Source organism: Streptosporangium fragile (assembly GCF_039534445.1).
Taxonomy (GTDB): Bacteria; Actinomycetota; Actinomycetes; order Streptosporangiales; family Streptosporangiaceae; genus Streptosporangium; species Streptosporangium fragile.
Map to the genome: position 1 here is coordinate 113702 of NZ_BAAAVI010000004.1, position 56715 is coordinate 170416.

Genomic DNA, 56715 nt, shown 5'->3' on the forward strand with positions numbered 1-56715 from the left:
TCCGGGTGCTCCTCGCGCCGGGGCACACCCCCGGCCACCAGGTCGTCCAGGTCGGCGACCTGGTGCTGACCGGGGACCTGGTGCTCCACCCGGTGCAGCTGGAGAACCCGAAGGTCCCCTACCTCTACGACGCCGACCCGGTGCTGGCCGCCGCCACGCGCGTGGAGTTGCTCGACCGGGTGCGGGCGGAGCGGGGGATGATCGGCACAGCCCACTTCGCCGAGCCCTTCATCAGGCTCGCCTGACACGGGCGCGTCCGGGCCCCGCCGGACGGGCGAGGGGCGCGGTTCGCCGGGCGGGCGCGACCGGGGGGCATCGGCCGGGTGCGGCCGGAGTTCATCCGGCGGGCGTGGCCGGGGTCACCGGGCGGGTGCGGCCGGGCTCGCCTCACCACCGCGGCCGGGGTCACCGGGCGGGCGCGGCGGTCACGCGCCGGCTTCGGCGGCCAGCAGGAGGCGCCGTGCCTTGCCGCGGTAGCGGAGGACCTGGACGGCGCCCAGCGCCCAGATCGGGTACTGCATGGCGAACGCCCACCGGAAGGCGTCGAGGTCGTTCCCGCCCAGCGCGTCGAGGGTGGCGCCGACCAGGGCGATCACCGACATCGACGCGACGAAGCCACCGCCGTTCACGATGCCGGTGGCCGCGCCGATGCGGGTGGCCGGGTTGAAGGTCCTGGCGTAGTCGAAGCCGATCATCGATCCGGGGCCGTTGGCCGCGAGCACCACGACGAGCATCACCAGCAGCCAGAGCGGTGCCTGCCCCGGCCAGGCCAGTACGACGGTCCACGCTCCTGCGGTGGTGCCGATCACGATGAGCACCATCCGGGAGCGGTGGAACGGGAACCGCCCGGCGAGGTAGCCGAGCAGCGGCCCGCACACCATGCCGCACAGGGTCAGCGTGGTCAGCAGCACGCCCGCCGTCTCCGGGGCGAGGCCCTGGCCCTGGACCAGAAACGGATATCCCCACAGCAGCAGGAACGCCGCCGCCGAGCACTGGGTGGCCGCGTGCGTCCACATGCCCAGCCGGGTGCCCGGCTCCGCCCAGGCGGCCTTCAGGCTGGGCGGTTCCGCCGTCCGCTCGGGCCGGGAGTCGCGCAGCACCGTGAGGAGCAGCAGCACCGACACCACGCCCAGGACGGCGGCGCCGAGGAAGGTGGGCGTCCAGCCGTAGGTGTGCAGCGAGTGGATGAGGGGCACCGCGGAGGCGACCGCGCCCAGCTGGCCCAGCAGGCCGGTGAGCTGCACCACCAGCGGGTTCCTGCGGGCGGAGAAGGACAGGTTGACCAGCCGGATCACGCTGATGAACGTCATCGCGTCCCCGCAGCCGATCAGGGCGCGGCCCGCGATGCCCGGCAGCAGTCCGCCGGCCAGCGCGAAGACGAGTTCGCCGCAGGCCATCACCGCGGCCCCGAGGACCAGCATGCGTTTGGAGCCGAAGCGGTCGACCAGTATGCCCACGGGGACCTGCATGCCCGCGTAGACCAGCAGCTGCAGCATGGCCAGGATGGAGAGGCCGGCCGCGCTGATGTCGAGCCTGGCCGCCGCCTCGATGCCGGCGACGCCGAGCGACTGGCGGTGGAAGACGGCGATGACGTAGGCCAGTACACCTGTGGCCCAGAAGAGAACTGCCTTGGACCCGGGTGTCATGGGATGAATATTACATTTGGGGATTTTTCACAATGTCATCGGGCCCCGGGAGGACGCGAAGAAACGGAAGACCCATGAGGGCCGGGCGCCTCGGGCGCGGTCGGCCCGGCCCGCCCGGCCGGAGGCCGGGTCAGCGGCGCGGGTAGCGAATGAGAAGGCTGGCGTGGACGTCCTGGTCGCCGAGGGCGGCGTAGACGTGCGGGACGTCCGACCGCCAGGAGATGTGCTCGCCGGGGCCGGCGCGCAGCGGGGCCCCGGCCGGTCCGGCGCTGAGCGTGCCCGCGAAGACGGTCACGTGCTCGGTGACGCCCTCGTGATGGGCGGGTGAGACCTGCGGTGTCCCCGGGCGGACCGTCAGCCGGTAGAGCTCGTACGTGACGTCCTCGTCCTCGAAGACCTGCAGCAGCGTTCCCCGCACGGCGGCGCCGTGGATGACGGGGTCCGGGGACGGGGGCGCCCCCGGGAGCGCGGGCGGGCCGATGACCGTGGCCAGCGGGACGCCGAGCTCGCGGGTGATCGCCCAGAGGGTCTCCAGCGTGGGGTTGCGGGTGCCGTTCTCCAGGCCGGAGAGCGTGGCCTTGCCGACGCCCGCGCGCCGGGCGAGCTCCGAGAGGGAGACGCCGCGTTCCTCCCGCAGCGTGCGGATCCGCCGGCCGAGGCTGAGCGCCCCGCCGTCCGCCGCGGGACTGGGGCTTTGTGCTCCGGAGTTCATGAGGCTATCGTGCAGCACAACACCGTTCCGTTTACGGAACGGTCGATCGGGCACAGAGGGCCGACCAGTGAGGACGGACGAGATGACACGCCTGCTTCAGCCCGTCCTGGCCGGGGTGGTGACCGCGGTGGTCGGCTTCGCCAGCTCGTTCGCCGTGCTCCTGGCCGGCTTCAGGGCGGTCGGCGCCGACCAGCGGCAGGCGGCGTCCGGGCTGCTCGCCGTCTGCGTGGCCACCGGTGTGGTGGCCGTCTGGCTGGGCCTGCGGCAGCGCCAGCCGATCGTCGTCGCCTGGTCCACGCCGGGCGCGGCGCTGCTGGCCGCGACCGGGGCCGTGGAGGGCGGGTATCCCGCCGCGGTCGGCGCGTTCGCGGTCTCCGGGCTGCTCATCGTCGCCGCCGGCCTCTTCACCGCGCTGGGCCGCTGGATCGCCGCCATCCCCGCCCCGATCGCCGGGGCCATGCTCGCCGGGATCCTGCTCGACCTGTGCCTCGCGCCGGTGAGGGCGCTCGGCGAGGTGCCGTCGGCGGCCGTGCCCACCGTGCTGGTCTGGGCGTTGCTGAGCCGCTACGCCCGCATGTGGGCGGTCCCGGGTGCCCTGCTCGTCGCCGTCATCGTCATCGCGCTGTCCGGGCCCGAGATGGGAGCGGTCGACGCGCGGCCGGTGCTGGAGGTGACCGTCCCGTCCTGGAACGCCCAGGCGCTGGTCACCGTCGCCCTGCCGCTGTTCCTGGTCACCATGGCCTCGCAGAACGTCCCGGGCATGGCGGTCCTGGCCGGGTACGGCTACCGTCCGCCGCTGCGCACCGTACTGACCTCCACCGGCCTGGCCAGCGTTCTGGGGGCGCCTCTGGGCGGTCACGCGGTGAACCTGGCGGCCATCAGCGCGGCCCTGGCCGCCGGGCCCGACGCCGATCCGGACCCGGAACGCCGGTGGATCGCCTCGGTCACCGCGGGCGTGTCGATGATCGTCCTGGGAGTCGGCTCCGGGCTGGCCACCGCGCTCGTCCTGCTCTCCCCGCCGATGCTGATCGAGGCCGTCGCCGGTCTCGCCCTGCTCGGCGCGTTCGCCTCGGCGATCACCTCGGCCGTCGCCGAACCCCAGGGCCGGGAAGCCGCGGCCGTCACCTTCGTCGTCACCGCCTCGGGCCTGACGATCCTCGGCGTGGGCGCCGCCTTCTGGGGTCTCGTCGCCGGCGGGCTCATGACGCTCCTGCACCGCCGGCCCCTCCGGGCCGTGCCGGTCACCGGGTGAACCCGTTCCGCCGCACCGGCGGACATGAGTCCGCCGGTGCGGCGGGGGTGCCGCACCGGCGGAAGGCAGTGCAGATCGGGCTGTGCGGATCGGGCTGTGCGGATCGGGACGCGGGGTCACCGAGTGCCGTCACCGCCGGTGGTCGTCCGGGCGGCCGTGGCGGCCGGCCACCAGCTGGTCGCCGGAGTGCTGGCGGGGCACCTCGACACGCGGGTGGGGCGCCGTGTTCTCCAGCCGGTCGTCGACGCCGTCGCGGTCACGGTCGACCGCGGGGGCGGCGGCCGACGGAGTGGGGGCGGGGGTGGGGGCCTCTTCGAGCTTGCGTTCCAGCTCTCGCTTCTCCTCCTCCAGGCGGGCGACGCGGTCACGGGCCTCCGCGCGCGAGGCGCGGAGCCGGCGACGGCGCACGGCCGAACGCCGCATACCGGCGAGCACGATCGCCAGGCCGAGCAGGAAGACCGCTCCGGTGGCCACACCGGCGAAGAACATCTCCAGCTGGGTGAGCTGGAACGTCCGGTCGAAGACCGTGAACGACGCGGTGGCGGTCGAGGCTGCGGTCTCGTCCCACGACACCGCGATAACGGTCGCGCCCGCGAGGACGATCAAGAGTAGTCCGAGCACTATCATCTGACCTCACCTCAGGCTTCGTCTGTTGTGGTACCTCCTGCTGCCCGGCAGGCAGGGGATTATTCGCGGGGCCCCGGCGGTTCTGCGGGAACGCGACGCACAGATCGACCGCGAACGCGACGGACGTCGACGTCGTGGTGATCGGAGTCGCGAGAGAGGCCGGGACGCAGGAGATCGGAACGCGGGCTAGTGTTGACGGGCATGGACCGCACCCGCCTGTACCGCAACGGCGTGCTGAAGGCCGAGGGCTTCCCCATCGCGGACGTCTCCGAGTACGTGGGAGACCAGTCCGCCGTCGTCTGGTTCGACCTGTGCTCTCCCACACCGGCGGACCTCGCGGTGATCAGCGAGGAGCTCGGCCTCCACCCGCTGGCCGTCGAGGACGCGCTCCACAGCAGCCAGCGTCCCAAGCTTGACACCTACGACAGCCACCTGTTCATCACCGTCTACGGCACGAAGCTCGTCAGGCAACGGGTCGAGTTCATCGAGATATCGATCTTCGTCACGAAGAACGCCCTGGTCACCGTCAGGGCCAACCCCGCCTTCGACATCGGCGAGGTGCTCAGGCGCTGGGACGCCACCGCCGACATGGCCAGGTACGGCGTGCCGTACCTGCTGCACGGCCTGCTCGACACCGTGGTGGACGGTTACTTCGACGTGCTGCAGACGATGGACGACCGGATCGAGAAACTGGAGGACGACCTCTTCCAGGACACCCCCCGGGACATGCCGCACATCCAGCGCCGGACCTTCGAGCTGCACAAGAAGCTGGTGCGCTTCCGGCGGCTGGCCGTGCCGGTGCGCGAGGTCGTGGGGAGCCTGCTCCGCCGGGGTACCGAGACCGTGAGCTCCCCGCTGGTCCCGTACTACCAGGACGTCTACGACCACGCCCTGCGCGCCGCGGAGTGGGCCGACTCCCTGCAGGAGCTGACGGCCAACGTCCGCGACACCCACATGAACCAGCAGGGATTCCGGCTCAACGACATCATGAAGAAGATCACGAGCTGGGCGGCCATCATCGCGGTGCCCACGATGATCACCGGCTTCTACGGGCAGAACGTGCCCTACCCCGGCTTCGGCCACCCGCTCGGCTTCTGGACGTCCACGATCGCGATCGTCGTGGGCACCGTCCTGCTCTACCGGGCGTTCCAGAAGCGGGGCTGGTTGTAGCGCCCGGCCTTCGCCGGGGCGGCGCCCCCGACCGGGACCGTCCCCGCGCCCCGCGCTCGTGCGCCGAACCGCCCGTGTCGGCAAAGGGATTTCCGGGAACCGGTCAAGCATGGGCCGGTGGACCCTCCGGGAGGCATAGGTGAGCGCGCGGGGGGTGGTCACCGTGGTGCTGGGCGCCGCGGTGCTCTTCTCACTGACGAAGCACGACGACACCGGGGCGAAGGCCGCGCCCCCGGCGGCCGCCGCGCCGCTGGACAACCCGCGCGGCACGCGGCCCGGCCTGGCCCCCGTCACCTCGGCCGCCGACCGGGCCGCCGCGGTCAAGATGATCAAGAAGCTCCGGGTCGCGCGGATGGGGCCCAAGACCGGATACCGCCGCACCAGGTTCGGCGAGAACTGGGCCGACACCGCCAGGGGCGTGCCGTACGCCCGCAACGGCTGCGGTACCCGCAACGACCTGCTCGCCCGTGACGGCGAGGACGTCCGCTACCGGGCGGGATCCGACTGCGTCGTCGTGTCCATGAAGCTGCGCGACCCCTACACCGGCCGGGTCATCCGCTGGAGCAAGCGACGATCCGACGAGATCCAGGTCGACCACGTGGTCCCGCTGTCGTACGAGTGGCGGATGGGCGCCTCCCGCTGGCCGATGTCCGAACGGATGCGCATCGCCAACGACCCGCTCAACCTGCTCCCGGTCTACGGTGACGCCAACGAGGCCAAGGGCGGCTCGGGGCCGGCCTCCTGGCTGCCCCCGGTGCGCAGGGTCCGCTGCGCCTACGTCGTCCGCTTCGCCCAGGTGGCCCTCAAGTACGACCTGCCGGTCACCCGTGCCGACAAGAGGGTCATGCTCGCCCAGTGCCGGTAGACCCCGGCCGGTGCCGCCGGGTGGGCGGTTCCGGCCGAGCCGGCGAGTCCGGCTCGGGCGGGGCGGCCGGCCGGTCCCGGGCGGGGCGGTCCGGTCAGAAGCGGCGGAGCAGCGCCTGCTTGGCGGCGGTGAACTCCTCCTCGGTGAGCACGCCGTCCCTGCGCAGCTCGCCCAGCTCGCGCAGGCGGCGCAGGAGCGCGTCCGGGTCGTCACCCGGACCGGTACCGGGGCCGGGATCGGACGCGGGCGCCGGGCCGGGGGTGTCGAGGGCGGCCGGCTCGCGGGCGGCGGCGGGGTGCGGCAGGCGGGACAGGACCGCGGAGACGAACAGCGCCGCGGTGCGGGTCTCCTTGTCCAGGCCCCACAGCACCAGGCAGTGCGGGTCGTGCTTGGGAGCGAGCTTGTGCGCCGTCACGTTCCTGACCCGGAAGCGGAGGTGCCCGCTCTCCAGGCCCGCGGCCGGGACCCACTCCACGCCGAGCAGGTCCCCGAGCGGGAGCCGCTGCACGCCGGCCGACTTCTTGGCCTCCTCCGCGGCCCAGTTCCACTCCAGGCGGATCGACTCGCCGTCGAACGTCGCCGAGCCGTCGCCCGCGGAGAGCACGGGCGGCATCCCCGGGCCCGGCATCAGGTAGCGGTCGGTGGGGCCGTCCGGCACCTGCTCGATCACCAGGGCGTTGCGCACCTCGTCGACGAAGTACTGGGCGGCACCGGTGCGGTCGGTTTCGACGGCCAGCTGGTAAGGGTCGGCGGCGTCGGCGATCCGGCCGCGGGTGGCCTCGGCGAACGGGTCGGCGCCCTCGCGCAGCCGGAGCCGCAGCCGCCCGCCCTTCTTGCCGGGCTCGTAGGCGATCCCGGCGACCGCCTCCAGCGGCACCTGCACCTCGCCCAGCATCTGCCTCAGCTTCTTGACGCTCCGGTCACGGCCGGGCACGATCCGCAGGATCTCGCCGTCGAACGTCCACGTCCCGTCGCGAACCATGACCTCCGCCATACGGGAGATCTTATGGCGATCCCTCCCGCGCGCCGGGTCACGGGCACGTGACCTGGTCACCGCCCGGTTTCTGATCGGCCGGGGCGGTCTTCTATCCTTCGGAACCGGCCCTCGACCATCTTCGGAGCCGATCCCGACCAGGGAGCCGATCCCGACCAGCAGGCGAAGGAACTCTCGTGACCTCTCCGGCTCTTCCGGCCCTGTCCCTCGACGAGCTGACAGCCCAGCGGGACCAGGCGCTGCGCGACTACGAAGCACTCGTGGAACGCGGCCTCTCCCTCGATCTCACGCGGGGCAAGCCCTCGGCGCGGCAGCTCGACCTGTCCGGCGGTCTGCTGGCCCTGCCCACCGGCCACACCGCCGCCGACGGCACCGACTGCCGCAACTACGGCGGGCTCCAGGGCCTCCCCGAGCTGCGGGAGATCTTCAGCGGCCCGCTCCAGGTGCCCGCCGCGCAGCTGGTCGCCGCGGACAACTCCAGCCTGTCGCTGATGCACGACTCGATCGTGCACGCCCTGCTCGGCACGGTGCCCGGGGCCGAGCGCCGCTGGGCGGACGAGCCGCGCATCGCGTTCCTGTGCCCGGTCCCCGGTTACGACCGCCACTTCGCGCTCTGCGAGCGGTTCGGCATCGAGATGATCCCCGTGCCGATGGACGACCAGGGCCCCGACATGGACGTCGTGGAGCGTCTCGTGCTCGCCGACCCGCAGATCAAGGGCATCTGGTGCGTGCCCAAGTACAGCAACCCCAGCGGCGTCTCCTACGGCGACGAGACGGTCCGCCGGCTGGCGGCCATGCCGACCGCCGCCCCCGACTTCCGGATCTTCTGGGACAACGCCTACGCCGTCCACCACCTCACCGACACCCCGGTGGAGATCGCCGACATCCTGGCACTGTGCGCGGAGAACGGCCACCCCGACCGCGTCTTCGTCTACGCCTCCACCTCCAAGGTCACCTTCGCCGGCTCCGGGGTCTCCTTCTTCGGCTCGTCCCCGGCCAACGTGGCCTGGCTGCTCGGGAACACCGCCAAGCGCACCATCGGCCCCGACAAGATCAACCACCTGCGCCACGTGCAGTTCCTCCGCGACGAGAAGGGCCTGGCGGAGCACATGCGCCGCCACCGGGAGCTCATCCGGCCGAAGTTCGACGCGGTCGACGCCATCCTCACCAAGGAGCTCGGCGGCTCCGGCCTGGCGACCTGGTCCACCCCCCGGGGCGGTTACTTCATCAGCCTCGACGTGCTCGAAGGGTGCGCGCGCCGGGTGGTGAGCCGGGCCGCGGAGGCGGGCATCGCCCTGACCCCCGCGGGTGCCACGCACCCGTACGGCGACGATCCGCGCGACAGCACCATCCGCATCGCCCCGACCTACCCCGAGCTGGACGAGGTGGAGCTCGCCATCTCCGGCCTGGCCACCTGCGTGCGCCTGGTCGGGATCGAGAAGCTCCTGGAACAGGCCGGCCAGGCCGGCTGACCCCGTTCCTCCACCGTCCCGGCGCCCCGCCCGGCCGGACCCGTCACCGCGCGGTCCCGGCCGGGCGGGGCATCGGTATCGAGTTGCTTTATCGAACCGGGCCTGTGTTATAAGAAACTCAGATGCGAGAAGAAAACCGGGATCGAGAAAGCCGTCGTGGCCGGTCGTAGCTATGGGCAGTTCTGCGGGCTCGCCCGGGCCCTTGAGATCGTCGGAGAGCGCTGGGCGCTGCTGATCGTGCGCGACCTCCTCGTGGGCCCGAGGCGCTTCACCGACCTGCGCCGGGGGCTGCCCAGGATCCCGACGAACATCCTCTCCGGCCGTCTCAAGGAGCTGGAGCACGCCGGGGTCGTCCGGCGCCGCGTCCTGCCCCGTCCGGCGGCCTCGGTCGTCTACGAGCTCACCGAGTACGGCCGCGAGCTCGACGACATCGTCCTGCGGCTCGGCCGCTGGGGCGCCAGGACACTCGGCGAGCCCGGCCCCGAGGACGTCGTCACCCCCGACTCGCTGGTCATGGCCCTGCGCGCCACCTTCAGCCCCGAGGCGGCCGGCGGGTCCCGGGTGTCCTACGAACTCCATGTCGGCGAGACCGTCGTCCACGCGCACGTCGACGGCGGCGTCCTCAAGGTCGGGGAGGGCCCCCTGACCGGGGCGGACCTCGTCCTGGAGGCGGGGCCCGGGCTCAGGCGTCTGATGGCCGGTGAGATCGGCCCCCGCGAGGCGATCGAGACCGGCGCCGTCCGCGTCACCGGCGATCCCGCCCTCCTGGACCGGTTCGCCGGGACCTTCCGGATCGGTCCCGCCCCGGTCACCCCCTCCGCCTGATCCCGCGCCGCCCTCGCGCCGGCTCCCGGTGCCGTTCTTCCGCGCCCACCGGCCTGGCCGGCCCCGCCCGGCGGCGGGGCCGGCGCTCAGTAGAGGTGCTCGGCGGTCCCGATCAGGGCGGGCTCCTCGATGTGGGTGGGGAGCAGTCGCACGCCGGTGGCGCGCTCGGCCAGGGCGAAAGCGGTCAGGAGGTAGTGCTCGTCGGGGTCGTCGAACTCGTTGAGGGGCATGCCGAGGTCGCGCATGTGCGCCAGCATCCGCTCGGAGCCGCCCCAGCGGGCGTCCGGGCCGTCCGGTTCGAACTGGAGGACGACGCGGCCGTTCTCGGCGTAGACGAACTGCTGGTCGAAGTTGACGTTGCGGAACACCGCCGCCGTCACCGTGTCCCGGGAGAGCCGCTCGGCCACGTGGTCCTGGACGCCCGCGAAGCCGTTGTCCTCGATGAGGATCGTCCCCCCGATCGCCGTGCTCGCGATGATCGGGTACTCGTCGAGGTCGAAGTCGTCGGCGTCCGCCCCCTCGCCGGCGGTGACGCCGATCCGGTCGAAGGCCTCCGCGGGTGTCAGGCCCCTGACGAAGGTGATGCAGAACCCGGAGACTCCCAGGCTGCCGCCGTACTGCTCCTCGAACCAGGCGTAGTCCGCCGCCGTCGCGCCGCTCATCGAAAACTCCCCTCCGGACGGTTCTCCAGGCGGCTGATCTTGGCAGGCGGCCCCGACAGATCCGGATTCGCTGCTTCCGATCCCTCCGATTCGTTCGGCCCATCTGGTCTGTTCGGCTCGTTTGACCTGTCCGGTCCGTCCGGTCCGTCCGGTCCGTTCGGTCCGGGAGGGGGTGGCCGTGCGCGGCACCGCGCCCGCCGGGCGGTCTCCGGCGCCGGGGGAGGGACGGGAATCAGGAGGGTTCGACGACGAGGCGGCCGATGAGCCTGACCGGCAGGCGGCCGGTCCGGACGGGTTCCCGGCGGATGCGGTATCCGGGGAACGCGGCGCGGGCGGCGGCCTCGGCCCGGCGCAGCGCGAACCGGAAGTCGTAGATCCACACCCGGCCGCCGGGACGGAGGACGCGGCGCAGTTCGCGCATGCCTGCGGCGGCGTCCGGCCAGTGGTGCTGGCTCATGCTGGAGACGATCAGGTCGAAGCTCTCGCCGGGGTACGGAAGGTCGGCGACGTCGGCCACGGTGAAGTCGACCCGGTCCCCGAGACCGGCCTCCGCGGCGTTGCGCCGGGCGAGATCGATCATCTCGGCGGACAGGTCGAGGCCCTCGACCCGGAGGGCGGGCAGAGCCCGCGCGATGGCGAGGGGGACCCGCCCGGGGCCGGTGCCCACGTCGAGCACCCGGGTCCCCGCGCCGGGCGAGGCCGCCGTGACGTCGGCCGTGACCCTCGCGTAGAGGGGGCGGAACCCCTGGCTGATCAGCCGGTCGTACAGGCTGCCGTGGTGGAAGAGCCCGAACAGGCTCGCCCGGGCGCGGTGGATGGTGTGCATGGCCGCCCTCCTATAGTTGTACCGAACAACTCTGTGCCACTGAAAGCATAGGACTGATAGTTGTACAACACAACTCATGATGGGGCGTATCCCGACGACGAGCTGCGCCGCCTGCTCCAGTTACTCGTCCGGGCGGGTGGGCTGCTCGAACCGCGCGACTACGGCGGCTTGCGCATCTCGCTGTCGGAGGTGTTCGCCCTCGGCGAGCTGGCCGATGCGGGGACGCTCTCCCAGCAGGAACTGGCGGACCGGCTGGGCCTGGAGAAGAGCACGGTGAGCCGCCTGGCCGCGGGCATGGAGCGGCGCGGATGGCTCTCGCGTGAACGTGACCCGGCCAACCGCCGCTTCTACCGGCTCCGCCTCACCGCGGACGGCCTCGCCGCGGCCGGGCGGATCGGCGCAGAACTGCGTGCCGCGCACGACGGGCTGTTCGACGGGCTCACCGACGAGGAGCGCGCGGGCCTGCTGCTCGGGTTGACCGGTCTGGTCCGCGTTCTCCGGAACGGGAGCCGCGGGGGAGACCCGGCCGGCGGCCGGGACTGAGTCCGGGGCCGGGCCCGGCCCGCCGGCGCGCCCAAGGTGAGGCCCGACGGCCGGGTCGGTGCGCTCGGGGGCGTGGCTCGGCCGGGACGGTGGGCCCCGTGTGCTCGGGTGTGCGGTCCGGGGAGGCGCGCCAGGGGCCCGGGTTTCGTGTCATGGCCCAGGCCGGAGACCCTGTCGCAGGGCGGGCGCCCCATTGATCAGCAAAGGGTAACTATACGTTTTTGCTGCGCCACCCAAAGTCATGGCGTTAGCCTGCTCTCGGCACAGGCTGACGGAGGCGAGGGCGTGGTGGCGGAGGGCACGGTGGCCGTGGTCACCGGTGCGGCACAGGGCATCGGCGAGGCGGTGGCGCGGGCGCTCTGCGCGGCGGGCGCGGCCGTCGCCGCGCTCGACGTGAACGCCGAGCGGGTCGGGCGGGTCGCGGCCGAGCTCGGCACCGCGGTCGCCTACCCCTGCCAGGTCACCGACAGTGCCGCCGTCGACACCGTCGTCGCGCGCGTCGAGGCCGATCTCGGCCCGATCGGGTTGCTCGTCAACGTGGCCGGCGTCCCCTGCCCCGGACCGGCCGTCTCCGTCACCGACGAGGCCTGGGCGCGCGCCTTCGCCGTCAACGCCGGCGGCGTGTTCCACCTGTCCCGCGCGGTCGCCCGCCGGATGATCCCCCGCCGATCCGGGTCGATCATCACCATCGGGTCCAGTGCCGCGAGTGTCCCCCGGGTCGACATGTCGGCCTACGCCGCCTCCAAGGCCGCGGCCGTGCAGTTCACCCGGTGTCTCGGCCTGGAGCTCGCGCCATACGGCATCCGCTGCAACGTGGTGTCGCCCGGCTCCACCGACACTCCCATGCAGCGCGCGCTGTGGACCGGCGGCCACGACGCCCGCGCGGTCATCGAGGGGTCCCCGGCCCGGTTCCGGGTCGGCATCCCCCTCGGCCGGCTGGCCGACCCCGAGGATGTCGCGAACGCGGTCCTCTTCCTGGCCTCCGACCGTGCCAGGCACATCACCATGCACGACCTGTACGTCGACGGGGGCGCCGCGCTCCGGTCGTAGCGCACCCGGGCGCGCCCCCTCCCATCCCTTCGGATCCCCTCCCGACAGGAGAACCCCCACCATGTCGCCGAACCATGCCCTGACAATGCCCCGGACGTCCGACCTCCTCGGGGAGTACGAACCCGGTTCCTTCTTCTTCACCTCGCCGGCGCGGACCCTGCTGGCCCGCGGGGTCCGCCTGGAGGTCCCGGGCCCGGGGGCGGGGAGCCTGCCCGACCGCGTCGCCGCGACCCTGCGCGAGGTCGAGGAGCCCGGACTCCCCCGTCCTCTCGTGGTGGGCGCCATTCCCTTCCGCGACGACCGGCCCGCCCGGCTGCTGGTGCCCGCCGCCGTCCGCTGGACGACCCCCCCGGCCGGGGCGTCGTCCGTCCCCGAGCCGGTGCGGGGGATCTTCACCGGGTTCGGCCCGGTCCCCGACCCCGGTGACTACGTGCGCGGGGTGGAGAGGGCACTCGACAAGCTGACCACCGGGGAGCTCAAGAAGATCGTGCTGGCCCGCGCCCTGGACGTCACCTTGGGCCGCCCGGTCGACGTCGGGCAGGTCCTGCGCAACCTGGTCCGGCGCGATCCGCAGGCCTACGGCTACGCGGTCGACCTGCCCTCGCGCACCGCCGCACCCCGCACGCTCCTGGGAGCCAGTCCCGAGCTGCTCGTCTCCCGCGCCGGCCGGCGGGTCACGACGAACCCGCTGGCCGGGTCCGCGCCCCGCGACCCGGACCCCGCCGTCGACCGGGAGCGGGCGCGCTCCCTGCTCGCCTCCGACAAGGACCTGCGCGAGCACGCCCTGGTGATCGAGAGCGTGGTGGAGGCCCTGCGCCCGTACTGCCGTGACCTGTCCGTCCCGGCCGGGCCGTCGCTGCTGTCCACCGCGTCCATGTGGCACCTGTCGACCCGGATCACCGGCGTGCTCGACGATCCGGCGGTCACCTCGCTGGAGCTGGCCACCGTGCTGCACCCCACCCCGGCCGTCTGCGGCACACCCGCGGTCGCCGCCCGCCGGGCCATCGAGGAGATCGAGCCGTTCGACCGCGGCCTGTACGCCGGGCTGGTCGGCTGGTGTGACGCGGCCGGCGACGGCGAGTGGGTGGTGACCATCCGCTGTGCCGAGGTCGCCGACCACCGCCTCAGGCTGTTCGCCGGCGCGGGCATCGTCGCCGGGTCGGTACCGGAGACCGAGCTGGCCGAGACCACCGCCAAGTTCCGCACCATGCTCCGCGCCGTCGGCCTGGACCACGACCGCTGACCCGCCGCCCGCCGGGGGCTCCGGCCTGGCCCCGGACGCCGTCCGGCCCGGGGGCGCCGTCGCTGATCCCTCAAGGTAAAGGGGTAATGAGACCAAGCCTTCATATTCGGGCGGTTCACGTGCTCACCATTCTTTGTGACCCTGGTCCTATCCCCAGTAGTAGAGAGAACGGTGATGCGGAGGTTCGGTCCGGCCCTGGTGGTGCTCGGCGGTCTGTCCATGGGGGTCGCCGCGGTGGCTCCTGCCCTGGCGCACGAGCACCCCAGCGGGATCACCGACCTGGTGACCCCCGCGGTGGTGCGGATCGAGGCCACCGCGAAGGTGGACGTCACGCTGCTCGACCACGTCGGCGATCTCACGCAGGTGGAGCGTTCCTACCAGATCCCGATCGGCGCCGGCACCGGCACCGTGATCAACCCCGAGGGCGGCATCGTCACCCTCACCCGCGTGGTGGAGAGCGACCAGGACGCCCGGATCCTCGCCGCCAACAAGGTCTTCGCCGAGCACTTCAAGGTCGACCTCCCCGCCGACTTCAAGCGGCACTCGGTCCAGGACGACAACCTCAACGAGTCCCTGCAGGAGTGCTACCCGCCCAAGCAGGCCACCGCCACCTGTATCTTCGACGTCACCACTGAGATCAGGATCTTCCCCAACGTCGTCTTCCCGGACAGGGAGGGGTTCCGGGCGGAGGTCGCCCACGCGGGTGAGGCTCCCGACAGCCCGGCGGTGCTGAAGGCGGTCGGGCGGGCCGACGGCGGCGCGGGCCTGCCCACGGCGCCGCTGGCCGCCACGGTGCCGGCCAAGGATGGCGCGCCGGTGGCGGTCGCCGGGTTCACCGGCCGCCCGGCGGCGAACCTGCGGGAGACCGTCGACATCGCCCACCTGCGCGCGGGCGGCACCGGCGAGGGCGGCCGGCAGTTCAAGGACCCCGAGGGCAAGGTCAACGAGCCGGAGAAGCTGGGCGCCCTGGCCGACAGGGGGCTGCGCGGCGGCCCGGTGATCGAGGACAAGAAGGGCGAGGTCGTCGGGCTGCTGATCGGCGGGGGCGCGGACGCCCGGATGATCGGGGTCCGCGAGATCACCAAGGCGCTCGCCGAGGCGGGGGTGGCGCCCCGGCGCGGGCCGATCGACGTGGCCTTCGAGCAGGCGCTGACCCGGTTCCACACCCATTACTACGGTGATGCGGTCCCGGCCTTCCAGCGGGTGCTGGAGCTGTATCCGGGGCACACCGTGGCCGCGGCGCATCTGAAGACGTCCCAGGCCAAGCGCGGCACCGCCGAGGACGAGGGGGTGAAGGCCGTGACCGCTCCGGGGCCCGGTGCGGGGACGCCGCTGTGGCCGTTCCTCGCCGCCGGGGGCGCGCTGGTGCTGGCCGTGCTGGGGGCCGCGTTGCTGCTGTGGCGCCGCCGGTCGGCCGAGCCCGAGCCGGAGCCGGAGGGCGCCCTGGTCGGCGCCCCGCCGCCCGCACCGCAACGGCCGGGCCCGCCGCCCGCACCGCAACGGCCGGCCTTCGACGAGAAGGTCGATCCCACGGTCGTGGTCGGCCGATCCTTCCCCGCGCTGCCCAAGGTCTCCACCTCGCCCGGCCAGCCCGTGCTGGTCGCCCATGAGGCCGACGCCAAACCGGTCGAGACCCCGGTGCAGAAGTACTGCACGAGTTGCGGAATGCGGCTGGGCCCCGCCCACAGCTTCTGCGGCTACTGCGGCCAGTCCACCAAGATGTGATGTTCGTGAACGACAGGGCATTGATCGGGCAAGAGATAGCCGGCTACCACATTGAGGACATCATCGGCAAAGGCGGCATGGCCGTGGTCTACCTCGCGGTCGACCCACGGCTCAACCGCCGGGTGGCGTTGAAGATCCTCAACCCGCTCCTCGGCGAGGACGAGCGATTCCGTCAGCGGTTCGTCCTCGAATCCCGCACGGTCGCGAGCATCGACCACCCCAACATCATCCCGATCTACGAGGCCGACGCCGCCGACGACGGCACGCTCTACATCGCGATGCGCTATGTGGACGGTCCCGACCTGCGCAGGCTCTTCTACGACCGGGGCCCGATGCCGGTCGGCCAGGTGAACCGGATCTTCGCCCAGGTGGCCGCGGCGCTCGACACCGCGCACGCCCACGACCTGGTGCACCGCGACGTCAAGCCCGCCAACATCCTCATCGCCGCGCACACCGAGGGCGATCACGCCTACCTCACCGACTTCGGCATCACCAAACACCGCACCTCGATCTCGGGGCTGACCCAGACCGACCAGTTCATCGGCACCCCGCGGTACATGGCGCCGGAGCAGATCAACAAGGAGCGCATCGACGGCCGCTGCGACCAGTACGCCCTGGCGTGCGTGGTCTACGAGGCGCTGGCCGGGCGGCTGCCGTTCGAGCGCGACAACGAGATCGCCCTGCTCTGGGCCCACCTCGCCGAGGCGCCCACGCCGCTCACCACGCTCCGCCCCGAGCTTCCGCTCCAGGTCGACGGCGTCATGATGCGGGCCCTGGCCAAGTCGCCGGAGCAGCGCTTCGACACCTGCACCCAGTTCGTCGCCGAGTTGCGCGACGCGATCAGCGGGTCCGAGCACCCCTACCAGATCGCGCAGCAGCCCGCGGCGCCCGAGAAGGCGCCGAAGGCGCCGAGGCAGAAGCCGGGCAGGCGGAAGAAGGAGGAGGCTGCGGCCGGTCCCGGCTCCGCCGGGGTGCCCACCCGCGCGGCCGGCGCGAAGCCGGGACGGCGCGGCGGGAAGGGCATCCTCGTCGGCGCGGGTGTGGCGGTCACGGCGATCGTCGCGCTGGTGGCGCTGGTGGCGACGTTCCTGCGGGGCGGTGACGGCTGGGCGTCCTTCGCGGGCTCGCCCGCGGTGCCGATCGCGTTCCAGTATCCCGGTGACTGGACCCTCCAGCAGCATGCGGACGTGTTCGTGGTGGCCTCGCCACGGGCCGAGGAGTTCCGCACGCTCTTCGGCACGCCCGTCACCGCCGACTGGGCGACCGTGAACGAGACCATCAAGAGTTCCCCTGAGGAGGCCGTCGGCCTCTACGCGCAGACGCTCGACACCCTCGACCCCCGCAGCCAGCCCCAGCAGCTCCAGGAGACCCTGCAGTCGTCGCTGCCCGGCAAGGTCAGCGTCTTCTCCGAGATCGTCCAGGTGAGCGTGGGCGGGCAGCCCGCCGTGCGGATGGAGGGGTCGATCGCCGACCCGCAGCGCGGTGGGCAGCTCGACTTCACCGGCTGGGCGGTGGAACTGCCGGAGGAGCCCGCCCTGATGATCTACTTCTGCGCCCCCGGGAGGTGCGACGACGCGGTGGCCAACCGGTTCATCCGGAGCGTGTCGTTCAAGGCGTCCTGACTTGCGACCGACTTGTAAGCGGCTTGCCTGGGCGTTTTGTCCTATATGCAAGGTCGGCGGGAGGGCTTAGTCTCCCCGCATGGCGGTTCCCCTTCCCCCTCTCCGGCACGTACGCACGGTGCCGAGATCCGGCCTGCTGCCCGGCGCGGTGGCCTCGCCCGTCTCCTCCGGCCCGCGAGGCCGGCCCGCGCCCGGGGAGTGGTTTCCGCGTCCGCGCATCCCCGCCGGCCTCCGGGAAGATGCGGGTCCATGAGCCGATCACGTGACCTGTCGACCGGGCGAACCCGTGAACGAGGCGCCGAGCCGCCTGGCAAGGAGAAGAAGTGAGCATCCGCATCGTGATCGCCGACGACCAGGCGATGGTCCGCGCCGGGCTGAAGCTCGTCGTGGAGAGTGAAGCCGGCATGGAGGTGGTGGGCGAGGCCGCGGACGGGGTCGAGGCCGTCGCCGTGGCCCGTCGTACCAAGCCCGACATCGTCCTCATGGACATCTCGATGCCGCGCATGGACGGACTGACCGCCGCCCGGCAGCTGCTGGACTGGCCGGACCCGCCGAAGGTCGTCATGCTGACGACCTTCGACACCGACGAGAACCTCTACGCCGCGCTCCGCGCCGGGACCAGCGGCTTCCTGCTCAAGGTCTCGCCCCCCGAGCAGCTCGTGGACGCCATCCGGATCGTCGTCGGCGGTGACGCCCTGCTCGACCCGGCCGTCACCACCCGGGTCATCGCCTCCTTCGCCGGCCGCCACGATCCCGCACCCCCGCCGCAGCTGTCGGAGCTCACCCCGCGCGAGCTGGAGGTGCTGCGCTTCCTGGCCCGTGGCCTCACCAACGCCGAGATCGCGAGCAAGCTCTTCGTCGGCGAGGCCACGGTCAAGACCCACGTGGCGCGGGTGCTGATGAAGCTCCACCTGCGTGACCGCGCTCAGGCGGTGGTGTTCGCGTACGAGTCGGGCGTCGTCCGGCCGGGTGCCTCGGTCGGGTAGGACGAGACCCGTCGCTCCCGGCTCATCCTCTCCCCGAGCCGGCCGAGCATGCCCGTGGACCGCCCCGAGCAGGGCGGTCACGGGGCCGTGCTCGATCGCGGAAGCGCCGATGCGGCACACTCCGGCGACGCGCCGGCGCCGCGGGGCGGCGATCGGCGGCGCCCCCGGCGCGATGCGCCGGAAATCGGCGGAGTCATGGAACATGTGGGTCGCCCTTGGCCGTACGGGACCGTCACCAGGACGGTAGGCCGCCGGTCCGTGCCGGGTCGTCCGCCGCTGGGATGACCCGCCGTCCCCCGTACGAGGTAACGGCACGATCCGTCCGTACGTCACCGTTCACGTCATGCCCTCCCGGGCGGGCGACCCCGCCTCGCCGGACAGGGGCCGCTGCGATGCCGATGCAACTTCGGCGGACATACCGTCACTGCACTTCGGCTGGTCGGCCGGCCTCGGTCACGTCTTCACGAGGAGCACACAATGACGACGGACGTACAAGCGGCGTCAGGCGTTCTCACCAAACAGGATCTGCTTCGGCACTACCGCGTGATGCGCACCATCCGGGAGTTCGAGGAGAGGCTGCACTTCGAGTTCGCGACCGGTGAGATCCCCGGTTTCGTTCACCTGTACGCGGGTGAGGAGGCGATCGCCGCCGGTGTCTGCGCGAATCTCCGCGACGACGACTACATCGCCAGCACGCACCGCGGCCACGGTCACGCCATCGCCAAGGGCTGTGACGTCAAGGGCATGATGGCCGAGATCTACGGCAAGGCCACGGGGATCTGCCGAGGCAAGGGCGGCTCGATGCACATCGCCGACCTCGCGGTCGGCATGCTGGGCGCGAACGGGATCGTCGGCGGCGGCCCACCGCTGGTCTGCGGCGTCGGCCTCAAGGCCAGGGTGACCGGCACCGACCAGGTGGCGGTCTCGTTCACCGGCGACGGCGGCTCCAACCAGGGCACGTTCCTGGAGAGCCTCAACCTGGCCACGGTGTGGAACCTGCCGGTCGTCTTCGTGGTGGAGAACAACGGCTACGCGGAGGCCACGTCGTCGATGTTCCACCAGGCCGGGATCGAGGTCGCCAGGCGGGCCGAGGGCTTCGGCCTGCCCGGCGTGGTGGTCGACGGGCACGACTTCTTCGCCGTGTACGAGGCGACGCGCGAGGCCGTGGCGCGGGCGCGCTCGGGCGGCGGCCCGTCGCTGATCGAGTGCAAGGTGCTCCGCTACTACGGGCACTTCGAGGGCGACCAGCAGACGTACCGGGATCCCGGGGAGGTCGAGAACGCCCGCGCGACCAAGGACTGCCTCCTGCTGTTCGAGCGGCGCGCGGTGGGCGCCGGGCTCGTCGGCGAGGACGAGCTGCGGACGATCGACGGGGAGATCGCGACGTTGGTCGACGAGGCGGTCGCCGAGGCGAAGCGGGCGCCCGACCCGGCTCTCGACGCCGTCCTGACCGACGTCTACGTCTCGTACTGACGGGAGATCCCGATGACACGCAAGATCACGTACCAGCAGGCGATCAACGAGGCGCTCGCGCAGGAGATGCGCCGCGACCCGACCGTCGTCGTGTTCGGCGAGGACGTCGCCGGCGGCATGGGCACCGACCAGGAGAAGGACGCCTGGGGCGGCGTGCTCGGCGTCACCAAGGGGCTGTGGCCGGAGTTCCCCGACCGGGTGCTGGACACGCCGATCAGCGAGTCCGCGTACATCGGAGCGGCGGCGGGCGCGGCCTCGTCCGGTCTGCGGCCGGTCGCGGAACTCATGTTCGTCGACTTCATGGGGGTCTGCTTCGACCAGATCTTCAACCAGGCGGCGAAGTTCAGGTACATGTTCGGCGGCAAGGCGGAGACGCCGATGGTGATCCGCACGATGTACGGCGCCGGTATCCGGGCCGCCTCGCAGCACTCGCAGAGCCTCTACCCGCTCTTCACGCACATCCCGGGGCTCAAGGTCGTGCTGCCGTCGACCCCGTACGACGCCAAGGGCCTGCTGATCCAGGCGATCCGCGACAACGATCCGGTGATCTTCTTCGAGCACAAGGTGCTCTACACGTTGCAGGGTGAGGTGCCCGAGGAGCCGTACGTCGTGCCCTTCGGCGAGGCGGACATCGTCCGTGACGGCGACGACGTCACGATCGTGGCGCTGGGGCGCATGGTGCACATGGCCACGGAAGCCGCGGACACGCTCGCGGCCGAAGGCGTGAGCTGCGAGGTGATCGACCCGCGCACCACCTCGCCGCTCGATGAGGAGACCATCCTCGAGAGCGTCGGGCGCACCGGCAGGCTCGTCGTCGTGGACGAGGCCGGCCCACGCTGCGGCATGGCGGCCGACATCGCCTCGCTCGTCGCCACCCGGGCGTTCGACGCGCTGCGCGCCCCCGTCCGAACCGTGACGCCGCCGCACACCCCGGTCCCGTTCAGCCCGGTGCTCGAGGACGTCTACGTGCCGGACGCCGTCTGCGTGGTGGAGGCCGTCCGCTCGATCACCGTGCGGGAGCCCGCGTGAGCGGGCGAACGGGTGGGCGCGGCAGCGGAATACGAACGCTGCCGGTGAAGGAGGCATCGTGAGTGACGTGCAGCCGATCGGCATGCCCAAGTGGGGCCTGTCGATGACGCGAGGCCAGGTCGACGCCTGGATCGTCGACGTGGGTGACGAGATCTCCGTCGGCGACGACGTCGTGGAGGTGGAGACCGAGAAGATCAACGGGGTGATCGAGTCCCCGGTGAGCGGCGTCGTGCGGCGGCGCGTCGTCGAGAAGGGGGATTGGGTGCCGGTCGGCGGGCTGCTCGCCGTGGTCGCCGACCCCTCCGTGCCGGAGGAGGAGATCGACCGGTTCGTCGAGGAGTTCCAGGCCGGTCTCGTCCCGGCGGAGGAGGACGGGGAGACCGCCGGGGACGGCCCGGAGACCACCGAGGTGGGCGGCCGGACCATCCGGTACATCCGGCGGGGCGAGACCGGCGACCCCGTCGTCCTGGTGCACGGCTTCGGCGGCGACCTCAACAACTGGCTGTTCACCATCCCCGCTCTGGCGGAACGGCACCGCGTCTACGCGCTCGACCTGCCCGGGCACGGCGGTTCCGCGAAGGACGTGGAGCCGGGCGGCCTGGACGCGCTCGCGCAGACGCTGCTCGGCTTCCTGGCGGTGAACGGGATCGACCGGGCGCATCTGGTCGGGCACTCCATGGGCGGGCTGGTGGCCATGGCGGCGGCGCTGCGGGCCCCGCGGCACGCCGCGTCGCTCACCCTGATCGGCAGCGCCGGCTTCGGCACCGAGATGGACGCCGCCTACATCGACGGCTTCGTCGGCGCCGGCAACCGCCGGGAGCTCAAACCCGTGCTGCAACGCCTGTTCGCCGACCCGGAGCTGGTCACCCGCCAGCTCGTCGACGACGTCCTGAGATACAAGCGGCTCGACGGCGTCGACGCGGCGCTCCGGCTGCTGGCCGACCGGTTGTTCCCCGGCGGCGCGCAGCGGCACGTGCTGATCGGCGACGTCGGCGGGCTCGGCCTTCCGACGCTGGTCGTCTGGGGTGACCGCGATCAGGTCATCCCGCCGTCGCACGCGGGGAACGCCCCGGCGGGCGCCCGGGTCAGCGTGCTCGAAGGCGTCGGGCACTCCCCGCACATGGAGCGGGCCAACGACGTCAACCGCCTGCTGGAGGGCTTCCTCACCGGACTCCCCGACCTTTCCGGCACGTGACCCCCGCCGGCGGGGCCCGGCCCTCAGGGGCCCCGCCGGCGGCCCCACCCCATGGACGATCAGGCTTCGTGAGAGGAGTCCAGAGCACGATGAAGGCAGCCAGATTCCACGGTCCGGGTGACATCCGCGTCGAGGAGGTCCCCGAGCCCGAGGTCCGCCCGGGGACGGTGAAGGTACGCGTGGAGTGGTGCGGCATCTGCGGCACCGACCTGCACGAGTATCTGGAGGGCCCGATCCTCATCCCCGCCCCGGGGAGCCCGCACCCGCTCACGGGCGAGGAACCACCGGTGATCATGGGCCACGAGTTCGCCGGCGTCGTCGCCGAGGTCGGGCCGGGCGTCACCGGTCTCGCCGAGGGCGACCGGGTGGCGGTGGAGCCGTACCACACCTGCGGGAAATGCCCCGCCTGCCTGGCGGGCCGGTACAACGTCTGCCGCTCTCTCGGTTTCGTCGGTCTGGCCGGGGGCGGCGGCGGCTTCGCCGAGTACTGCGTCGTGGACGCCACCAGGGCGCACCCGCTCGGCGGGATCCCCACGGATCTCGGCGCCCTCGTCGAGCCGCTCGCCGTCGGCTACCACGCCGTACGGCTGTCCGGCGTGCGGCCCGGCCAGACCGCGGTGGTTTTCGGCTCCGGACCGATCGGGCTGGTCACCACGGCCTGCCTGCGCGCGGCCGGGGCCGGGCGCGTCATCGTCGTCGAACCCGCCGCGGCGCGCAAGGCGAAGGCGCCCGGCGCGGGAGCGGACGTCGTGCTGGACCCGGCCGAGACCGACGTGCCCGCGGCCGTCGCCGACCTGACCGGCGGCGCCGGTGCCGACGTCGCGTTCGAGTGCGCCGGACTCGACGCCGTGCTCGCCCAGGCGATCTCGTCCGTGCGGGCGGGCGGCACGGTGGTGAACGTGGCCATCTGGGGCCATCCGGCGACTCTCCAGATGAACGACCTGGTGATGAAGGAGGTCAGCGTCCTGGGCACGCTCGCCTACTGCGACGACCACCCGGACACGATCCGGCTGCTGGCCGACGGGAAGGTCGACGCGGGGCGGTTCATCACCGCGCGGGTCCCGCTGGACGACATCGTCGACGGGGGGTTCCGCGAACTGATCGGCAACAAGGACGAGCACGTCAAGATCCTCATCCGGCCGTGACCGGGGTCCGTCCCGGCCGGGTGGCCCACTCCGGCTCCGGGCCGGGGCGGCCTGCTTCCCCGGGGCGCGCCGCGTCAGCGCGGCCGTCGCGTGGGTGGGGCGCCGGTGCCCGGCCTCGCCGGGGAGTGCCGCAACCGCTGCAGCAGACGGGCTTCGTGGGCCGCCTGGGCGCACAGACGGTCGTACCGGGCGACGACCGCGGCCCGCCGCGGGTCCGCGGGCGGGAGCAGCCTCAGCAGCCGGGACAGCGCCTCCAGGTCCTCCCGGCCCTCGTCGAGTTCCGTCCAGCGCAGCACGGCCGCCGCGTCACCGCGGTCGATGACCGTCCGCCGGACGGCGGCCGTCAGCTCCTCCCGCTCGTCCCGCACCGCCGGCGCGTCCGACAGCGGCAGCAGGGCACCGCGGTACTCGTCGAGGACGTCCGCGACACGCCCGGTGCCGAGCAGGTTCCGGGCGGTGACGAAGTCCGCCTCGACCGCCGCCGTCAGGCGGTACGGCTTCGCCTCGACGACACCGCCGAGCAACGCGCGCAGGCGGTGCATCTCGGCGCGCACGGTCACCGGGTTCCCCGCGTCCCCGTAGAGGTACGCGGCGAGCTGGTCGGCGGTGAGCCCTTTCGGGTGCAGCGCCAGCATGGCGAGCAACTCGGCGTGCCGCAGTGTCAGCGGCGTGGGCCGCCCGGCGAGTACGGCCATCGGCGGGTCGGCGCCCAGGAAGGTGAGCTTCAGGGTGGGCCGGGACGTCCGGGTGGCGTGTCCCGGTTCCGCGGACCGGACCAGGAAGCCGCCGCGGATCGGTTCGGCCACCGCGAGATCGCCGCTCGGCAGCAGGCATTCGCCGCCTTCCGCCGGGACGTCGAGGCGGCCCTCGACCCATCCCGCGGGCGAGGTGGCGAGAATGCGCCCCGACGCGTTCAGGAGCGCGCCGGGCGCGCCGCGCAACCGGTCGAGATGGACCATGTTCCGCTGGCGGAGCCGCTCGTCGCGTGCGGTCATGCGGATGCGCAGATGCTCCTCGGCGAGCCGGGCCGCCGCGTTGACGAGCGCGGAGGTCGCCGGGTGGATCGTCTGGAACGGCCCGCTGACGTCGACCACCCCGAGGACGGCGCCGGTGTCGGGGTCGTGCACGGGCGCCGCCGCGCACGTCCAGACATGCTGGCCGCTGGCGTAGTGCTCGGAGGCGTAGATCTGCACGGGGCGGTCGATCGCCAGCGCCGTGCCGATCGCGTTGGTGCCCACGGTGTCCTCGGCCCACCGCACGCCCTCGACGAACTGGAAGCGGTCGGCCAGCCGCCGCACGTCCGACTGGCCGTCCATCCACAGCACGTGGCCCTGCACGTCGGTGACGACCATGACGTGCAGGGCCTCCTCGGCGACGCAGAGGAGCGTGGAGCGCAGCAGCGGGAGCACCTGGGCCAGCGGATGCCCCGCCCGCATCTCGTAGACCGTCTTGGCGTCGAACGTGCTCAGCGACCGCGGCCTGTCCGGGTCGAGGCCGGCGCGCAGGCAGCGCTGCCACGACTCGGAGACCACCGGGCGGGGAACCACCGCGGTGCGGTCGCCGTTGAGGACGGCGTGCCTGACCTCGGCGAGAAGGGGGGCGAGGCCCACCGCGTCGGTCGCGATCCGGACGGCGGACAACTGCTGGTCCGAGCCCATCGATACCTCCCCACCTCAGGATGTGATCGAGGCGACACACACAGGCCCCGATCAATCGATGATGGCTTCCCCGTAACCTCGCCGACAAGGCTACGCAACGCGGATGCAACCTTGGCCGGTGTGCCCGGCCTGCCCGGACCCGGTACCGCCACCGCCGGAAACGGGCGCCGGCCGGGGCGCGGCGGGATGGACGCGTCATCGCGGTGACGCGCAGGAAGCCGCGTCCGGTGCCGGGGCGGGGGAGCGGTGGGAGGTCCATGCCTCCCGGTCCGTCCGGAGGACCGTGATCCCGAGCCGGCCCAGGGAGAACGCCCAGAGGAACGGCAGCACCGGTTGCACTATCGCTATGGCGAGCAGCAGGAAGAACGTTATCCCCAGGTAGAGGGGCACCCATGAGGCCGCGAAGATGAGCGGGACCAACCCGTGGACGATTCTCGCCCGCCACATGCCGATCAGCAGGAGCAGCAAACCCCCGTCGGCGAACAGCATCAGGACCAGGAAGACGTTCTCGAGCAGCGGAGAGCCGCCCGGGGACGCCCCGCCCAACGCGTTCGGCATCAGATCTTCGACCAGGGCGATGGCCAGGGGGACGGCGGTGCCGACGACGGCCAGCCATCCGGCCAGGCGCCAGACCGGCGCTCTGCGGCGCATCAGGTGCAGCAGGCCGAGAATCGCTACGGGCAGCATCAGGCCGCTCACGTAGGACAGCAGGATCACGCCGAGCCCGGCGGGGTCCGGGGGCTCGACCAGGGAGAAGGCCACCGAGGACAGCGCGGTGGCGATCAGCAGTACGCCGGTGCCGACGTGCCGCAGGCCGGCTGCGTTCTTGAGCATGTGTCTTCTCGCTGGCGTGTCCGCGTGCCGTCGCGCGGAACGGTAGATCAGCGCTCTTCGCCGGGGCGTCCGCCCGCGGGTTGATCCGGCGTCCCCACGCGGGTTGATCCACCGTCCTCGGGAGAGCCGGTTCACCGCCCCCCGCGTGAGCCGACCGTGCCCCTCCGCAGGTCGTGCCGTAAGGGGTGTGCCAAAAATCAGGATGGTTGTGTATATTTTCCGTCGTTGAGTCCCATCCGAAGGAGGATTTATCGTGACGGCTTTCCCGCGGGTGCTGTTCGATGAGGCCCACAGCGAGTCGTGGACCATACGGCGGGACGTGGCCGAGACGATGAATCCCGGCCACCCCGACGACAGCAGCTACGCCCGTGCCGCCGAGACCCTGCGCCGCCTCGGCCACACCGTCACCGCGCACACCGGGGGCCCGCTGACCCCGGCCCTGCTCGGCGCGGTCGACGTCTTCGTGGTCGCGCACCCGTCCGCCGAGCACTGGGAGCGCACCACCGGCCTGGGCAGCCCCGTCCTGCCCGTCGAGGAGCTCGACGCGATCGAGGAGTACGTCAGCGAGGGCGGCGGGCTGGTCGTCCTGGCCGAGTACGAGCAGGACAAGTACGGCAGCAACCTCACCGAGCTGCTCGCCCGCTTCGGCGTCGGCGTCGAGCACACCCTCGTCCAGGACCCCCGCAACGCCCACAACGGTGTCGCCTCCTGGGTCCTCGGCGTCCCCGGCGACACCGGCGCCGCCGCCGACACGGCGGGTCAGGACCTCCTCGCGGGAGCCCGCCGCGCCTGCTTCTACCGGTCCGGCGTGCTCACCGCCCCCGGGCACGCGGCCGTGCTGTTCCGCACCTCGCCCACCGCGACCCCCGCGGGCCGCCCGCTGGCGGTGGCCGTACGGCACGGCAGGGGCCGGGTCGTGGTCGTCGCCGACTCCGACCTGTTCGGTGACGACTCGATCGGCGACTACGACCACGCCACGCTCTGGGGCAACCTCGTCACCTGGGTCGCCCGGGTCCCCGCCCCCGGGGCCGCGAAGGGCTCGCCGGAGGCGCGGGCCGCCTTCCAGGGGCTCAAGGACGCGATCGAGCGGCTCAAGCCGCTCCAGGCCAAGGACGGCTCCATCGAGGGCGACCGGAAGGTGGCGGCGGAGCTGGTCTCCGAGATCGCCGACCACGTCGTACGCCTCGCGCCGCGTTTCCCGCACGACGAGGCCTACCTCGCCGCCGTCGTCGCCGACCTGCGCAAGTGGGTCGAGCAGGGCCTGGGCGTGCCCGACTTCCTCGACTCGCTCGACGCCTTCCACCCCGACGCCCAGCGGGTCGACGGTCTGGAGCACCTGGTCGTCTTCCCGATGTACACGCAGAACGGCACGACCTTCCGGTACCTGGAGGCCGTGTGGATCCGGACCGTCTGGCCCGAGTGGCTGGCCGAGCTGGAGCGGACCCGGTACGACAACCCGATGTTCGTGCCGATCGCCTTCGAGGACTTCACCTCCGGCTACGACACCAACTCCGCGGTGCTCTTCCCCGAGACCGTCGCGGTCCGCCAGACCCCGGCCCGCTTCACCTGGGGCGGCATCTTCTGCGACCGCGAGGCCGCCCGCTTCCGCAAGGTCGGCCGCGCCGCCGCCGACACGCTCAAGCTGGCCCTGCCGCCGGACGCGGCCCGGCTGCTGGACTCCCAGGAACTGGCCCAGGACACCTTCGTGCTCTGGGACCTCGTCCACGACCGCACGCACAGCCACGGCGACCTGCCGTTCGACCCCTTCATGATCAAGCAGCGCATGCCGTACTGGCTGTACTCGCTGGAGGAGCTCCGCTGCGACCTGACCGCGTTCGGCGAGGCCGTGAAACTGGAGCGGGAGGGCGTGCCGCACGCCCGCTACGTCCAGCTGGCGATTCTGTTCGACCGGCTGTTCCGCTTCCCGATCACCGGTGACCGGGTCCGCAACTACGACGGCCTGGGCGGCCAGCTGCTCTTCGCCTACCTGCACCGCAACGACGTCGTCCGGTGGACCGACAACCGCCTGAGCGTCGACTGGGACCGGCTCGCCGACGGTGTCGCCGACCTGCGCGCCGAGGTCGAGAAGCTCTACCGGGACGGCATCGACCGCGCCAAGCTCGCCCACTGGCTGGCCGCGCACCAGCTCGTCGCCTCCTACGTCGAGCCGCACCCGGCCTCGGTCTGGGCGCGCGGCGTGGCGGCGCTCCCGACGGAGGGCTTCCCGAAGGCCGTGGTCGACGCGGTGCTGCCCGACGAGTTCCCCCTGAGCATGTTCTACGAGGCCCTGCGCCGTAAGCTCGGCGATGTCGTCGAGTCCACGAAGGGGATCCGGGCATGATCATTCTTGTTGCCGGCGCGGCCGGCCCCGCGGGCCAGGCCGTCGTCCGCCGGTTCACCGGCCAGGGGCACACGGTCATCGGCGTCGACAAGTCCGGCGCGGACGGAACGCTCGCGGTGGACCTCCTCGACGCCGAGGCCGTGCGGAAGCTGGCCGAGGACATCAAGGCCGAGCACGGCCACCTGGACGGGGTCGTGCACCTGGTCGGCGGCTGGCGCGGGTCCAAGACCTTCGCCGAGACGTCGCTGGACGACTGGGCGCTCCTGCACGACCTGCTGATCCGCACCCTCCAGCACGTCACGCTCGCCGTCGAGCCGCTGCTCAAGGCCAGTGAGCGCGGCCGGTTCGCCATCGTCTCGGCGAAGGCGGCCGAGCGGCCGACCCAGGGCAACGCGGCCTACGCCGCGGCCAAGGCCGCCGCGGAGGCCTGGACCCTGGCCTTCGCCGACGCCCTGGAGGGCACCTCCGCCACCGCGAACATCCTGGTCGTCAAGGCGCTGGTGCACGACGGCATGCGTGCCGCGTCCCCGGACAAGACCTTCCCCGGCTTCACCGACGTCGGCGACCTCGCCGCGGCCGTCGAGGCCCTGTGGGACACCGACGCCAACGGCACCCGGGTCGACCTCACCGGCTGACCCGGCGGGCACGACCGGCGCGGTGGACGAGTACGGCCGGTTCGGTGAGCGGACATGACCGGTGCGGCGAGCGAGCGCGGCCGGTAGGGAGAGCGGGCACGGCCGGTTCGGTGAGCGAGCGCGGCCGGCTCGAAGAGCACGACGGCGGCCGGGCGCGGCCCCGGCCGCCGGACGAGGAGAAACACGACGTGACGGACGCGATCCGCAGGCACGACCCGCTGGTGAAGGGCTTCGCCAGCGACAACTACGCCGGGGTCCACCCCGAGATCCTCCAGGCGATCGCACTCGCCAACGGGGGCCACCAGACCGCCTACGGCGACGACGTCTACACCGAGGCGCTGCAGGAGGTCTTCCGGGCGCACTTCGGGCCCACCGCCGAGGCCTGGCCGATGTTCAACGGCACCGGCGCCAACGTGGTCGCGCTCCGCTCGATGACCGCCCACTGGGAGGCGGTGGTGTGCGCCGAGTCGGCCCACATCCACACCGACGAGGGCGGCGCGCCCGAGCGGTCCGCGGGGCTCAAGCTGCTGCCCGTGGCCACCCCGGACGGCAAGCTCACCCCCGAGCTGATCGACCGGCAGGCCTGGGGCTTCGGCGACGAGCACCGGGCCCAGCCCAAGGTGGTCTCGATCACGCAGAGCACCGAGCTGGGCACGCTCTACACGCCCGAGGAGATCAGGGCGGTCTGCGACCACGCCCACGGGCTCGGCATGGTCGTCCACCTGGACGGCGCCCGCGCCACCAACGCCGCCGCGGCGCTGGACGTGCCGTTGCGCGCGTTCACCACGGACGCGGGCGTGGACGTGCTCTCCTTCGGCGGCACGAAGGCCGGTCTGATGTTCGGCGAGGCCGTCGTGGTGCTCAACCCCGACGCCGTGCGCGGCCTGCGCTACCTGCGCAAGAGCGCCATGCAACTGGCCTCCAAGATGCGGTTCGTCTCGGTGCAGTTCGAGGCGCTGCTCGCCGGGGACCTGTGGCTGCGCAACGCCCGCCACGCCAACGCCATGGCCCGGCGGCTGGCCGACGCCGTGCGGGACATCCCCGGCGTGGAGATCCTCCGCCCGGTGCAGGCCAACGCGGTCTTCGTGGTCCTGCCCCGGGACGTCACCGAGCGCCTGCAGAAACGCTTCCGCTTCTACACCTGGAACGAGGCCACCGGCGAGGTCCGCTGGATGACCGCGTTCGACACCACCGAGGCCGACGTGGACGCGTTCGCCGCCGCGGTGGCGGAGGAGATATCCTCGTCGGCATGAGCAAGCACAGTCTGGGTCTGTGGCGGGCCGCCCATCGGCGGACCCGCTAGCCAGTCCCGACTGCGCACCGAAACGGCCGCCGTTCACCGGCGGTCGTTTCCGTTGTGCGCGTACGGCCGGTGCGGGGCGGTCCCTTCCACGAGGAGTGACCATGACCAAGCGCGTCTTCTCGGCCTTCAAGCCGACCGGCCACCTGACGCTCGGCAACCTGCTGGGCGCGATCATGCCCGCCGCCCGGCTCCAGGACGAGGCCGACTGCGTCTACGCCGTCGCCGACCTGCACGCCCTGACGATCAAGCACGACCCCGAGGTCCTGCGCGCCAGAACCCGTGAGGCGGCGGCCCTGCTGCTCGCCTGCGGCCTCGACCGCTCCCTGGTGTACGTCCAGTCGCAGGTGCCCGCGCACACCGAGCTGGCCTACCTGCTGGAGAGCACCGCCCACTTCGGCGAGATGCGGCGGATGATCCAGTTCAGGGAGAAGTCGGCCCGGCAGGAGGAGGTGCGGCTCTCCCTGCTCACCTACCCCGCGCTGATGGCCGCCGACATCCTGCTGCACCGGGCCGACCTCGTGCCCGTGGGGGAGGACCAGCGCCAGCACGTCGAGCTGACCAGGGACCTGGCCCTGCGGTTCAACCACCTCTACGGTGAGACCTTCACCGTGCCCGAGGCGGTGCACCCGCCACTGGCCGCCCGGGTCATGGACCTGACCGCGCCCACCTCGAAGATGGGCAAGTCGGATGGCCCGGCGGCGGGGACGGTCTACCTGCTCGACCCGCCCGCCGACGTCCGCCGGAAGGTCATGCGCGCGGTGACCGACTCGGGGACCGAGGTGCGCTACGACCCCGAGGGCAAGCCCGGGGTCTCCAACCTGCTCACCCTCCTCGCGGTCTGCTCCGGGCAGCCGGTCGAGTCGCTCTCCCACGCCACGTACGGGGCGCTCAAGCGCGAGGCGGCCGAGGCGGTGGTGGAGACGCTGCGGCCCGTCCGGGAGCGGTACGCCGAGCTCTCGTCCGACCAGGGCGAGCTGTCGCGGCTGCTCGCGGCGGGGGCCGCCCGAGCGGTAGAGCGCACCGCCGGCCTGCTGGCGGCGGCCAGGAAGGCGATCGGCCTGCCGTGAAGAGGGCGGGCCGTCACGGGCAGGGCGGCCGGACCTGAGGCGGAGCGGCGGAGGGGAGGAGACCGGCCGGGGTCAGTTCTTGTGGCCGGTCTCCTTCTCGTACGCGGTGAGCTGCTGTTCGAGGGCCTTCATCAGCTCGAACACCTGGCTCGGCGGGATGCGGATGCGGCTGACGATCCGGGTCGGCACGCTCACGAAGTGCTGGCCGGAGGACGGGTCGTTGGCCAGCTGGGGAGGTCTGGTGATCACCGCGAAGTCGAGGACGAAACCATCCTCGGTGTGCCAGACAGAGGCGAAGTTGGCATACTGCCCCATTTCCACTTCGGCGGAGATGCTCACCTCCAGCCGGTTCTCCGGCTCGTCGTTCACCATTCCTCTTCCTCCGGCCAGGTCGGCTCCAGGCTGCCCTGGCCGGTAACCGGCCGCGCAGGGATGCGCCGTCGCTGTCTGTCAGTCGCTGTCACAGGATGGAGGGCAGCGGCTGCCCGCCGCGCTGCCGCAACATGTCGGTCATCAGGTTGATCTCTCCCGTCTGGCCGTTGGCGATGTGCTTGGCCATGGTGGCCACCTCGTCGCGATCGGACAGTCTCAGCAGACCCTGCGCCATCTGCACGCCGCCCTCGTGATGGCGGATCATGAGCTGCAGGAAGAGGATCTCCTGGTCTTCGCCCTTCGCCGAACGAAGCCTGGTGAGCTCGTCGTCGCTGGCCATACCGGGCATCGTCGTGGGCGCCCCGGCCGTTACGGCGTGGCCGCCGTGACCGGCCATCCACGCCATGGGCGGCCGTTCCGTCGACTGGTTCAGCCCCCACTGCTGCAACCAGCCCATGAAGATACCGCGCTGGGCCGTCTGCGTGACGATGATGTCGTAGGTCAGCGTCCGGATCGCCTCGTCCTCGCTGCCGTCCCTGGCGATGAAGGCCATCTCGACGGCCTGTGCGTGGTGGACGGCCATATCGCGCGCGAAACCCGCCTCCGGCGAGGCGTCGGTCGGGGCCGTGGTCCTGCCGACGATCACCAGCAGGACGCCCACCAGCGCGAGGCACCCCAGCAGCACGCCGAGCACGAAGCGATGCCGAGGCTTGGGCGGATCTTCGACGGGAGTTTCCATGGCCTGCCCAGAGTACCCACTATCAGGAATCGTCGCGGTATCACGCATTGTCAATTGCTTATTCTCCACATACGCCGGCAGGGCATAGGCTGACCCGGAGGTATCCGCCGGCTGGAGGGTCGATGTCCAAGGAGAAGACGCAGGCGAGGCGAGACCATCTCGCCCGGATGCGCGCGGAGCAGAAGCGCAAGGAACGCCGGGTCGCGTTCCTGATGTGGGGCGTGGGAGGCGTCGTCATCGCGCTGCTGATCGGCGCCGTCGGCTTCTACCTGGTCAAGGAGCAGGCGCCGGTCTCTCTCGCCGCCGTCACCACCGCGAAGTACCCCGCCGCCGAACACGTCCAGACGAAGATCTCCTATAAGGAGAACCCGCCGCTCGGCGGCCCGCACCACCCGGCCTGGCAGAACTGCGGCATCTACGACCAGCCGATCAACAACGAGAACGCCGTCCACTCGCTGGAGCACGGCGCCGTGTGGATCACCTACCAGCCCGACCTGCCCAAGGATCAGGTCGACAGGCTGAAGGAGCTGGCCTCCGCCGACTACATGCTCCTGAGCCCGTACCCGGGGCTGCCCGCCAAGATCGTGGTCAGCTCCTGGAACAACCAGCTCAAGCTCGACAACGCCGACGACCCGCGCCTGCCCAGGTTCATCAGCAAGTACAAGAACGGGCCGGACACCCCCGAGCTGGGCGCGTCCTGCGACGGTGCGGTGAGCACCACCACGGCCGAGGCCCCGATCCCGGCCGCGCCGAGCACGTCGCCGAGCCAGAGCCCGGCCGCCACCGAGACGCCCTCGGCCGGCAGCAGCCCGACTCCCTGACGGCTCTCCCGGGCCTGACGGGGCCGTCGGCTCCCGTCAGGCCAGCACGTTCTCCAGGGGCACCGCCTCCAGCCCGTGGGCCTCGGCCACGGGCCGGTTGGTCAGGTGCCCCTCGTGCGTGTTCAGGCCCAGGGCCAGCGCCGGGTCGCCCCGCAGCGCCTCGCGCCAGCCCAGGTCGGCGATCGCGAGGGCGTAGGGGACGGTCACGTTGGTCAGCGCGTACGTCGAGGTGTGCGGGACCGCGCCGGGCATGTTGGCCACGCAGTAGAACACCGAGTCGTGCACCCGGTAGACCGGATCGTCGTGGGTGGTGGGGCGGGAGTCCTCGAAGCAGCCGCCCTGGTCGATGGAGATGTCCACCAGCACCGAGCCGGGCTTCATGCGCGAGACCAGCTCGTTGCTGACCAGCTTGGGAGCCTTCGCGCCCGGCACCAGCACCGCGCCGATGACCAGGTCCGCGGCCACGACCGCCCGCTCGATCTCGTACGTGTTCGAGGCGACGGTCTTGCAGTGGCCCTGGTAGATCACGTCCGCCTGGCGGAGCCTGTCGATGTTGCGGTCGAGCAGCAGCACCTCCGCCTGCATGCCCAGCGCGATGACGGCCGCGTTCATGCCGGAGACCCCGGCGCCGATCACGACCACGTTGGCCGCGTGCACGCCGGACACGCCGCCCATCAGCACACCCCGCCCGCCCCCCTGGCGCATCAGGTGGTACGCCCCCACCTGGGGTGCGAGCCGCCCGGCCACCTCGGACATCGGGGCCAGCAGCGGCAGGAAGCCGTTGGCGGTCTGCACGGTCTCGTAGGCGATGCCGGTGACGCCCGAGCCGAGCAGGGCCTCGGTGCAGGCCCGCGACGCGGCCAGGTGCAGGTAGGTGAAGAGCACCTGTCCCTTGCGCATCCGGTGGTACTCCTCGGCGACCGGCTCCTTGACCTTCAGGACCAGGTCGCCCGCGGCCCACACGTCGTCGGCGGAGTCGAGGATGGTCGCCCCGACGCTCCGGAAGTCGGCGTCGGGGATCGACGACCCCACTCCGGCGTCCTTCTCGATGAAGACCTGATGACCGTGCCTGACGAACTCATGGGCCCCGGCGGGAGTGAGAGCCACGCGGTACTCATGGCTCTTGACCTCGCGGGGAACTGCGATCTTCACGGCTCCTCCAGGGTGCGCGCCTGTCCTCTTCTCACTGTGCGTTCCCGGAAAGGCGGTCACCACGCGCAAGGTGCCAGGAATCCGCCAGGGTTGGTGACAGGCTGTCAAGAATCCCGGGGAGGCCGGGTTTCCGGACAGGTCTTGACTTCCGGGTTACCGGCTCCTTGCCCTGATCGATAGGCTCACCGCGACAAGTGTGAGCATTGCGGGGATGTGACGATGGGCAAGCACGCGGGGCCGGGTAGGCCCTCCGGGCCGCAGGGGCTTCAGGCCGGGTCTCCTGACCCGTTCGCCGGGTCGCCGGGTCCCGGTCCCGCTCTCCGCGCCCGCGCTCCCTTCGAGCCGTCGGAGAGCACGGCCGAAACCTTCCCCGGCCCCGGCGGTCCTCCCGGTCCCGGCGGCCCCGGTGCCGCTCCCGGCTCCGGCACCTTCCCCGGTCCCGGTGGTCCGGGTGGTCTCAACGGTCCCGGTGGTCTCAACGGTCCGGGCCGGCCCGGCGGTCCCGCGGGGCCTGGTGGTCCGGGCGGTCCTGGAGGCCCCGGTGGTCACGCCCCCGCGGGGGCGGAGCCCGGCGCCGGCGGACCCGGCCGAGGCGGTCGCGTGGGGGAGGGCCCCGGCGGGACGGGTCCCGGAGCGCAGGGGCCGGGCGCTCCTGCCGGGCCGGGTCCCGGGGCGCAGGGAGCGGGACGGCCGGGGAGCGGCGGGCAGCCGCCCGGGGCGCAGGGAACCGGGACGCCCGGGTATCCCCAGGCGAGCCGGGCCACCACCGTGATCCTGGTGATCGCCCTGGTCGTCGTCGTGCTCATCACCGGTGTGCTCGGCACCATCGCGGTGCTCATGACCCGCAACCCCGACATGCCTCTCGGCGGCAAGCCGCCCAGCCGGCTGGCGGTCCCCATCCACTTCGCCCCGGTGACCGAGGCGAAGCCGGGGCCCTGCACGGCTCCCGACACCTACCCCGACGACCTGGGGCAGACCTGCTACACGGTCGCCGCCGGGGTCACCGTGAACGCGGTGTGGAAGATCGAGGCCGTCCAGGAGAAGAGCGGCGCCTACTCGGTAAGGATCGCCTTCGCCCCCGCCTTCCGCGAGCAGATCAGCGACCTGACCGAGGAGGCGGTCAAGCAGCAGGATCCGGTCAGGCAGCAGATCGCGATCGTCGTGGGGCAGAAGGTGGTGGCGGCGCCCCGGGTCGTCCAGGCGATCACCGACGACAGCCTCAGCATCGCGGGTGCTCTCACCAAGGAGCAGGCGGACGCCATGGTCGCGCGGTTGCGCGCCTCGGACGGCACCGCGAGCGCGCCGCCGGGCGGTACGCAGCCCAGCTCGTCGATCTTCACCCCGTCGGACCCCGCCCAGCCCGGGGGGACCCAGCCGACAGGCGGGACCCAGCCCGGGACCGGGACTCAGCCGAACACCGGCACCGGCACCCAGCCCAGCACCGGGACCGGCACTCAGCCGAACACCGGCACCGGCACCCAGCCCAGCACCGGGATCGGGACTCAGCCGAACACCGGCACCGGTGCGCAGCCCAGCACCGGGACCGGCACTCAGCCGAACACCGGGACCGGAACCCAGCCGACGGGCGGGGCCCGGCCGACGGCGGGGGGCCGGTCGGCCGCCGACCCCGACGCGCCGATCGCCCCGGCCAGGGGCGACCTCGACCCCCAGTACCGCACCTGCAGGGCCGCCGTCGCCGACGGCTACGGTCCCTACTACCGGGACACCCACGAGGAGTACAACTGGTACATCGACGCGGACAAGGACGGAGTCGCCTGCGACCGCTAGCGGTCCGGCACGGGGTCCGGACCCGGGCCCCGCGGGCGACCCCGCCCCCGGGACTTCCGGGGGCGGCTTCACCTCGGGGTTTCCGGGCGGCTCAGGTGACCAGCGCCTCGACGCCCTCGATGGCGAAGTAGAGCGTGAAGATCGCCGTGACCACCCAGAGCAGCCACGGGATCCGCCCGGCCCGCCCCATCGCCGCCTGGATGAGGGTGTAGGAGATCACCCCCGCGCCCACGCCGTTGGTGATGCTGTAGGTGAACGGCATCAGGGCGATCGTCAGGAACGCGGGGATCGCCAGGGCCAGATCGTCCCAGGGGACGTTCTTGACCTGCGTCATCATCAGCGCGCCGACCAGCACCAGCGCGGGGGCCGCCGCCGCGGCCGGGACGACCGAGGCGAGCGGCGTGAACAGCAGCGTCAGCGAGAACATGGCGCCGGTGACGACGGCGGCCAGGCCGGTCCGCGCTCCCTCGCCGACCCCGGCCGCCGACTCCACGAACACCGTGTTGGCCGAGGAACTGGTGAATCCGCCCAGCGCCCCCGCCACGCCGTCCACGGTCAGGATGGCGCCCAGCCGGGGCACCCGGCCCTGCTCGTCCACCAGCCCCGCCTCGTCGCTCACCCCGATGATGGTGCCCATCGCGTCGAAGAACCCCGACAGCACGAGGGTGAACAGCACGACCGTCGCCGTGATCGCCCCGGCGCGGGCGAACCCGCCGAACACGTCCACCTGGCCGACCAGCCCGAAGTCCGGCGCCGCGACGATCGCCTCGGGCACCCGGGGCACCACGACCCCCCAGCTCTCCGGCTTGACCGTGGCGACCGTGTTGACCAGCACCGCCAGTGCCGCGGTCACCACGATGCCGATCAGGATCGCCCCCCGGACCCGGCGCACGTACAGGACGATCATCAGCAGCAGGCCCACGCAGAACAGCACCACCGGCCAGCCCACCAGGTGCCCGGTGGCGCCGAGCTGCACCGGGGAGCCCGTGCCCCGCCCGACGAATCCGGCGTCCACCAGCCCGATCAGCGCGATGAACAGGCCGATGCCCACGCTGATGGCGTGCTTGAGCGCCAGCGGGATGGAGTTCATGATGATCTGCCGCAGTCCCGAGACGGCCAGCAGCACGATGACCAGTCCCTCCAGCACGACCAGGCCCATCGCCTGCGCCCAGGTCATGTACGGCGCGGCCTGGTAGCCGACCACCGCGTTCAGCCCCAGCCCCGCCGCGACCCCGAACGGCGCGTTGCCCACCAGGCCTATCAGCAGCGTGCTCACCGCCGCCGCGAGGATGGTCGACGTGGTGAGCTGCGAGATCGAGAGCTTCGCCCCGGTGACGTCGACCGCCCTGCCCAGGATGATCGGGTTGAGCAGGATGATGTAGGCCATCGCCATGAAGGTGGTGAGGCCGCCGCGGATCTCGCGGCCGACCGTCGTTCCCCGTGCCGACAGCTCGAAGAATCGATCCACGGCTCCCCCTCTCGGACCGGGGGGATGGTCGGTTCCTACCCCTTCAGTGCGATGTCATGGGGACGGATCGGTACGCGGGTCAGCGGCAGGCCGGTGGCGGCCCGGACGGCCGCGGCCACGGCCGGGGTGGACGAGAGCGTCGGGGGCTCGCCCGCGCCGCGCAGGCCGTACGGGGCGTGCGGGTCGGGATGTTCCCGGATCGACACCCGTACGGGCGGCATGTCGAGGATGGTGGGGATCAGGTAGTCGGTGAACGACGGGTTGAGCACCCGCCCGTCGCGGACCTGGATCTCCTCCATCAGCGCCAGCCCCAGCCCCTGCGCGGAGCCGCCGTGGATCTGCCCCTCCAGCGCGGACAGGTTCAGCACCCTCCCCACGTCCTGGACTGCGGCCAGCTCCACCACCTTGACCAGGCCCAGCTCCACGTCCACGTCCACGACCGCGCGGTGCACGCACAGCGCGAGCTGCGTGTGCGAGTCGCCCTGCCCGGCGACCGGGTCCATCGGGAAGGTCGGCCGGTGCCGGTACTCCCTGGTCTCCTCCACGGACCCTGCCCGCTCCAGCGCCTCCACCAGCGACGACCCGTCGGCCCGCAGCGCGTCCAGCCGTTCGCGCACGGCCTCGCAGGCCGCCTTGACCGCGCCGCCGGTGACGTACGACTGCCGGGAGGCCGACGACGAGCCCGCCGACCCGACCGAGGTGTCGGCCTGCGCGACCGTCACCGCGTCGATGCCGAGCTCGGTCCTGGCGATCTGCGCCTGGATCGTCACCAGGCCCTGGCCCACCTCGGCCGCCGCGGTGTGCACCAGGACGTGCGGTTCGCCGCCGAGCAGTTCCACCCTGACCCTGGCGGTGGAGTAGTCGTCGAAGCCCTCGGAGAAGCAGATGTTCTTGATACCGACGCCGTAGCCGACGCCCCGCCGCACGCCCTCGCCGTGGGTGGTCTGCGACACGCCGCCGGGCAGGTCCAGCAGGCCGAGCCCTCCGGGGCCGTCCCAGGCGTCCGTGCCGTCCGCGCCGCCCCGGCCGTTTCGGACGTCCGGGCCGTCGGGGTCCTCCGGCAGGGGCATGGCGGCGAGCTCCCGCAGCATCTCGGCCAGCGGCGCCGGGGAGTCGATCACCTGCCCGGTGACCAGCGTCGACCCCTGCGAGACCGCGTTGCGCACGCGGACCTCGACCGGGGAGAGCCCGCACGCCTCGGCCAGCCGGTCCATCTGGGACTCGTAGGCGAAGCACGCCTGGACCGCGCCGAAGCCGCGCATCGCGCCGCACGGCGGGTTGTTGGTGTAGACGCCGTACGCGTCGATCCGGACGTTGTCCACCTCGTACGGGCCCACCCCCAGCGAGGCGGCGTTGCCGACCACGGCGGGGGAGGTGGAGCAGTAGGCGCCGCCGTCCAGCAGGATCTCCGCCTTGACGTAGACGAGCCTGCCCTCGCGGGTGGCGCCGTGCTCGTAGCGCATCCGGGCCGGGTGCCGGTGCACGTGGCCGTGGAAGGACTCCTCGCGACTGTAGACGATCTTCACGGGCCGGCCCGTGCGCAGGGCCAGCATGCACGCGTGGACCTGCATGGACAGGTCCTCGCGGGCGCCGAACGCGCCGCCCACGCCGGCCAGGGAGAGCCGCACCTTCTCCTCGGGCAGGCCGAGGCACGGGGCGATCTGGCCGCGGTCGACGTGCAGCCACTGGGTGGCGATGTACAGGTCCACCCCGCCGTCCTCGGCGGGGACGGCCAGCCCCGACTCCGGGCCGAGGAAGGCCTGGTCCTGCATGCCGACCTCGTACTCGCCGGTGACGACCACCGGCGCCTCGAAACGGGAGCCGACGCGGACCGGCTGGTGGCGCAGCACGTTGCCGTGCTCGTGCACCGCCGGGCAGGAGGGGTCGAAGGCGGCCCGGCGCGGGTCGGTGACGGCCTCGCGGACCTCGTACTCCACGACGATCGCCGCGGCCGCTCGGCGGGCACGTTCGGGGTGGTCGGCGGCCACCAGCGCGACCGGCTCTCCCTGGTAGCGGACCTGGTCGACGGCGAGCACCGGCTGGTCCCTGCGGTCCAGGCCGTAGAACTTCTCGCCCGGCACGTCCTCGTGGGTGAGCACCGCGTACACGCCCGGCATGGCCAGCGCGGGCCCGATGTCGATCGAGCGGATCCACGCCGAGGGGTGCGGGCTGCGGAGGGTCACCCCCCAGATCATGTCCGCCAGGTACAGGTCGGAGGAGTAGGCGAACTCGCCCGTCACCTTCAGCGTCCCGTCGGGGCGCAGCACGCTCTCGCCGATGCCCCGGCTCGGCCGTGTCTCGATGCCGCTCACCACAGCAGTACATCAGCCCAGTTCAGGAGGGGGAATGGCAGACACGGCGCAAGCCGGGACGGGGCCGTGGGCAAATCTTGCGGCACCACCCGGCTGTCCCCGGCGGGCGCCGCCGCCCAGTCGTCTTTCAGCGGGCGTGGGTGCCGTCCGCCGTCGTGACGGGCTCTCCCCGGGCGGCCAGGATGGCCGCCTCCTCCACGGACAGCGGCTCCTTCAGCTCCTCGTTCCCCGTCGCCCGGACGGCGGCGACGGCACGCGCCAGGTGGGCCGAGGCCCGGTCGAGGTCGCCGAGCAGCCGGGCGGAACGGGCCAGACCGAGCAGCTGGTACGGTTCGGCGACGCTCACGTTCCCGGCCCGCGCGCAGGAGAGCCCGGCCTCGAACCAGGAGTAGGCCGAGGCGGCGTCTCCCAGGTCGAGATGGATCTCGCCGAGCCTTTCGCATCGGAGGTGAGAAGGAGAGGGGCGGCGTCGAGTTCGACGTCCGCCGGCACCGTGGGGTAGTGGGTCAGTTTCAGAGCCAGGCGGGCGGTCGCCACGTACGAGCCCAGCGCCCGGTCCAGGGCGGCGGTGCGGTCCTGCTCCGTCTCGTGCAGCGCGGTCTGCTCGGCCGCGAACAGTCGCACCAGGTCGTGCAGCCGGTATCTCCCCGCCTCGTGTTCCTCCGCGAGGTGCGCGTCGACCAGTCGCTCCATCGCGCGTTCCGCCGCCTCCGCTCGTCGTCCAGCCGCCCCACCAGGTCGGCCACGCTCCATCGCGGCCGCTTCGCCAGCCGGGCCCCCGCGATGCCCACGGCCAGCGGCAGGCCCCCGCAGAGGTCGATCAGGCGCGTCGTCGCCCGGACGTCCGCCGCGGCCCGCTCGGCTCCGATGAGGTTCGCGAGCATCGCGGCGGACTCGGCCCGCCGCATCCCGGTGATCGGCACGTGGGCGCCGTCGTCGAGCAGCGCGAGGCTCTCCCGGCTGGTCGCCAGGATCGCGTTGCCCACCGGCACCGAGAGCAGCGGGCGGATCTGGGCGAGGTCGGCGGCGTCGTCCAGCACGACGAGGATCTCGCGGCCGTCGAGCCTGCTGCGCCACATGGCGGCGGCCTCGTCGACGTCGGTGGGGACGGCCCGCGGGGGCGTGCCGAGATCGCGCAGGAACCTGGTGATCACCTCGATCGGTTCGAGCCGCCTGATGCCCGGGGTCGCCCCGCGCAGGTTCGCGTAGAGCTGCCCGCCGGGGAAGCGGTCGCGGACCAGGTGGGCGTCCCGGACCGCCAGGGTGGACTTGCCGGAGCCGGGCGCGCCGGTGACCGCGACCACGTGGCGGGGCGGGCCGCCGTCCGCGGGGGAGAGCAGCGCCCTCAACCGGGCCAGTTCCTCTGCGCGCCCGACGAAGCCGACGGGGTCGCGCGGCAGCTGGCGGGGCACCTCCTCCGGTGCCGCCACGCGGTGCCCCGCGGGCCGTGACGGCTCCGGGGCCGGTGAGACCGGGGGTACGGGCGGGCCCGGCAACGGGGCGGCGCGCAGGATCAGCTCGTGGCACCGCCGCAGGCTCTCGTGCGGCTCGATGCCGAGCTCGGCCATGAGCAGCCGCCGGGTCTCCTGGTAGACGTCCAGCGCCTCGGCCTGCCGGCCGCAGCGGTAGAGCGCGACCATGTACAGCTCGCGGAGCCGTTCCCGCAGCGGATGCTCGGGGATCACGGCGAACAGCAGGGCGGCGGCCTCCTGGGGCCGCCCGAGCAGGAGCAGCAGGTCCGCGCGCAGCTCCAGGGCCGACAGGTGGAGCCCGCCCAGCCGCTCGCGCTCGAACTCGGCGAACGGGCCGGGGACCCCGCTCAGGCACGGCCCCCGCCACAGCTCCAGCGCGCCGTCCACGGAACGGAGGGCGGCCTCGTACGAGGCGTCCGCGTGCGACCTCCGGGCCCGGTCGAGACGGCGTTCGAACAGCAGGGCGTCCACCCGCTCGGGCGCGAGCCGCAACGCGTACCCGCCGGGGGCGGACACCAACAGCCGCGGAGGTCTCCGCGGGTCCCGGTCCGGCTCCAGCACCCGCCGCAGTCCGGAGACGTACGTGTAAATACTCTGCCCCGCCGTCTTCGGCGGGTTTTCCCCCCACACCCCGTCGATCAGCCGGTCCTTGGCGACCACCTGCCCGGCGTTGACCGCGAGGATGCAGAGGACCGCCTGCCGCCGGGGCTCTCCCGGATCGAGTGCCCGCGAGCCCCTCCGGCTGCTCACCGGTCCCAGGAGGTCGAGGTGCAAATCGTCTTCCTGCGATTCGGCGCCTATCACGACGGTGGCTCCGGTCTCATCCACAAGGCCTCCACACGCGGTCGGGCAGGGCGTGGCGAAGTCGCGGGGAATGAGTTTATCCGATGGATTACGGCTGGATTTTCCGGATGCTTTCCCCGGCGCGCGTCCGGCGGTGCGCGGCGGGCGGTGAACCTTTCCGGAGCTCCGGCCGCGAAGGGTTTCCGATAACGCGGACCGGAAGTCGGAACCTCCATTCATGGGGGGGCGGCTCCCCGGAATTCCTTCCGAGCCGGTCAGATGATTCCCGCTTTCGCGGCCCGGATGCCCGCCTGGAACCTGCTCTGCGCCCCGATGCGCTCCATCGCGTTGGCCATGTGCCGGCGCACGGTACGGGACGTCAGGCCGAGATGGCGGCCGACCACCTCGTCCGTCAGGCCCTCCGCGCACATCCTCAGCACGATCCTCTCCCGGCGTGTCAGGGAGGGGAGGAGGTCCGGCCCGCCGGGTCGCGGTTCGGCGTGCGCCCAGACGCGCTCGAACAGGTCGTTCAGCAGCGTGACCAGCGCGGGCTCGCGCACCGCCGTCGCCCGTGCCACGTGGCCGGTCGCCGCGATGCGGTCGTCGACGACCAGGAGGCTCTCGGAGATCAGCGGATCGACCCGCAGTTCCACCGCCTCCGGGAGACCGGCGGCGGAGAGCGGAGAACCGGCGACGACCCGCGTCCGCACGCCCGGCCGGACGGTGATCGAACCGAGAAACCGGGTGAGCGCGATGTCGTCTCCGGAGGTCAGGAGGAACGCGGATATGCTCCGGCTCGCGGACGAGCAGAGGGTTTCGAAGTCGTACCGGATCCGATGGCTCTCCCGTGCCGCGAGAGAAGCCGGAGAAAAGTAGGTGGTCATGTGCCCCCGTCCTGTCGCCCCGGTTCGCAGTGACGCGGTGATCGCCCCGCCCGGCTACCAGTGCTCTGAGCTGAAGAAACGGCATGACCGATGGGGCCCCGCACTTTATGGATCGCTCCGAAATATCCGTTTGTTTCGGGACATTCGCTGTCACTGTCACAGGAGGTCCTAGAGGTCATCTAGAGACACGTCGTGCTGCCGTACGCGTGGCGTGCGTTCGGGTGCCGCGTGATGTCCAGGGTGACGGCCGTGCCTTCCGGGGCGGGACGGCTCGTGCGGTGTCCGGCGGGAGTGCGGGGCGGGCGTGCCCCGGAGCCGCCGGGAGGCGGACTGACCGGTTTAGGAAATCGCCTTGATGCCGGACGGAAGCGATGGCTTCGTAGAACCGTGGCCGATGTGGGAGTGCCCCCGCGGGGGGAAGTGGGAGTCGCCGGTTCGTCGCCTCGCGTGCCGTGCGTCCTTCGCCTGCCGTCCGGTCGCGCCCTGCCGCGGCTCCGAGATCATCGCGGTCCGGCGCGGGCATTCGGCGTGTCCACGGGCCCCACCCCGTGGAACGCCTGCCGTTCATGCCCGCACGGTCCGTGCGGGCTCCGCGTGGCGGAGCGGCTGCTGCGGATGTCCCTCACACCGGTGGGTGAGGAGGATTCGGTCTGCTCTCGATCCCGCGGACGGGCTGAGTCACCGATCAGTCCGGGAAGCCCCAGCCCAGGCCAGACTGGACGTCGTAGTTCAAAGAATACTTACCGCGGTCCTTTGGAGGGGCAGACGAATCAGCGTTCGCGGTCGTAACATTGCCAGTGACGGCAAAAATAGCCGCAAATAGCACGGCGAGGGCAGACGAGGCAAGGCGTCGGCACACGGGGAGACTCCTGTCGTAGGTTCTGCTGCTCAAATATTATCTTTCAAGGGGCAACGTGACTGGTCAAGACTTGGTCGGGCAGCGCATCAAGGCCGTCCGTCGGCAACGTGGCCTGTCCCAGGCGCAGCTGGCTCATCCTGAGCTGTCGGACAGTTACGTGTCCCTCATCGAGAGCGGCAAGCGTACTCCGACGCCCGCCGTGCTGGAGCTGCTGGCCGAGAAGCTCGACTGCTCCCTGACCTATCTGATCAACGGCGTGACGGCCGAGCAGATGCAGGAGATCGAGCGCGCGCTCAGTTACGCGCAGCTGGCCATGGAGAACGGTGAGGTCGCCGAGGCCCGCACGCGCTACGCCGAGCTCCTCGCCGACGGCGGCCTGGCGGGCCTGCCCCAGCTGTGGCAGGACGCCGAGTACGGCCTGGCCCTGGCGACCGAGGCCTGCGGCGACCTGGACGAGGCGATCGCGCTGCTCGACAGGCTGTGTGAGAACGATGCGGCGACAATGTCGCCCGAGCGCCGTATCGCGGCCGCCGTGGCCCTGTCGCGGTGCCACCGCGAGCAGGGCGATCTGGCCAGGGCGGTGCACGTCCCCGAGCAGATCCTCGGCGGCCCGGTCCGGCCGGCCTGGACCGATGGCCTGGTCCGGTTGGGCGGCCAGCTTCTCGCCGCGTACGTCAGCCGCGGCGACCTGCTCCGGGCCCGCCAGTTCTCCGCCGAGCTGCTCGCCGCCGCCGAGACTCTCGGCTCGCCCCTGTCGCTCACCCTGGCGCACTGGGGCGCCGCGATCGTCGCCGTCGAGAGCGGCCAGGCCGACGAGGCGGTCGCGCACGTCGAGCGGGCCATGGCCATCCAGTCCGAGTACAGCGACCCGCGTCGGCTGGCCCGGCTGCGCGGCGACTACGCCCAGGTCATGCTGACCGTGCGGCCCATGCAGGCGGAGGCCTGGTGCGACGTGCTGCTCAAGGTGGAGAGCGAGCTGGCCGAGAGTTCGGCCAACCCGATGGACAAGATGCGCTGCGCGATGAACCTCGCCCGGGTGGAACTGCTCCTCGCCCGGCCCGAGCAGGCCACGGAGCGCATGCGCTTCGTCTGCGACCTGCTTGACGGCATGCCGCAGGCGATGCGGGCCGAGGCCCGGCTGCTGTACGGCGAGGCCCTCGCCGAGCTGGGCATGCGGGAGCAGGCCTCGCAGGAGCTCATGGCCGGTGAGGAGTGCCTTGAGCAGGCGCCGGTCACCCGCTACACCGCGCACGCCTGGCTGACCGCCGCGCGGGTCCTGGAGCGCATCGACGAGAAGGACAGGAGCATCGACGCCTACAAAAGAGCACTGGCCTGCGTCGGGTTGTAGCCGGGCGCCGACCGGGACGGGGAGGTCGAGACCGCGGGGTGGCGTCGGTAGCCTTGTGGTTGCCATGAAGACTTCCCCAGTCGCGGTCGTCCTCGCGATTCTCGCCGCCTTCGTCCTCGGCACGGCCTTCGCCTCGCCCGCCCTCGCCCACGACCGGCTCAAGAGCAGCGATCCCGCAGAGGGCGCCGAGGTCGAGAGCCTGAGCGAGGTGAAGCTGACGTTCACCGCCTCGGTGCGTTTCCCGAATGTCGTCGTCCGCTCCGGGGACGACTCCTGGCAGGAGGGCAAGGCCGTCACCGACGGCCCGGTGGTGACCCAGAAGGTGCGCGAGGGTCTCCCGCCCGGCAAGTACGTCATCGCCTACCGGGTGGTCTCCTCCGACGGCCACCCGATCGAGGGCGAGATCCCCTTCACCCTGCTGGGCTCGGCCACGGAGTCGCCGTCGCCGGCCGCCTCGGAGTCCGCCCCGGCCACCGAGAGCCCGGCCGCCACCGCCCCGGTCGAGAATCCCGCCGCCGGGAGCACGCCGGTCGCCACGATCAGCCCGGCCCCCGCGGCCCGGGGCGCGGACGAGCCCAGCTCCTCCGGCGGCATCCCCGGCTGGGCGTGGATCATCGTCGGCGGCCTGACCGGCGTCGGCATCGGGCTGTTCTTCAGCATGCGCGCCAAGAAGCAGCCATGAGCAAGGTCGCGCAGCCCACGCGGGCGGAGGCGGGCGGCACCGGCCGGGCGGTGAAGCTCGCCGTGGCGGGCGGGGCCGCGGCGGTCGCCGCGCTGGTGATCGCCATGATCGCCGGAGGCGCCGCCACCCCGCGCATCATCCCCGGCCTGCCCGACCAGGGCGCGTTCACCCGCTGGGGGCTGCCGTTGTCGAAGCTCGCGATGGATGTCGCGGGCGTGCTCACCGTCGGCGTGCTGCTGGCCGCCGCCTTCCTGCTCCCCAACGACAAGGGCCTGCTCGGCAAGCCGGCCCTCGGCTACGTCAAGGTCGCCTCCTGGACCGCCCTCGCGTGGGCCGGGGCCGCCGCCGCGACGATGGTCTTCAGCCTCTCCGACGCGCTCGGGCTGCCCGTCGCCGACGTGCTCGGCGGCAACGAGCTCACCAGCTTCGCCAGCCAGGTGTCCCAGGGCATCGCCCTCACCCTGGTCGTGCTGTTCGCGGTGGCCATCGCGCTCTTCGCCCGCGGGGCCATCACCGCGGGCGCGGCCGCGGGGCTCCTGGTCCTCGCCCTGGTCACCATGCTCCCGCCGGCGCTGACCGGTCACTCCTCCTCCTCGCCCAACCACGATCTGGCCACCACCGGCGTCGCCGTCCACCTGGTGGTCCTCGCCCTGTGGGTGGGCGGGCTCGTGGCGCTCTGCGCCCATGCGCTGGGCCGCCGGCCGCACCTGGAGATCGCCGCCGCCCGGTTCTCCGCGATGGCCCTGTGGTGCTTCGCCGGGGTGGGACTGTCCGGCCTGTTCAGCGTCATGGCCAGGCTCGCCTCGGTCTCCGAGCTCTTCACCTCCGCCTACGGCCTGCTGCTGCTGGCCAAGACCGCAGCGTTCGCGCTGCTCGGCGCCGCGGGCTGGTGGCACCGCAGGCGCACCATGCCGCTGCTCGCCGCGGGAGGCGCCGGCACGTTCGTCCGCTTCGCCACCGGTGAGATCGTCGTCATGTTCGCGGCCATCGGGCTGGCCGTCGCGCTGTCCCGGACCGCGCCGCCCCCGGCGGTGCTCCCGGTCGACCGGGCCTTCGAGCTGCTCGGCTACACCATGCCGCCGGAGATCTCCCTGGCCAACCTGGTCTCGCTGTGGTGGTTCGACCTGTTCTCCGGCACGCTGATCGCCCTGCTGGGCGGCCTCTACCTCGCCGGTGTCGTACGGCTCAGGCGACGCGGCGACTCCTGGCCGGCGGGCCGCACCGCCGCCTGGTTCACCGGTGTGCTGATCCTGCTGATCGCCACCCAGAGCGGCGTCGCCCGCTACGCCAAGGTGCTGTTCAGCGTGCACATGGCCGAGCACATGACGCTGTCGATGATGGTGCCGATCTTCCTGGTGCTCGGCGCGCCCGTCACCCTGGCCCTGCGCGCCCTCAAGCCCGCCGCCCGCCGCGGTGACCGGGGGCCCCGTGAGTGGCTGACGACGATCCTGCACAGCCGGTACGTGCGTTTCGTCGCCCACCCGGCGATCGCCACCGCGATCTTCATCGTCTCCACGTACGCGCTCTACTTCACCCCGCTGTTCGCCGCCGCGATGGAGGAGCACCTCGGCCACATCGCCATGACGGTGCACTTCCTGCTGAGCGGCTCGCTGTTCTTCTGGGTGATCATCGGCGTCGACCCGGCCCCCTACAAGCTGCCGCACGTGGCGAGGCTGGTCCTGCTGTTCGTGACGATGCCCTTCCACGCGTTCTTCGGCATCGCGCTGATGAGCATGACCACCGTGCTCGCCGGCGACTGGTACGACCAGCTGGGCCGCACCTGGGGAGCCTCGGGGGTCTCCGACCAGCAGACCGGCGGCGCCATCGCCTGGGGCTTCGGGGAGATTCCGACGCTGATCGTGCTCATCGCCCTGGCCTTCCAGTGGTGGCGCGACGACGATCGCAAGGCCCGGCGCGCCGACCGCCGGGCCGACGCCGTCGCGGCCCGCGACGGGGGCACCGGCGACGCCCAGCTCGACGCCTACAATGACTACCTGGCCAAACTCAACAGGCGAGACGTCGCAGAGTAGCCGGACAGCCACGGCCCTCTATCTTCGAGCATCACCTCGGTACCGCCGGGTAGCCTGGTAGTGCAGGGGGCTCGTGCTCACCGCAGCGGGCGCAGCACTTCGACGTCGCGCGCCACGCCCAGTCACCCATCAGGTCGGGGGGCCGGTGGCTGCCATGTGCATCAGGAAGGTTGAGCAGTGTCCGAGGAACTGCGCATACGCGAAGGCCGTAGCCGGAGCCTGGCCCAGGCTCTGGAGGAGCATCTGACCGAGTGGTCCGAGCGGACCGGGATCACCGTCGAGATCTGGGCGCTGCCGGCCCGCGACGTCCCGGCCAAGGTCGCCAGGGCCGTCCTGGCCACCCTCGGGGAGGCACTCTCCAACGTCGAACGGCACAGCAGGGCACGCGTCGTCTCCGTCGCCGTGACCCTGGGCCGAGGCGGCCTGCGCATGACGGTCAGCGACGACGGCGTCGGCTTCCTCGGCCCCGCCGAGGGCCGGGGCGTCACCGCCATGCGCACCCACTTCACCGACCTGGGCGGCTCGTTCACCATCAACGGCGTGCCCGGCGAGGGCACCACCGTCACCGGCGTGGTGCCCCGCCGCCGCTGACACCGCCACCGGTGCGTCCGGCGACACCTGTCCGGCGCACCGGAACGACCGCGGCGAGACGGCCGAGCCGGCGGCACGGGACGGTGGCACTGGACGGCCACGGGCGGGAGCGGCCGATACCGCGAGCCCGGGGCCGGCGGCCGCGGCGAACCCCGGGAGCCTAGGGGAGGGTCAGGATCTCGTGGCCGCTCTCGGTCACCAGAACGGTGTGCTCGAACTGCGCGGTCCGCTTGCGGTCCTTGGTCACGGCGGTCCAGCCGTCGGGCCAGATGTCGTACTCGATGGTGCCGAGCGTCAGCATGGGCTCGACGGTGAACGTCATGCCCGGCTCCAGGGCGATCGCCAGCGACGGGTCGTCGTAGTGCGGGACGATCAGGCCGGAGTGGAACGTGGTGCCGATGCCGTGACCGGTGAAGTCGCGCACCACACCGTAGCCGAACCGCTTGGCATAGGCCTCGATCACCCGGCCGACCACGTTGAGCTGCCGGCCCGGGGCGATGGCCTTGATGGCCCGGTTGGTCGCCTCGCGGGTGCGTTCGACCAGCAGACGTGACTCCTCGTCCACCTCGCCGACCAGGAAGGTGGCGTCGGTGTCGCCGTGCACGCCGCCGATGAAGGCGGTGATGTCGACGTTGACGATGTCGCCGTCACGCAGCACGGTGTCGTCCGGGATGCCGTGGCAGATCACTTCGTTGATCGAGGTGCACAGCGACTTGGGATACCCCCGGTAGCCGAGCGTGCTCGGGTAGGCGCCGTGGTCGCACAGGAACTCGTGGCCGATCCGGTCGAGCTCGTCGGTGGTGACGCCGGGGGCCACGTGCCTGCCGACCTCCTCGAGCGCCTGGGCGGCGATCCGGCCCGCGACGCGCATCCTCTCGATGATCTCGGGGGTCTTGACGTCGGCCTCGCCGGTCTTCGGGGATTTCTTCCCGACGTACTCCGGCCGCGGGATGTGGGCGGGGACCTTGCGCAGGGGCGATATCCGCCCGGGCTGGAGCAGTGTCGTCATGGTCCCCCAGTCTAGTTGCGCTTCCCACTGGGCAGGATTGCCGCATGAGCGATCAATGGTGGTTCTGTCTCAAGCACATGGCCGTCGAGCCCGAGGAGGGCTGCCCGAACAAGGACCGGATGGGCCCGTACGAGACCCGCGAGGCCGCGGCCGGCGCGTTGCGGACCGCGGCGGAGCGCAACGAGGCGTGGGCGCAGAAGGACCGGGCCTGGAACGGGGACGACTGACGGCCGTCCCCGGCGCCCCCGCGTCGCCGCGTGGGGCGGGGCCGCGCGGCGGGCGTCCGGCGGGGTCGTGTCCCGCCCCCGGCGGACGCCCGCCGCCTATCCGTCGACGACGGCGTACGCGCGGACGGGGAAGGTGCCCATGCCTCCCACCATCGGCGGGGCGGCGTGGAAGCGGAACCCGTCGTCGGGCAGCGCGGCCAGCCCCGTCATGTGCTCGACGATCGGGATGCCCGCGCCCAGCAGCACCGTGTGGGCGGGACGCTCCCCGCGGGGCGGGGTGTCGTCGATGTTGAGGCTGTCGATGCCGACGAGCGCGGCGCCCCGCTCCGCGAGCCATCGGGCCGCGGCCGGTTCGAGGTAGGGGTGGCCGTGGAAGTACTCCTCGGTGCCGAAGCGGCGGTCCCACCCGGTGTGGACGAGCACGGCCCGGCCGCGCACGTCGAGCCCGGCGAACCGCTCCAGGCCGACCGAGCGCAGGCCCTCGGCCCGCACGACCAGCCCCGGCAGGTCGGCGACGGCCTCCAGCGGCACCCCCGCCAGGTCGGGGCCGTCCGGGTAGCGGTGGTAGGGGGTGTCGAGGTACGTGCCGGTGTTGGCGACCAGCTCGACGCTGCCGATGTGGAACTCGGTGCCCGGGGCGTAGACCTCCCGGGAGGCCTCCCGGCTCAGGTGCACGCCCAGCCGGGGACCGGGGATGCCCGGGTAGGTGATCATGCCTTCGGTGATGCGGTGGCTCAGCTCGACCAGGCGGGTCACGGGATCCGCGCCCCTTTCTCCCCGAGGCGGGCCGAGAGCAGCCGGGTGACCGAGGCGAGGCCGACCGCGCCCCAGACGACGTTGAGCACCGCCGAGGGCCAGGCCGCGTGGTAGGCCGTGTTGACCATCAGGGCGGCCGCCCCGACCAGGTTGATCGCCTGGTAGGTCATGCCGTCGCCCGCCATCCGGGACGCCGACACCATGGCGTACCCGTACAGCATGGCCGCGGCGCCGGCCCAGCCGAGAAGGTTGACGAGAACGGACACCGGGGTCACCCGCCGGTGGTGAAGGAGAGCATGCGGTTATGATTTCCGCTGCCGTCACTGAAGTGCAAATTAACTTTCCTTAATCTCAACATAAGCTGAGCTGCATGGATATCGATCCCCGGCGCCTGCGCGTGCTTCACGAGGTCGCCCGGCGCGGCGGCGTCATGCGTGCGGCCGAGGCCCTTCACCTGACGGCCTCCGCGGTCTCCCAGCAACTGGCGCTGCTGGAGCGGGAGGTGGGGCTCGCCCTGATCGACCGGTCGCAGCGCCGGGTCGCCCTCACCCCGGCGGGCCGGGTCCTCGCCGGGTACGCCGAGCGTGTCGAGGAGGAGCTGGCCGAGGCCAGGAGCGAGCTGATCCGTTTCACCGAGCGGCTGGCCGGACCGGTCTCGATCGCGGCCTTCCCCACGGTCATCCGGCACCTGCTGGTGCCCGCGCTGGGCAAGCTGGCCGAGCGGCACCCCCAGATCACGCCGCACATCCGGGAGCTCTACGGCTCGCCCGCGCTGCGGGAGCTCCGGCTGGGCGGAGTCGACCTGGCCCTCACCGAGCAGGACGCCGACGAGGTCGTCCCGGCACAGCAGTCGATCGTCTCGCACCCGCTCCACGTGGACGAGTACCGCATCGTGGTGCCGCCGAGCTGGGCGGAGGTCCCGCGTGACGTCGCGGACCTGGCCGGCGCGCCCTGGGTGGCGGGGCCGCCCGACCAGGCCTGCGGGCACGCCCTGGAGCGGCTCGCCGCCCTGCACGGCTTCACCCCCCGGCGGGTCCACTTCATCCAGGAGTTCCCGCCCACGCTCGCCCTGGTCGCGGCGGGACACGGGGTGGCGATCGTGCCCTCGCTGGCCCTTCTGGAGGTGCCGGACGGCGAGGTCGTGGTCACCGGCATCACCAATGTGGGCGCCCGCAGGCTCGACGCCGTGACCCGCGTCAGCCGCACCCGTTCGGGTGAGCCCGACCCGGTGCAGGCGGTGGTCATCGCCGCGCTCCGGGAGGCGGCCGACGAGCTGGCCGTGCGGATCGGCGAGCGCTGGGCGGCGCGCTGAGGGCCGCCGCCCGGGTGCCGGCCGACGAGCCGGTCGTACGACCCGGCGAGCGCCGGGGGAGACGGGGGAGACGGCCGGGCGGGGCGGTCAGCCGGTGGGTCAGACCTCACCGGGGGCATTCGTCCACATCATCACTGTCAGTCGGAGATCCGGGGGCCGCTGATGCGCTCCAGCAGCCTGGCCAGCCGGTCGCGCAGGCCGGCGCGCCGCTCGACCTCCCCGGCCGCCATGCTCACCAGGTGCTGGGCGCCGTCGAAGGAGAAGGGCGCCCGCTCGGGGACCGTCAGCGCGTCGTGGGCCAGGCCCGCCAGCTCCGGGTCGCCGCCGTCCAGGGCCAGGACCGTCGCCCCGGTACGGCGGGCGTCGCTCACCCGCTCCAGTAGCGTCTCCGGGGCGCGCTCCTCGGCCACCACGAACAGGGTCTCGCCCCGCCCGGCCTCCTCGATCCGCTCCAGCCCGACCCGCAGGTGCGCGGGCGCGTCCGGCGGGGGAGCCCAGCGCACCAGCGTGGGGGCGAGCTGCGGCAGCCCGGAGAGCCTGGCCTCGTCGCCCAGGTGCGCGGTCAGGTGCCAGGGCTCCTCCTGCGGCGTGCCGACGAGGAGGAGGCCACCGGGCGAGCGCGTCGCGCGGAGGGCGAGGCCGAGCTCGCGGGTGCGCTCCACCCAGCCGGTCGAGTCGAGGATCTCCCGCAGCAGTGCCACCGACCTGGCGTCCATGCGGTCCATCGTGCCTCACTCACCCCGAAATGGCCCGCCGAACGCGGCCCTGACATGATCTGAGGAAGCTGAGGATGACGAGGAGCGACGAGTGAGCACTGACATTCCGGACGTGAGCGGTATTTCCATCGGGATCCTGGGCGGCACCGGCGACCAGGGCAAGGGCCTCGCCCGGCGGTTCGCCCTCGCGGGGCACACGGTGCTGATCGGCTCGCGCAGCGCGGCACGGGCTCAGGAGGCGGCGGCGGGCATCGACGGCACGGTACGCGGCGCGGACAACGCGACCGTGGCGGCCGAGGCCGACGTGGTGATCGTGGCGATCCCGTGGGACGGGCACCGGTCCACCCTGGAGTCCCTGCGGGCCGAGCTGGCCGGGAAGATCGTCGTCGACTGCGTCAACCCGCTCGGCTTCGACAAGCAGGGCGCCTACGCGCTCCCCGTGGAGGAGGGCAGCGCCGCCCAGCAGGCCGCCGCGGTCCTGCCGGACAGCCGCGTGGTCGCCGCCTTCCACCACGTCTCGGCCGTGTTGCTCCTGGACCCGGAGGTCGCCGAGATCGACCTGGACGTGCTCGTGCTGGGTGATGACCGCGAGGCCACCGACATCGTGCAGGCGCTGGCCGGAAGCATCGCCGGCGTGCGCGGGGTGTACGGCGGCCGGCTGCGCAACGCCCACCAGGTCGAGGCGCTGACGGCCAACCTCATCTCGATCAACCGCCGCTACAAGGCCCACGCCGGCCTGCGGGTCACGGACGTCTGACGCCTCCTCGCGCGACCTCGCCGGGCGGACGTCTGCCGCCTCCTCGCGACCTCGCCGGGGAACCGAGACCTCGCCGGGAACCGCGACCTCGCCGGGGAACCCGGTCCCGGCGGGAGCCGGTCCCGGCGGGAGCCGGTCATCCGGCGGCGATGCCCGGCCGGCGTCCGGAGGCGGGCCACCGGCCGTCCCGGAGCGCGCCCGACCGCACCCCGGCCGCCGGGCCGGCGTCAGATCCAGCCGGCGTCCTCGGCGATGCGGACGGCGTCGATCCTGGTACGGGCGCCGGTCTTGGCGATGGCGCTCGTCAGGTAGTTGCGCACGGTCCCGGCCGACAGGTGGAGCCGCCTGGCGATCTCCTCCGCCGGGGCGCCGCGCGCCGCCTCCCGGAGCACGGTCGTCTCGCGGGGCGTCAGCGGGCTCGCCCCGTACCGGACGGCCGCGGCGACCAGTTCGGGGTCCAGCACCCGCAGGCCCCGGGCGGTGCGCCGGACCGCGTCGGCCAGGCGGTCGCCGGGGGCGTCCTTGACCAGGAACGCCTCGATGCCCGAGGTCATCGCCCGGCGCACCTGGCCCGGCTGACCCATCGCGGTCAGGATCAGGACCCGGCAGCCGGGCACCCTCTCCCGCAGCTCCACCGAGGCGGTGATGCCGTCGACCCCCGGCAGGTCGATGTCCAGCACCGCCACGTCCGGCCGGGTGCGCAGCGCCGCGGGGACGATCTCGTCGCCCCGGGTGACCTCGGCGACCACCTCGATGTCGCGTTCCAGCCGCAGCAGCGCGCTGAGCGCGGCGCGGATCATGTGCATGTCCTCGGCCAGCAACACGCTGATCACGCGGGCACCTCCACCGCGAGCCGGAAGCCGCCGTTCGGGGTGCGCTCCGCGCTCACCGAGCCGCCCAGGCCGCCGGCCCGCTCCCGGAGCCCGGTCAGCCCGCCGCCGTCCGCGCGGCGTTCCGGGGCGCCGTCGTTGACCACCTCCAGCCGTACGGTGCCGCCGTGCGCGGAGGTGCTGATCGAGCAGGTCGTCGCGTGGCTGTGCCGCACCACGTTGGTGATCCCCTCGCGCACCGCCCACGCCAGGGCCTCATCGACCGGCCGGGGGACCTCCAGCCCGGCCAGGTTGGTCTGGCAGCTCACCCCGGACGCCTCCAGCAGGGCCACCGCCCGGTGCACCTCGTCGGCCAGCGACATCGCCCGGTACCCGCGGGCGACCTGCCGCACCTCCTGGGCGGCGTCCCTGGCCACGTGCACCAGCTCGGCGAGCTCGCTCTCCGCGGCCCCGGGGTCGTGCTCGACGAGCCTGCGCGCGAGGTCGCCCTTGAGGGCGATGGCGGCCAGGCTGCCGCCCAGCCCGTCGTGCAGGTCCCGGGAGATCCGCAGCCGCTCGCGCAGCACCGCGGCCTCGGCCAGCTCCATCCTGGCCTGCTCCAGCTCCCGGCTGACCACCACCAGCCGGACCACCCCGTAGATCACGAAACCGGTCAGGAAGAGCGTGGTGGCGCCCTGCAGACCGTAGAGCGGGTCGAAGCCTCGCGGGTCGGCGGCCCCGGCGGCGACGAACTGGAGCACCGTCATCGGGACCAGGGCACCGAGGGCGAGCGGCGGGCGCAGGCGCAGCAGCAACGAGCCGAGCAGGATGGTCGGCGCCCCCCACCACAGCTTCCCGAGCCCGTCCGGCAGGAGCGGGATCGGCGCGTAGGCGGCCAGGGTCTGGACCAGGAGCGAGAGGCCCGGACCGCCGGGCTCCGCGCCGCGCAGGGCCGTGCGGACGTGCAGCCAGTGGGGGACGAAGAAGGCGACGAGCGCGACCGCGAGCATGGCGGCCCCCGCGGGGCCGCCGCCCTGGGAGATCAGCACCACCGGGGAGATCATGAAGCCCACGGAGATCAGTACGATCAGCCCGACCGCCAGGCGCTGTGGAGTTACCCGCATGCCAGGAAACTTAAGGCGTCCGCGTTTCCCAGCGAAACCGGCGCCGGATCGCGAGGAGGGCGACGGCGGCCCAGACGGCCAGCGTCAGCGCCGGTACGGCCGCCGCCCGCAGGTCTCCCGCGAGGGTGCCGTCCGCGGCGTACGCCACTCGGGCCGCCTCCACGATCGCCGCGGTGGGCAGCAGGTCGAGCACCGAGCCCACCCAGCCGGGGAGCAGCTCCACCAGCGGGCCGAACCCGCCCGCGCCGACCCCGGCCAGGAGGAAGAACGGCATGGTGATGACCGGGGCGACCTCGGCGCGGGGGATGAGCGCGGTGACCGCGGCGCCGAGCAGGCACAGCACCGCGCTGCCCGCGACCACGAACACCAGGTACAGCAGGGGGTCGCGCGGCGCCCGCAGCCCGGTCAGCGCGTACAGCGCCACCGAGACGGCGCATGCCAGCAGGGTCGTCTGGACGACCAGGTTGGCGATCTCCCCGCCGAGGATGTCGCGGCCGGTCAGTCCGGCGGCCCGCATCCGCTTGAGGATCAGCTGGTCGCGCCGGGTGGTGAGCGTCACCGCGATCTGGCTGAACGTCGCGATGGTGAGGATCATCGCGAGCACCCCCAGATGCTGGGTGAGCACCACCTCCGGGTGTCCCGGGCGGACCCGGTCCATCAGGAGCGGCAGCCCGATGCCGAGCCCCAGGGAGAGCGACACGGACGTGCTCAGCGTCACCTTGTCGCGCCAGTACAGGCGGGCGCCGAAGCGGCCCACCGCGGCCAGGTTCCGTGCCGTCACGGTCACGCCACCTCCGTCGCGTTCTCGCGCTCGGCGAGGTCGAGGAACAGGTCTTCGAGGGTCGCCGTGCGGACCTGGAGGCCGCGCAGGCGCAGGCCGCGCTCGCCCGCCCAGCTCAACAGGGTCTGCGCGGCGAGGTCGGGGTCGGGGACGCGGCACACCGCGGTCCGTCCCTCCAGCACCGTGACGGGCACCGGGAGGTCGCCGGGCGCGACGGAGCCGGGCAGTTCGAAGGCGACCCGGCCGGCTCGGGCGGCCAGGATCTCGGCCATGCCGCCGCCGGCGACGGCCACGCCCCGGTCCATGATCACCACCCCGGAGGCCAGCCGCTGTGCTTCCTCCAGGTAGTGCGTGGTGAGCAGGACCGTGGTGCCCCGTCCGGCCAGGTCGCGGATGACCTCCCAGGTGTTCCTGCGCGCCTCGGGGTCCATGCCCGTTGTGGGTTCGTCCAGGAACAGCAGGTCGGGGCGGCTCAGCAGGGCCAGGGCCAGGTCGAGGCGGCGTTTCTCCCCGCCGGAGAGCTGGCGCACCCTCGTGCCGGCCCGGCCGCCCAGCCCGGCCAGCTCCAGCGCCTCGTCGCGGGGCCGGGCGGCGGAGACGAAGTCGCGCCAGGCGTCCACGGTCTGCGCCACCGTCAGGTCGGGGAAGAACCCCGCCTCCTGAAGCATGATCCCGGTTCGGGCGCGGAGCGCGCCGCGGTCCCTGACGGGATCGAGCCCGAGCACCCGCACGGTGCCCTCGTCCGGTGCCTGGAAGCCCGCGAGCACCTCCATCGTCGTGGTCTTGCCGGCCCCGTTCCGTCCGAGCAGGGCGAAGATCTCGCCCTCGGCGACCTCGAAGGAGAGCCCCCTGACCGCCGCGAAGTCCCCGTAGCTCTTCCTGAGCCCGTCCACGTGAATCGCTGTCATGCCTCCGATCCTGGAGATCGGCCCCGCCGGGAAACAGTGAGGAATTCACGACTTGGCGGGGTTTCTCCGTCCCGGGCCCGCGCGGTGTCCGGACGGCGCGCGGGCCCGCGCGGTG

Annotated in this window: 53 protein-coding genes (1 of these 53 running past the window's edge); 29 read left to right on the plus strand and 24 right to left on the minus strand. The window is 72.5% G+C overall.

What is annotated here, in order from left to right; all coding sequences use genetic code 11:
- On the plus strand, positions 1-245 hold the end of the coding sequence (locus ABD841_RS04280; protein ID WP_344968041.1) for an MBL fold metallo-hydrolase. 502 nt of this gene lie to the left of the window's left edge; the window shows 245 of its 747 coding nt (coding positions 503-747); its start codon lies beyond the left edge, outside the window; it ends in the stop codon at positions 243-245.
- 180 nt (positions 246-425) lie between these two features.
- Here ABD841_RS04280 and ABD841_RS04285 read toward each other — a convergent pair whose 3' ends face one another.
- The gene (locus tag ABD841_RS04285) at positions 426-1646 is read right to left on the minus strand and encodes an MFS transporter (RefSeq protein WP_344968043.1); all 1221 of its coding nucleotides are present in this window, start codon (positions 1644-1646) and stop codon (positions 426-428) included.
- Between the two features lie 130 nt (positions 1647-1776).
- Positions 1777-2358 (minus strand): helix-turn-helix domain-containing protein, encoded by a 582-nt coding sequence (locus tag ABD841_RS04290; protein WP_344968045.1) that lies wholly within the window; start codon positions 2356-2358, stop codon positions 1777-1779.
- An 82-nt stretch (positions 2359-2440) separates the two neighbouring features.
- Here ABD841_RS04290 and ABD841_RS04295 point away from each other — a divergent pair, with 82 nt between their 5' ends.
- Positions 2441-3610, plus strand: coding sequence for a benzoate/H(+) symporter BenE family transporter (locus ABD841_RS04295; RefSeq protein WP_344968047.1), 1170 nt, complete (start codon positions 2441-2443; stop codon positions 3608-3610).
- Positions 3611-3739: 129 nt separating this feature from the next.
- Here ABD841_RS04295 and ABD841_RS04300 read toward each other — a convergent pair whose 3' ends face one another.
- Positions 3740-4237: a hypothetical protein gene (locus tag ABD841_RS04300; protein ID WP_344968048.1), complete on the minus strand. Its 498-nt coding sequence runs from the start codon at positions 4235-4237 to the stop codon at positions 3740-3742.
- Positions 4238-4438: 201 nt separating this feature from the next.
- Here ABD841_RS04300 and ABD841_RS04305 point away from each other — a divergent pair, with 201 nt between their 5' ends.
- The gene (locus ABD841_RS04305; protein WP_344968050.1) at positions 4439-5407 is read left to right on the plus strand and encodes a magnesium transporter CorA family protein; all 969 of its coding nucleotides are present in this window, start codon (positions 4439-4441) and stop codon (positions 5405-5407) included.
- 139 nt (positions 5408-5546) lie between these two features.
- Positions 5547-6272: an HNH endonuclease family protein gene (locus ABD841_RS04310; RefSeq protein ID WP_344968052.1), complete on the plus strand. Its 726-nt coding sequence runs from the start codon at positions 5547-5549 to the stop codon at positions 6270-6272.
- 94 nt (positions 6273-6366) lie between these two features.
- Here ABD841_RS04310 and ABD841_RS04315 read toward each other — a convergent pair whose 3' ends face one another.
- Positions 6367-7266 (minus strand): DUF4429 domain-containing protein, encoded by a 900-nt coding sequence (locus tag ABD841_RS04315; RefSeq protein WP_344968054.1) that lies wholly within the window; start codon positions 7264-7266, stop codon positions 6367-6369.
- Positions 7267-7442: 176 nt separating this feature from the next.
- Here ABD841_RS04315 and ABD841_RS04320 point away from each other — a divergent pair, with 176 nt between their 5' ends.
- Entirely contained in the window at positions 7443-8738 is a 1296-nt protein-coding gene (locus tag ABD841_RS04320) for an aspartate aminotransferase type Ic (RefSeq protein WP_344968056.1), read from the plus strand.
- Between the two features lie 156 nt (positions 8739-8894).
- A complete protein-coding gene (locus ABD841_RS04325; protein ID WP_344968058.1) occupies positions 8895-9563 on the plus strand; it encodes a winged helix-turn-helix transcriptional regulator in 669 nt (222 codons plus the stop codon).
- Between the two features lie 86 nt (positions 9564-9649).
- Here ABD841_RS04325 and ABD841_RS04330 read toward each other — a convergent pair whose 3' ends face one another.
- Together ABD841_RS04330 and ABD841_RS04335 are read right to left on the minus strand one after the other, a co-directional pair.
- Positions 9650-10225 (minus strand): DUF6461 domain-containing protein, encoded by a 576-nt coding sequence (locus tag ABD841_RS04330; RefSeq protein WP_344968059.1) that lies wholly within the window; start codon positions 10223-10225, stop codon positions 9650-9652.
- 232 nt (positions 10226-10457) lie between these two features.
- Complete coding sequence (locus ABD841_RS04335) at positions 10458-11051, minus strand: class I SAM-dependent methyltransferase (RefSeq protein WP_344968061.1); 594 nt, start codon at positions 11049-11051, stop codon at positions 10458-10460.
- A gap of 60 nt (positions 11052-11111) precedes the next feature.
- Here ABD841_RS04335 and ABD841_RS04340 point away from each other — a divergent pair, with 60 nt between their 5' ends.
- From ABD841_RS04340 to ABD841_RS04385, 10 genes are all read left to right on the plus strand, one after another.
- Positions 11112-11594, plus strand: a complete 483-nt coding sequence (locus tag ABD841_RS04340; RefSeq protein WP_344968063.1) for a MarR family winged helix-turn-helix transcriptional regulator — start codon at positions 11112-11114, stop codon at positions 11592-11594.
- A gap of 288 nt (positions 11595-11882) precedes the next feature.
- Positions 11883-12644, plus strand: a complete 762-nt coding sequence (locus tag ABD841_RS04345; RefSeq protein ID WP_344968064.1) for a 2,3-dihydro-2,3-dihydroxybenzoate dehydrogenase — start codon at positions 11883-11885, stop codon at positions 12642-12644.
- Positions 12645-12729: 85 nt separating this feature from the next.
- The gene (gene dhbC, locus ABD841_RS04350) at positions 12730-13887 is read left to right on the plus strand and encodes an isochorismate synthase DhbC (protein WP_344968066.1); all 1158 of its coding nucleotides are present in this window, start codon (positions 12730-12732) and stop codon (positions 13885-13887) included.
- Positions 13888-14061: 174 nt separating this feature from the next.
- The gene (locus ABD841_RS04355; RefSeq protein ID WP_344968068.1) at positions 14062-15612 is read left to right on the plus strand and encodes a hypothetical protein; all 1551 of its coding nucleotides are present in this window, start codon (positions 14062-14064) and stop codon (positions 15610-15612) included.
- Positions 15612-17234 (plus strand): serine/threonine-protein kinase, encoded by a 1623-nt coding sequence (locus ABD841_RS04360; protein WP_344968070.1) that lies wholly within the window; start codon positions 15612-15614, stop codon positions 17232-17234. Before ABD841_RS04355 ends, ABD841_RS04360 begins: the two co-directional genes overlap by 1 nt.
- Before the next feature lie 323 nt (positions 17235-17557).
- On the plus strand, positions 17558-18220 hold the full coding sequence (locus tag ABD841_RS04365; protein ID WP_344968072.1) for a response regulator: 663 nt from the start codon (positions 17558-17560) through the stop codon (positions 18218-18220).
- A gap of 477 nt (positions 18221-18697) precedes the next feature.
- Positions 18698-19693 (plus strand): thiamine pyrophosphate-dependent dehydrogenase E1 component subunit alpha, encoded by a 996-nt coding sequence (locus ABD841_RS04370; RefSeq protein WP_344968073.1) that lies wholly within the window; start codon positions 18698-18700, stop codon positions 19691-19693.
- A gap of 12 nt (positions 19694-19705) precedes the next feature.
- Entirely contained in the window at positions 19706-20722 is a 1017-nt protein-coding gene (locus ABD841_RS04375; protein ID WP_344968075.1) for an alpha-ketoacid dehydrogenase subunit beta, read from the plus strand.
- Positions 20723-20780: 58 nt separating this feature from the next.
- A complete protein-coding gene (locus tag ABD841_RS04380) occupies positions 20781-21917 on the plus strand; it encodes an acetoin dehydrogenase dihydrolipoyllysine-residue acetyltransferase subunit (RefSeq protein ID WP_344968077.1) in 1137 nt (378 codons plus the stop codon).
- 89 nt (positions 21918-22006) lie between these two features.
- Entirely contained in the window at positions 22007-23062 is a 1056-nt protein-coding gene (locus tag ABD841_RS04385) for a 2,3-butanediol dehydrogenase (RefSeq protein ID WP_344968079.1), read from the plus strand.
- 74 nt (positions 23063-23136) lie between these two features.
- Here the strand turns inward: ABD841_RS04385 and ABD841_RS04390 are convergent, their stop codons facing one another.
- Positions 23137-24720, minus strand: a complete 1584-nt coding sequence (locus ABD841_RS04390; protein ID WP_344968081.1) for a GAF domain-containing protein — start codon at positions 24718-24720, stop codon at positions 23137-23139.
- Between the two features lie 195 nt (positions 24721-24915).
- On the minus strand, positions 24916-25554 hold the full coding sequence (locus tag ABD841_RS04395; protein WP_344968083.1) for a hypothetical protein: 639 nt from the start codon (positions 25552-25554) through the stop codon (positions 24916-24918).
- Between the two features lie 253 nt (positions 25555-25807).
- On the opposite strand from ABD841_RS04395, the gene ABD841_RS04400 reads away from it, so the two are divergent.
- The 4 genes from ABD841_RS04400 (at position 25808) to trpS (ending at position 30900) form a co-directional block, all read left to right on the plus strand.
- Entirely contained in the window at positions 25808-27895 is a 2088-nt protein-coding gene (locus ABD841_RS04400) for a DUF6421 family protein (RefSeq protein ID WP_344968085.1), read from the plus strand.
- Positions 27892-28530: an SDR family NAD(P)-dependent oxidoreductase gene (locus ABD841_RS04405; RefSeq protein WP_344968087.1), complete on the plus strand. Its 639-nt coding sequence runs from the start codon at positions 27892-27894 to the stop codon at positions 28528-28530. Before ABD841_RS04400 ends, ABD841_RS04405 begins: the two co-directional genes overlap by 4 nt.
- A 188-nt stretch (positions 28531-28718) precedes the next feature.
- On the plus strand, positions 28719-29783 hold the full coding sequence (locus ABD841_RS04410; RefSeq protein ID WP_344968226.1) for a threonine aldolase family protein: 1065 nt from the start codon (positions 28719-28721) through the stop codon (positions 29781-29783).
- A 151-nt stretch (positions 29784-29934) separates the two neighbouring features.
- Positions 29935-30900, plus strand: a complete 966-nt coding sequence (gene trpS / locus ABD841_RS04415) for a tryptophan--tRNA ligase (RefSeq protein WP_344968088.1) — start codon at positions 29935-29937, stop codon at positions 30898-30900.
- Between the two features lie 72 nt (positions 30901-30972).
- Here trpS and ABD841_RS04420 read toward each other — a convergent pair whose 3' ends face one another.
- Positions 30973-31272, minus strand: a complete 300-nt coding sequence (locus tag ABD841_RS04420) for a DUF3467 domain-containing protein (protein ID WP_344968090.1) — start codon at positions 31270-31272, stop codon at positions 30973-30975.
- 88 nt (positions 31273-31360) lie between these two features.
- A complete protein-coding gene (locus ABD841_RS04425) occupies positions 31361-32011 on the minus strand; it encodes a DUF305 domain-containing protein (protein ID WP_344968092.1) in 651 nt (216 codons plus the stop codon).
- Between the two features lie 122 nt (positions 32012-32133).
- Between ABD841_RS04425 and ABD841_RS04430 the strand changes: the two genes are divergently transcribed.
- Positions 32134-32832: a thioredoxin-like domain-containing protein gene (locus tag ABD841_RS04430; RefSeq protein WP_344968094.1), complete on the plus strand. Its 699-nt coding sequence runs from the start codon at positions 32134-32136 to the stop codon at positions 32830-32832.
- Positions 32833-32868: 36 nt separating this feature from the next.
- Here the strand turns inward: ABD841_RS04430 and ald are convergent, their stop codons facing one another.
- Entirely contained in the window at positions 32869-33984 is a 1116-nt protein-coding gene (gene ald, locus ABD841_RS04435; protein WP_344968096.1) for an alanine dehydrogenase, read from the minus strand.
- Between the two features lie 777 nt (positions 33985-34761).
- Here ald and ABD841_RS04440 point away from each other — a divergent pair.
- On the plus strand, positions 34762-35772 hold the full coding sequence (locus tag ABD841_RS04440; RefSeq protein ID WP_344968098.1) for an excalibur calcium-binding domain-containing protein: 1011 nt from the start codon (positions 34762-34764) through the stop codon (positions 35770-35772).
- Positions 35773-35863: 91 nt separating this feature from the next.
- On the opposite strand, the gene ABD841_RS04445 is transcribed toward ABD841_RS04440, so the two are convergent.
- The 5 genes from ABD841_RS04445 to ABD841_RS04465 all read right to left on the minus strand — a co-directional run bounded on the left by ABD841_RS04445 (position 35864) and on the right by ABD841_RS04465 (position 42691).
- Entirely contained in the window at positions 35864-37240 is a 1377-nt protein-coding gene (locus ABD841_RS04445) for an NCS2 family permease (protein ID WP_344968100.1), read from the minus strand.
- A gap of 35 nt (positions 37241-37275) precedes the next feature.
- Positions 37276-39555 carry a xanthine dehydrogenase family protein molybdopterin-binding subunit gene (locus ABD841_RS04450; protein WP_344968102.1) on the minus strand — a complete coding sequence of 760 codons (2280 nt, stop codon included), beginning with the start codon at positions 39553-39555 and terminating at the stop codon, positions 37276-37278.
- Positions 39556-39679: 124 nt separating this feature from the next.
- Positions 39680-39898: a hypothetical protein gene (locus ABD841_RS04455; protein WP_344968104.1), complete on the minus strand. Its 219-nt coding sequence runs from the start codon at positions 39896-39898 to the stop codon at positions 39680-39682.
- A gap of 166 nt (positions 39899-40064) precedes the next feature.
- Positions 40065-41852 carry an AfsR/SARP family transcriptional regulator gene (locus tag ABD841_RS04460; RefSeq protein ID WP_344968106.1) on the minus strand — a complete coding sequence of 596 codons (1788 nt, stop codon included), beginning with the start codon at positions 41850-41852 and terminating at the stop codon, positions 40065-40067.
- A gap of 230 nt (positions 41853-42082) precedes the next feature.
- The gene (locus ABD841_RS04465; RefSeq protein ID WP_344968108.1) at positions 42083-42691 is read right to left on the minus strand and encodes a helix-turn-helix transcriptional regulator; all 609 of its coding nucleotides are present in this window, start codon (positions 42689-42691) and stop codon (positions 42083-42085) included.
- Between the two features lie 914 nt (positions 42692-43605).
- Between ABD841_RS04465 and ABD841_RS04470 the strand changes: the two genes are divergently transcribed.
- From ABD841_RS04470 to ABD841_RS04485, 4 genes are all read left to right on the plus strand, one after another.
- Positions 43606-44898, plus strand: coding sequence for a helix-turn-helix domain-containing protein (locus ABD841_RS04470; RefSeq protein WP_344968110.1), 1293 nt, complete (start codon positions 43606-43608; stop codon positions 44896-44898).
- Between the two features lie 64 nt (positions 44899-44962).
- Positions 44963-45580 (plus strand): copper resistance CopC family protein, encoded by a 618-nt coding sequence (locus tag ABD841_RS04475; protein WP_344968112.1) that lies wholly within the window; start codon positions 44963-44965, stop codon positions 45578-45580.
- Positions 45577-47610, plus strand: a complete 2034-nt coding sequence (locus tag ABD841_RS04480; protein ID WP_344968114.1) for a bifunctional copper resistance protein CopD/cytochrome c oxidase assembly protein — start codon at positions 45577-45579, stop codon at positions 47608-47610. Before ABD841_RS04475 ends, ABD841_RS04480 begins: the two co-directional genes overlap by 4 nt.
- Positions 47611-47787: 177 nt before the next feature.
- Positions 47788-48201, plus strand: coding sequence for a sensor histidine kinase (locus ABD841_RS04485; protein ID WP_344968116.1), 414 nt, complete (start codon positions 47788-47790; stop codon positions 48199-48201).
- 160 nt (positions 48202-48361) lie between these two features.
- Here ABD841_RS04485 and map read toward each other — a convergent pair whose 3' ends face one another.
- A complete protein-coding gene (gene map, locus ABD841_RS04490; RefSeq protein ID WP_344968118.1) occupies positions 48362-49210 on the minus strand; it encodes a type I methionyl aminopeptidase in 849 nt (282 codons plus the stop codon).
- A 44-nt stretch (positions 49211-49254) separates the two neighbouring features.
- On the opposite strand from map, the gene ABD841_RS04495 reads away from it, so the two are divergent.
- A complete protein-coding gene (locus tag ABD841_RS04495) occupies positions 49255-49437 on the plus strand; it encodes a hypothetical protein (RefSeq protein ID WP_344968120.1) in 183 nt (60 codons plus the stop codon).
- 96 nt (positions 49438-49533) lie between these two features.
- Here ABD841_RS04495 and ABD841_RS04500 read toward each other — a convergent pair whose 3' ends face one another.
- Both ABD841_RS04500 and ABD841_RS04505 read right to left on the minus strand, forming a co-directional pair.
- Positions 49534-50193 (minus strand): cyclase family protein, encoded by a 660-nt coding sequence (locus tag ABD841_RS04500; protein WP_344968122.1) that lies wholly within the window; start codon positions 50191-50193, stop codon positions 49534-49536.
- Positions 50190-50459: a CBU_0592 family membrane protein gene (locus tag ABD841_RS04505; protein WP_344968124.1), complete on the minus strand. Its 270-nt coding sequence runs from the start codon at positions 50457-50459 to the stop codon at positions 50190-50192. Before ABD841_RS04505 ends, ABD841_RS04500 begins: the two co-directional genes overlap by 4 nt.
- A 104-nt stretch (positions 50460-50563) precedes the next feature.
- Here ABD841_RS04505 and ABD841_RS04510 point away from each other — a divergent pair, with 104 nt between their 5' ends.
- Positions 50564-51505 carry a LysR family transcriptional regulator gene (locus ABD841_RS04510; protein ID WP_344968126.1) on the plus strand — a complete coding sequence of 314 codons (942 nt, stop codon included), beginning with the start codon at positions 50564-50566 and terminating at the stop codon, positions 51503-51505.
- A 137-nt stretch (positions 51506-51642) separates the two neighbouring features.
- Here ABD841_RS04510 and ABD841_RS04515 read toward each other — a convergent pair whose 3' ends face one another.
- A complete protein-coding gene (locus ABD841_RS04515; RefSeq protein ID WP_344968128.1) occupies positions 51643-52221 on the minus strand; it encodes a hypothetical protein in 579 nt (192 codons plus the stop codon).
- A 91-nt stretch (positions 52222-52312) separates the two neighbouring features.
- Here ABD841_RS04515 and npdG point away from each other — a divergent pair, with 91 nt between their 5' ends.
- Entirely contained in the window at positions 52313-52978 is a 666-nt protein-coding gene (gene npdG / locus ABD841_RS04520) for an NADPH-dependent F420 reductase (RefSeq protein WP_344968130.1), read from the plus strand.
- 227 nt (positions 52979-53205) lie between these two features.
- Here the strand turns inward: npdG and ABD841_RS04525 are convergent, their stop codons facing one another.
- The 4 genes from ABD841_RS04525 to ABD841_RS04540 are packed head-to-tail and all read right to left on the minus strand — an operon-like array spanning position 53206 to position 56600.
- On the minus strand, positions 53206-53811 hold the full coding sequence (locus tag ABD841_RS04525; RefSeq protein WP_344968132.1) for a response regulator transcription factor: 606 nt from the start codon (positions 53809-53811) through the stop codon (positions 53206-53208).
- Positions 53808-54911: a sensor histidine kinase gene (locus ABD841_RS04530; protein WP_344968134.1), complete on the minus strand. Its 1104-nt coding sequence runs from the start codon at positions 54909-54911 to the stop codon at positions 53808-53810. Before ABD841_RS04530 ends, ABD841_RS04525 begins: the two co-directional genes overlap by 4 nt.
- Positions 54912-54921: 10 nt before the next feature.
- On the minus strand, positions 54922-55698 hold the full coding sequence (locus ABD841_RS04535) for an ABC transporter permease (RefSeq protein ID WP_344968136.1): 777 nt from the start codon (positions 55696-55698) through the stop codon (positions 54922-54924).
- Positions 55695-56600 carry an ABC transporter ATP-binding protein gene (locus tag ABD841_RS04540; protein WP_344968138.1) on the minus strand — a complete coding sequence of 302 codons (906 nt, stop codon included), beginning with the start codon at positions 56598-56600 and terminating at the stop codon, positions 55695-55697. Before ABD841_RS04540 ends, ABD841_RS04535 begins: the two co-directional genes overlap by 4 nt.
- Positions 56601-56715: the final 115 nt, after the last annotated feature.

Excerpts from the sequence above, each read along its gene's own strand:
- ABD841_RS04335 (WP_344968061.1), bottom strand. The coding sequence starts at position 11,051 with ATGCACACCATCCACCGCGCCCGGGCGAGCCTGTTCGGGCTCTTCCAC.
- ABD841_RS04405 (WP_344968087.1), top strand. The coding sequence starts at position 27,892 with ATGATCATTCTTGTTGCCGGCGCGGCCGGCCCCGCGGGCCAGGCCGTC.
- ABD841_RS04355 (WP_344968068.1), top strand. The coding sequence starts at position 14,062 with ATGCGGAGGTTCGGTCCGGCCCTGGTGGTGCTCGGCGGTCTGTCCATG.
- ABD841_RS04300 (WP_344968048.1), bottom strand. The coding sequence starts at position 4,237 with ATGATAGTGCTCGGACTACTCTTGATCGTCCTCGCGGGCGCGACCGTT.
- ABD841_RS04540 (WP_344968138.1), bottom strand. The coding sequence starts at position 56,600 with ATGACAGCGATTCACGTGGACGGGCTCAGGAAGAGCTACGGGGACTTC.
- ABD841_RS04385 (WP_344968079.1), top strand. The coding sequence starts at position 22,007 with ATGAAGGCAGCCAGATTCCACGGTCCGGGTGACATCCGCGTCGAGGAG.
- trpS (WP_344968088.1), top strand. The coding sequence starts at position 29,935 with ATGACCAAGCGCGTCTTCTCGGCCTTCAAGCCGACCGGCCACCTGACG.
- ABD841_RS04360 (WP_344968070.1), top strand. The coding sequence starts at position 15,612 with ATGTTCGTGAACGACAGGGCATTGATCGGGCAAGAGATAGCCGGCTAC.
- ABD841_RS04425 (WP_344968092.1), bottom strand. The coding sequence starts at position 32,011 with ATGGAAACTCCCGTCGAAGATCCGCCCAAGCCTCGGCATCGCTTCGTG.
- map (WP_344968118.1), bottom strand. The coding sequence starts at position 49,210 with ATGACGACACTGCTCCAGCCCGGGCGGATATCGCCCCTGCGCAAGGTC.
- ABD841_RS04295 (WP_344968047.1), top strand. The coding sequence starts at position 2,441 with ATGACACGCCTGCTTCAGCCCGTCCTGGCCGGGGTGGTGACCGCGGTG.
- ABD841_RS04465 (WP_344968108.1), bottom strand. The coding sequence starts at position 42,691 with ATGACCACCTACTTTTCTCCGGCTTCTCTCGCGGCACGGGAGAGCCAT.
- ABD841_RS04530 (WP_344968134.1), bottom strand. The coding sequence starts at position 54,911 with ATGCGGGTAACTCCACAGCGCCTGGCGGTCGGGCTGATCGTACTGATC.
- ABD841_RS04495 (WP_344968120.1), top strand. The coding sequence starts at position 49,255 with ATGAGCGATCAATGGTGGTTCTGTCTCAAGCACATGGCCGTCGAGCCC.
- ABD841_RS04515 (WP_344968128.1), bottom strand. The coding sequence starts at position 52,221 with ATGGACGCCAGGTCGGTGGCACTGCTGCGGGAGATCCTCGACTCGACC.
- ABD841_RS04290 (WP_344968045.1), bottom strand. The coding sequence starts at position 2,358 with ATGAACTCCGGAGCACAAAGCCCCAGTCCCGCGGCGGACGGCGGGGCG.
- ABD841_RS04390 (WP_344968081.1), bottom strand. The coding sequence starts at position 24,720 with ATGGGCTCGGACCAGCAGTTGTCCGCCGTCCGGATCGCGACCGACGCG.
- dhbC (WP_344968066.1), top strand. The coding sequence starts at position 12,730 with ATGCCCCGGACGTCCGACCTCCTCGGGGAGTACGAACCCGGTTCCTTC.
- ABD841_RS04480 (WP_344968114.1), top strand. The coding sequence starts at position 45,577 with ATGAGCAAGGTCGCGCAGCCCACGCGGGCGGAGGCGGGCGGCACCGGC.
- ABD841_RS04370 (WP_344968073.1), top strand. The coding sequence starts at position 18,698 with ATGACGACGGACGTACAAGCGGCGTCAGGCGTTCTCACCAAACAGGAT.
- ABD841_RS04475 (WP_344968112.1), top strand. The coding sequence starts at position 44,963 with ATGAAGACTTCCCCAGTCGCGGTCGTCCTCGCGATTCTCGCCGCCTTC.
- ABD841_RS04510 (WP_344968126.1), top strand. The coding sequence starts at position 50,564 with ATGGATATCGATCCCCGGCGCCTGCGCGTGCTTCACGAGGTCGCCCGG.
- ABD841_RS04285 (WP_344968043.1), bottom strand. The coding sequence starts at position 1,646 with ATGACACCCGGGTCCAAGGCAGTTCTCTTCTGGGCCACAGGTGTACTG.
- ABD841_RS04395 (WP_344968083.1), bottom strand. The coding sequence starts at position 25,554 with ATGCTCAAGAACGCAGCCGGCCTGCGGCACGTCGGCACCGGCGTACTG.
- ABD841_RS04430 (WP_344968094.1), top strand. The coding sequence starts at position 32,134 with ATGTCCAAGGAGAAGACGCAGGCGAGGCGAGACCATCTCGCCCGGATG.
- ABD841_RS04375 (WP_344968075.1), top strand. The coding sequence starts at position 19,706 with ATGACACGCAAGATCACGTACCAGCAGGCGATCAACGAGGCGCTCGCG.
- ABD841_RS04315 (WP_344968054.1), bottom strand. The coding sequence starts at position 7,266 with ATGGCGGAGGTCATGGTTCGCGACGGGACGTGGACGTTCGACGGCGAG.
- ABD841_RS04420 (WP_344968090.1), bottom strand. The coding sequence starts at position 31,272 with ATGGTGAACGACGAGCCGGAGAACCGGCTGGAGGTGAGCATCTCCGCC.
- ABD841_RS04330 (WP_344968059.1), bottom strand. The coding sequence starts at position 10,225 with ATGAGCGGCGCGACGGCGGCGGACTACGCCTGGTTCGAGGAGCAGTAC.
- ABD841_RS04305 (WP_344968050.1), top strand. The coding sequence starts at position 4,439 with ATGGACCGCACCCGCCTGTACCGCAACGGCGTGCTGAAGGCCGAGGGC.